The following is a 56,187-nucleotide window of genomic DNA, read 5'->3' on the forward strand; positions in this document are numbered from 1 at the left end:
CTCGCCCGCAACGCGGCCACGCTCGGGGTGTCGATCTGGGATGCGTTAGCGCTCGCGGCGACAAAACCCTTCGGCTATATGGCATTTGAGCCGGGTATCGGCGCGGGCGGGCACTGCCTACCCGCGGATGCGGCGTATCTGTCCTGGCGGTTGCGCAAAGCCGGGCGCGAATCCTCGCTGATCGAGACCGCGACCCGCATCAACCAGGAGCAGCCCGCCGCCGTCGCCGCACGCATCCTGGCCCGGCTTCGACGCCCTGGCGTGCCGGAGCGATCCGCGCGGGTGTTGGTGATCGGCGTGACCTACAAGCCCGATATCGCCGACGTTCGTGAGTCCAGCGCCCTGAAAGTGGTGGAACTGCTGCGTGAGCACGGTGCCCAGGTGCAGGTTATGGACCCATACGCCACCCATATCACCGGAGTGCTCCCCAATCTGACCCCCGAGCTCCTCGCCGATGCGGCGATCGTCGCGCTGCTGGTGGCGCACCGGTGCCTGGACTACGAGCTGATCCGTACCGCCCGCCACGTCTTTGACGCCTGCGCGGTGTTGCCACCCGGCCCGACCATCGAACGTCTTTGAGCCCCAACTTATTTCGCCGAAGAAGGAGAGACCATGAACCCGAAACATGTGGTGATCACCGGAGGAGCCGGATTCATCGGCTCACACGCGTGCCGCGCCCTACTCGATCGCGGGGACTCCGTGACCGCGATAGACAACCTCAGCACCGGCCACCTGGCCAACCTTGATGATCTGGCCAGCCATCCGAAATTCGCACTGCGCCAAGCCGATATCACCGCCGCCTCGACGTTCACCGACCTCGATACCGTCACCCACATCCTGCACCTGGCCTGCCCCGCGAGCCCCAAAGCCAACACGCGCATGCCGATCGACACCATTCTCGCCGGCACCGTGGGCACGGTGAACGCCCTGGACATGGCCGCCCGCGCCAGCGCGCGCATCGTATGCGTGTCCTCCTCGGAGGTGTACGGCGACCCTCTCGAGCACCCCCAGCCCGAAACCTATCGTGGCAACTGCGATCCGATCGGCCCCTACAGCGCCTACACCGAAAGCAAACGTGTCCTCGAAGCCGCGTGCGCGGCCCACCAACGCCAAGGCACCCGCGTGGGGATCGTGCGACCGTTCAACGTCTTCGGCCCAGCGATGTGGCCCGAGGACGGGCGGGTGGTGTCCTCGTTCTGCGCGGCCGCGCTTCGAGGAGAAACCCTCTCGGTCGCCGGTGGCCGCCAAACCCGCTCGTTCACCTACATCGCGGACTTCATCACCGGACTGATCTCGATGCTCGACAATGAAAGTTTCGGGCCGATCAACCTCGGCGACCCCACCGAGATCACTATCGGCGAACTCGCCGCGTTGGTCATCGATGTCGCCGGAACCGGCGACATCGCCCGCACGCACAGCCGCGACGCCGAAGTGAGCGTGCGTCGCCCGAACACCACCCGCGCGGAAAACCTCCTCGGCTGGCACGCCAGCACCCCCTTGCGAGAAGGCCTGCGGCACACCCTGGACTGGATGGTGCCACTGGTGAACGTGTCGACGGTGCCGCGATGAGCACGGTCAACTTCGTTGTTCCGCCTAGCTGGAAGACAGTCGCGAACCTCACCCAACTAAGCTGTCAGGCCGCCACAGTCGGGGAGGCGATCACCTGGTTCGCCGAGCAGTATCCGACCTTGCGCGAACGGATCCTCACCCCCACCGGCCGCCTGGCACCCTGGACGCTGGTGTGCTTGAACAACATCGATATCCACACGCTGCGGCAACTCGATACCCCGCTCACACTTGCGGTGGTCGAAATCCATCTCATCGGCGCGCTGATGGGAGGCTGAGATGCACGACATGATCGAAATCCCATCTGCCACGGTCCAGATCGGGGCACCCGAGCATCACCTGGACGAGATCACCCAGCAGCAAATCTACGGGCGCAGCTGGTTCGAAGACGAAGCACCACAACATATCCGGCACATCCCGACGTTCTGGATCGATCGTCTACCGGTGACCAATGCCGAATTCGCCGAGTTCACCGAACAATCGGGACATCGCACCGGCGCCGAACAGCGCGGATTCGGCCTCATCTACGGCCGCGACTACTGGCGGGACGCCCCCGGAATCTATTGGCGGCAACCCGTCCCCGGCCTCGACGCGCTCGTTGCGTTACCCGATCACCCGGTTGTGCACGTCGATCACTCCGACGCCCTCGCCTACGCCGCCTGGGCCGGCAAACGCCTACCGACCGAGTTCGAATGGGAATACGCCGCCCACGGCCCAACCTGGACCGCCTACCCGTGGGGCAATACCTGGAATCCGGCCGTCGCCAACAGCGCCGAGCATTGGGCAGGCCCGATCGCGGACCTGGCTGCATGGAAGATCTGGTGGGCGGAGCGCCACGCTCTCTATGGAACCCTTCCTGCCACAACGAAAGTCGGCGAGTTTTCCCCCGCCGGGGACTCCGAATTCGGCGTCGCCGACCTGGCGGGCAACGTCAGCGAATGGACCTCGAGTTCCTATGGCGGGTACGACCCATTCAGGCACTACGACCCCGCGTTGACCGCTGCTATGCTCCACCGCTATCGCGTCGTGCGCGGCGGGGGCTGGAAACACATGAGATGGCAGGTCCGCACGACCGAACGCATGGCTTGTATCCCACGGCACAGCTGCTTCGATCTGGGGTTCCGCTGCGCCACCGACGCCCGACCCGACAACCAGCAAAGGGGATAACCCAGTGCGCGCACTCATCACCGGCGGAGCCGGATTCATCGGCTCCCACCTGCTTGACCACCTGGTGGCCGACGGCCACCAGGTCAGTGTCATCGACAACCTCGCCAGCGGCGACAAATCCCGCATCCCGGACACCGTCACCCTGCACGTAGTCGATATCCGCGACGCCGCCGCGGTCACCGACATCATCACCGCCGAAAAGCCGTCGGTCATCTACCATCTCGCCGCCCAGATCAGCGTGCGGCACTCGGTCACCGAACCCCGCTTCGACGCCGAAACCAACGTGCTCGGCACCTTGAACCTCATCGAAGCCGCCCGCGCCGTGTCCGCGCGCATCATCATGGCCTCCACCGGTGGCGCAATGTATGGCGACGGCGTCCCGATGCCCACACCCGAAACCCAACTTCCCAAAACCCAAGCGCCCTATGGCATCTCGAAATACTGCGCCGAACAGTACCTGTCTCTCAACAACCGTCTGCACGGCGCGAAACATCTGTCGCTGCGGTTGGGCAACGCCTACGGTCCCCGCCAGGATCCTCACGGTGAAGCCGGAGTTGTCGCGATCTTCTGCGGCCTGATCGCCCACGGCCAGACCCCCACGATCTTCGGCGACGGCACCCAAACCCGCGACTATTTGTACGTCGCCGACGTCGTGCAGGCATTCCTTGCCGCCGCGACCTACACCGGCACCGAATCGGTGCTCAACATCGGCACTGGCAAAGGCACCAGCGTGCTCGAACTCCTGGACGCCGTGAATCACGCCGCAGGCACCACCATCACCGCCAACCACGCACCCGCCCGCACAGGAGAATGGAAACACGGCGCGCTCGATTCCTCGCTTGCCACACAAGAACTCGGCTGGAGCGCGAGCACCACCATCACCGACGGAATCCGCCACACCTACGAACAGCTCACCGCCTGAACCCGCCTTCCGGCAGGCTGGTCCTGACCACCCAGGACCAGCCTGCCCGAGACCAGTGCATGATCTGCCCGGAAAGAGGTGCCGATGCTCGTGGACTGGAGCCGCCAGCGCGTGCTTATCATCGCCCCGCACCCTGATGACGAGGCAATCGGATGCGGCGGCCTGATCAGCCGAGTCACACACCACGGCGGGCAAGTATTCGTGCTCTGGGGCACGATCGCCGATATCGCCGACTTCACCGCCACTGGCCACTCAACAGCCGACCAACGACGCCAGGAAATGGCCGCCGCGCAAGCATTCTGGCCACTGGACGGCCACCATCTCGCCCTGCCAGGCGACCACTACAACCTGCACCTGGACACCATCGCGCGCGCGGACCTGATCGACCTCATCGAACGCGGCGACCACCCACTCGCACTAGCGAACCTGCGCCCCACCGTGGTCGCGATCCCCGACCCTTCCAGCTACAACCAGGACCACGCTGCGCTCGGCACCGCAGCGATCAGCGCCCTCCGACCTGGACCCGATACCTACCGGCCACAACCCGACCTCATCCTGATCTACGAGGAAGTTGGCGACCCCTGGACCGCCGGGGCACCGGTCATTACACCAGAGTTCTTCCTCGCGCTCACCGACACCGATCTCGACCGCAAAATCGCCGGACTTCGCCTGCACCAGAGCCAATGGCGCTCACAACCCCACACGCGATCCGAACACGCACTACGCGGCCTCGCCGCCGTCCGAGGTGCCCAATCTGGCCACCAGTGGGCCGAGGCTTATCACTGCATACGAGCCACGACCTAGCCCCACCGGCCAACTGGAGCTCAACATGATTCACAACCAGCCCTTTGAGGACGCATTCGGGCAGGCACTACTCGACGAGCTGGACACCGGTGATGTCTTCGAGATCACCGAACGCGACGACGGATACATCAGCGCACGTCCGATCCACCGCTACTTCGCCCAGTACCCCGACTGGTCAGATCTGGAAAGCAGCGCCATCAATCAATGCCGAGGCCGAGTCCTCGACCTGGGAGCCGGCGCCGGACGAGCCGCCATCGAACTCCAACGCCGTGGCCTGCCGGTACTAGCAGTGGACCCCTCACCCGGAGCAGTCCAGGTATGCCACCGCCGGGGCGTCCACAACATCGTCGCCGGAACCATAGACCAGCTTGCGCCGACCGCGAACCCATTCGACTCTGTGGTGATGCTGGGCGGCAACCTCGGTCTCCTCGCAAACCCCACCAGGGCAGTCGAATTCCTGAACGACCTCGCGCGCGTCACGGCACCCGATGCTCAAGTGTTCGGCATCGGGACCGATCCCTATCCCACCCATGATCGCGATCACCTGGCCTATTACCAACGAAACCGCACACTCGGCCGCCTCGGCGGGCAACTTCGCCTGCGCGTCCGCCACCACGCAATGTCGACACCATGGTTCGAGTTGTGGATGGCCTCTGAGGAGGAACTGAAATCCGTTCTGACACAAACGGTGTGGGAGCTGACCGATATTAGATCAGATGGTGCCGTTTATCTGGCGACCCTCACGAAGCGCCATTCCAATTAGCCCACCCAGTGTGATGCAGCCATGGACCTTCGTTCAATGCGCGACCTTGCTCAGAGTTCCCACGCCCATCTGCGAATCCCCCTTGGTGATCGTTGACAGCGCGAGCGACGCCAACCGGCAGGCACACTTTCGGCCCACCTGTCCCTCACCGATCTTGATCGACGAAGATCGCAGTCATACAGCTTGTATGACTGCGGTGGCGAATTCTCAACGAACACGAACGATCTAGACGCGGTTGGGAACGAAAGCAATTGATATACAGTCACTTTGGAGAATCTCGCAAACGTTCAGCCGATCTTGAACTCCCAGTTGCAACGTAACCGCCTCAATCGACCCACCCTCGCACGCCGGTTGAGCCGGCACGGCAAGCTCTTCAATACCGACGAATCCCGATAACGCGGAGCCCACTACGGGGCGTGATCGGCGACAACGAATGTCCAGATGCTGGCCACGCGGGGAGCACTCAGCGTGCATTGACTTCGACGGAGCGTGACTGGCTCATCCCTGCGTGTGTGGGGAGCACACTTCCTGACCAGCGCGTCTTCACATTGCCGACGACTGCGCCCAATGTATGCCCAGTTCCCGCACCGGCAACGCCATAGTCGGCAAGCTCCTCGACGACATACAGGCCGGTGTCGGCCTGGACGAACAGCCCTTCGATTAGCGGCTGATCATCCGTTCGCGCAGCGCGGTCCGCGCCACTGCGGCCGCACCACGCACAACCAGTCCGGTCGCGACCAGCGGCGCGAACGCCATCCAGGGCGTACCCCGGTGGTAGTCACAGTAAAAGCGAAGGGCGCTGCGGTGGTGGGTGCGAACCTTGCGATAGGGCGCGGACCGCATACTGCCGCCTTCGCGGTGGCGGATCTCTACATTCGGATCCAGCACCACCCGATACCCGGCGCGGTGCATGTCCAGGGCCATCTTGGTTTCCTCGAAGTAGAGGAAGTAGCGGTCATCGAACCCGCCTACCGCGTCGAATGCGTCGCGGCGAAACAACATGCAGCAGCCGGAAATCCAGTCCACATCCGCCACTTCGGTGACCGGGGTACCGAAGTATCGGCGCGTGGCCGGATTGCCCGGCCACAGCCCACCCAACACCGCGTGCGCGATGCCGACCGCCAACGACGGGAACCGCCGCCCACTCGGATACGGGGCACCGTCCAGGCGAGCAATCCGCGGCCCGATCATGCCGATTCGCTCATCAGTCTTGGCGGTCTCGACCAACGTCGCGATCGATCCCGCCATGAGTTGTGTGTCGGGGTTGGCGACAAGAATCCATTCCGCGCTGGTCGCGGCGGCGGCCTGGTTGATCGCCGCCGCAAGCCCGACGTTGCGGCGGTTGCGGATGACACGGCCGCCGAAGGCTTCGACAATCTCAGCGCTGGCGTCGGTGGATACGTTGTCGACCCCGATCACATCCACCGCGTATGGCTCCACCGCCGCCGTGAGGGTCTCGAGGAAACCGGGCAGATCCTCGGCACTCTGGTAGGTCACCAGGGCCAAGCCAACGGTCTTTTCATCCGTGCTGGGCATGACGGCGAACCTACCACCGCTCGGCCTCCAACGCGCCGCCGATCACAGCACCGACCAGGCGGTCTGTCGCAACAAGTGCCTTCACCGGCAACACATAAGGGATAGTTTCGTTCCTGCTGACCCACAATTCCGACAAGGGGACATCACATGCGCGACTTGTCCAAACTGGTCAAGGCGTACGACATTCGCGGACTCGTCGGGGATGAGATGGACACCGAATTCGTGCGTGAAGTCGGCGCGGCCTTCGCGCTCCTGGTCGGAACTTCGGTCGCGCTCCTGCATGACATGCGGCCCTCATCCGAACCGTTCGCGATCGCGTTCGCCGATGGCGTCACCAGCCAAGGCCACAACGTAATCTTCTGCGGGCTCGGCTCGACCGACCTCGTGTACTACGCGGCCGGGCATCTCAATGTCGCGGGCGCGGTGATCACCGCCAGCCACAACCCGGCCCGCTACAACGGAATCAAGCTGTGCAAGCCGGGCGCGGCACCGGTCGGGCAAGACACCGGCCTGGCCGATATCCGGCGGACCCTCGAGAACGGTATCCCCGAATACCGGGGTACCCCCGGCAGAATCACCCGCCACGACCTGAGCCACGACTACGCGGCCTATCTGCGTGAGCTGGTGAACCTGTCCCATATCCGACCTCTACGCGTGGTGGTGGACGCCGCTAACGGGATGGGCGGACACATGGTGCCCATCGTGTTCGATGGGCTGCCGCTGGAGGTGACGCCGATGTATTTCGAGCTCGACGGCACCTTCCCCAACCATGAAGCGAACCCGCTCGATCCGGCGAATCTCGTTGACCTGCAACACAAGGTCCGTGAAGTCGGGGCGGATATCGGATTGGCGTTCGATGGCGACGCCGACCGCTGTTTCGTAGTGGACGAAAACGGCGTCCCGGTGCCACCCTCGGTGATCGTGGCCTTGATCGCTACGCGCGAGCTCGTCAAGACGCCCGGGGCATCGATCGTCTACAACGTGATCACCTCCCGCGCGGTACCCGAGATCGTCACCGAGCACGGCGGCACCCCGGCCCGTACGCGGGTAGGCCACACGTACATGAAATCGCTGATGGCACAGGAAGATGCGGTATTCGGCGGTGAACACTCCGGGCATTACTACTTCCGCGATTTCTGGCGGGCTGACACCGGGATGCTGGCGGCCATGCACGTCCTGGCGGCGCTCGGCACCTCCGATCAGCCGATGTCTGCACTGGTAGCCCAATACAGCCGCTACGTCGCCAGCGGCGAAATCAACTCCGAAGTCGCCGATACCACCGCCACGCTGGCCACCATCGAAAAGCACTTCGAGGGTGCGGAAACCGATCACCTCGACGGGCTGACCGTGCAGCTCGACGGTGGGGCCTGGTTCAACCTACGGCCTTCCAACACCGAGCCGCTGCTGCGACTCAACGTGGAAGCGGCCGATGCCGAGACCATGACCCGCATCCGTGACGACGTGCTCGCCCTGGTCCGTGGCTTACCTGCCGAACCTTCCTCCGAATGAGATGATGCCGCCGGACAACGCCGGGCGGCGCCACCTCGTTTCTGTTGTTCTGCAACGGTTCTCAGTCGTTGCCGCGTGGCCCAGCGACTCCGAATATTTCGTACAGAATCACGCGGCCAGTTGGTCACGGGCCGGACGCATCCGCAGGCCGCTCACGACATCCTGGGCGCCGATACCGGTTTGGCCGAAGCACGCGCGTATCTGGGTGACACGTTGGGCGCCAACAGCACCGCCAGGCTCGACCACGTCGATTTCCGCCGCCGAGCCCACGCCGCGGTCAGTCCAACCGATTCGCCGCTAACCGAATCGGTGACGTGACGCGGACGAATAGCCTGTAAGAGCAGAGCACGTCACTCGCCCGCGATCGCGTGAGTGCGGGCCGATATCGTGGACCGATGAGTGCCGCCGACTGCCCGGACTCGCGGTCACTGCGCATGGCACGCGCGTACCTGGGGAAGACCGTCGAGCTCATCATCGACCGGCCGTGCGGGAGCCTGCACCCCACCTACGGCTTTCGGTACGAAGCGAACTACGGCTACGTACCCGGAACTCTCGCACCGGACGGTGAGGAACTCGACGCCTACTATCTGGGTGAGTCAGTACCCCTGCGCAGTGCCCGCGGGATCTGCATCGCCATCGTGCACCGCACCGGGGACGATGATGACAAACTCGTCGTTGTCCCTGAGGGGTGCCCACTCGACGACACCGACATCGTGGCTGCGGTGGCCTTTCAGGAAATCGCCGGCCGGTATCGAATCGTGCGGCAATGATCGGGTGCTCAGGCTGAAGGCGTGCCCGGTCGGGTGATGAAGCGTGCGATGTGTTCGAGGCCGGGTCGATAGCCATCGGTGGTGTCGACCGTCAGTTGTGCGACTTCCAACCTCACCGGCACAAAGGGATCGATCGACTGCGCGTCGGCGGCCATCGCTGCGATAAGAGCGTTGTCGTTGTGGGCGCGCCGATGGGGGTTGATCGCTGCCCTTCCGGCTATGCGTTCGTACAGCACCGATTGCGGTGCGGTGCAATGGATGATGCGGATGTCGGCGAACTCGGCCAGGGGCGCGAGGTTGGGGCGCCACAGCGTGTCCTGGAACGCGGCTTCGGCGATGAGGCTGACACCGGCGCGCGCCAACACGGTCACGGTGTCGAAGAACGCGTGCAGCGCAGGAACATTGAGATCCTCGAACCCGGTCTCCGGAGATGATGTGCTGTTCAGGACCATTCCCTGCTTGATCTCGTCGCGAATGATCGCCGGAACGCCGAGGTCATCGGCGAGGGTGTGCGCGAGCGTTGATTTACCCGAGCCGGGTGGGCCGCTGACGATCGCGATCACCGGTGCCCCTGGGGAATTGGCCATGGCGAAGTCTGACAGTTCATGCTCGGTGTTGTGTTCCAGGCGTCCGGCGATGGGTCGGCGAGGCGGTACGCGATGACGCCTGAGTCGGCGGGTCAGGATCGACCCGCCGACTTTCCGACCGGAACACTTGCGTGCGCGATATGGATCGGCAAGCGTGGGCAGCAAGAGGTCGATATCTGCCGGTGAGGATCAGGGATCGGCATGACCCGAGGTCTGTGCCTACTGCGGGGAGGTCGAGTACATGCAGGAACGAATTCCGGTCACCCCGCGCAGAGCAGACCGCCACCGCACGTGGCAATTGTGGGCCGGACCTGCCCCGGCTCCGTTGGCCGAGGCCCACCCGCACCACGACATCCTCATGACCGGGATCGACGTGACGGGGTCCGACGGACGCGCAGAAGGCTGGGCGTGGGGCGGGCCGCCGCCCACCGAGAACGATCCGGTGCAAGGGGGCGGCTCCCACACCGAGGACGGTCGCACCGAATTCGTGACCCTGCGGTTCCTGGCTCGACTCCCCGCAGTCCATATCGAGACCACCCGGCGCACGTTCACCGTCGACGCACGCGCATTCCCGTCTCACTACGGGCTGAAGTTCTGGGCCCAACCCATGGAGTCGGGTGAAGAATTCGTCGCGGCCTACGCCGACCCCGGCCAACGGCCCCGACTCGACGACACTGCCCTGCGGTAGAGCCGACTCGTGCGACGCTGACCGGGTTGTTGGTTATCGATGGTGGCTGTGGGAGATGGTGGTGGTTGTGGCCTCTGGTGGTGTGCATCCTGACGTGGCGCAGGCGTGCGGACTTTTCGACTCTGTGGGGGTGGGGTTCTCGGGTGCGGTTCCTGAGGCTGCGAACTCCGAGTACGGGGCGTGTGTGGTCGAAATTGGTTGTGGGACTGCGAGATTCCGAGTGGGCAAGCTGACCCCGACCAAGGTGGGGTTGTTCGTGGCAGTGTGGCGACGCGCCGCCGATGGGTCGACCGAGCCGTTCGCTGCCGAGGATGGCACCGATGTATTGGTGGTGACGGTCCGTGAGGGGAAGCGGTTCGGGGAGTTCGTGTTTCCCACGTCCGCGTTGGCCGAGCACGGGATCGTGTCCACTGCGGGCAGAGGTGGTAAGCGGGGGTTTCGGGTGTATCCGCCGTGGTCGGTGACCGCGAGGGGGCAAGCGAGTCGATCGCAGGCGTGGCAGTGTGAGTACTTTCTCGACCTTCATGATGCGCGGCGGATTGACCTGGTGCGGTCGCGCAGGCTGTACGACCTCGTATGGCCTTGTGCGGCAACGTAATTCGTCATCACCATGGTGTCGGGTCGGGAGTCTTTTCGCCCATGCGGTTGATCGTCTGGCCACCGCGGGGCGGATCGCGCGCGATTGCGGGCTGGTAGCGCTCTCGGAGGAGGTGTGCGGGCTGATCGATCTGGTGGTGGATTGTGCGTGGATTACCGCGCAATCGCTTGCGCCGCTGGAGGTTTCGGCGCCGGTGCGGCCGGATTGGGTCGAGTTGGCCGAGGTGGCGGGGCGTGCGGATCGGGCCGATGAGGTGCTGCTGGCTCGGCATCCCGTCGACAGCATCTTCTCGAGCGGTCATGGCGCGATCCGTGCGATCGGTGCGGAGGTGCGGGCCGCGGTGCACAACATCGCTGCTGCCGCTCACGCAGTCGAATTGCTGCTTGTGCGTCGCGATGGGGCGCTGGTGTCGCCGTAGGCGGACCAGGACGCGTCCGGGCTGCGACACGCGCTCCCGCCTTCGGGTCCCGCGCTTGCCCTACCAGCGTTGATATCACTTGGGTATGACTCCGGTCCTACTGCGTCTGGTGGCGGCAGTTATCGGTGGAATCTCGTTGGTCATCGGCGCACCCGTGCTGGCGATGGCGCGACTGGCGGTAGCGATACCGGGAGTCCCGATCGCGGTGCGCAATAGAGCCCGGCTGGTGATGCTCGCGGCGGCGTTCGTGCTCGTGTACGAACTCGGGGGCAGCGTGGCGGTCCCCGGGCAGCGTGCGGGACGCCAGGGCGGATGCGATCGCCTGGCGGCGTTGAACCGGCGGTTCTACGGCTGGGGATTCGCCGCCGCCGGAGTCCGCCTCGAGTGTGCGCCGCCGCCGCGGGTGGCACCGGATCGGCCGGTGATCGTGCTGGCCCGTCACGCCGGGGCGTTCAACAGTGCTCTGATGGCTCATCTGATCGCCCGCGATCTGGGCCGCGACACCTACACGATCGCCAAACGGTGCGCCGCGTTCACCCCGGGGCTGCGCCGGGCCTATGAGGCCTCGGGAGTGGTGTTCTGCCGGTTCGATGAACAGGGCAAAACCCGAGCGGTGCAACAACTTCGAGAGCAAGCCGTCGGCGCGCTGCCGAGCGATGCGTTGCTGCTGTTTCCCGAGGGAACCAACTATTCGGCCAAACGCTGGCGCGAGGCCATCGCCGCGTTGCGCGCCGCGGGCCGCGACGCCCACGCGCGCCGCGCCGAGCAGTGCCCGCATGTGATGCCGATTCATCCCGCCGGTGCGTGGGCGCTGGTCACCAGCGCTCCCACCGCGGACGTGGTGGTGCTGGCTCAGACCGGGCTCGAGGACTTGGCTTCGGGGACAACAGGTTTGGGCTATCCGCCCAGCGGGCGCGGGGTCGTCGAGGTCGGCTGGTGGCATTTTCGCGCCGATCAGATACCGCGTGAGCGTGATGTGTTCGCGCTGTGGCTGAGCCAGCGCTGGTGCGAGGTCGACGCGTGGATCGCCGCGGCCCGGCGCGGCGAGCACCCCACCGCACCCGCGCTCACCGAGCCTGCCGCGCCCTCGATCCGAACCTGACACCGCTCCCGGCGAAGGGAAACCACCCATGGCAGAGGCGATCCCGAGCACGCGGCGAGATGGCGTGCCGCACACCGCGTTCGTGCTCGGCGGCGGCGGCATGCTGGGCGGCTATCAGGTGGGGATGCTGCGCGCGCTGCTCGAACACCACATCACCCCGGATCTGATCATCGGCACCTCGGTCGGGTCGATCCAGGGCGCGATCCTGGCCGCGGACCCGACCCCCGCGGTGGTGCAGGCGCTGACCTCGTTCTGGCAGGACGCGCTCACCCACAAGGTCATGGGGGTGCCGGTGCGGGCGCTGCTGGCGAATCTGGTGCGGTTGCGGCCGGCGCTGGCGACCCAGGATGCGTTGCGCGAGGTACTGATTCGCCATATCGGCGCGCACACCCGCATCGAAGACCTCGCGGTGCCGTTCCAATGCGTGGCGGCCTCGATCGAACGCTCCACCGCCCGCTACTTCGATTACGGGCCCGTGGTTCCGGCGTTGCTTGCCTCGAGTTGTATTCCGGGGCTGTGGCGGCCGCTGCGAATCGGCGCCGAGCATTACATCGACGGTGGCGTGGTGGAGACGGTGCCGCTCACGCGCGCGGTGTCCTTCGGCGCGAGCGAGATCTATGTGCTGCGCCTGCGCCAGCGCGAGCTGGCCCTGACACCCCCGCGCCTGCCGTGGCAGCTCGGGCAGACCGTGTTCGAGGTCTCGCGCCGTCATCGTCTCGGGCAGGTGATCAATATGCGCCCGGCCGGGGTCACGGTGCATCTGCTGCCCACCGGCGAGGATCTGCTCGAGCCGCCCGATACGGGCCTGCACACCACCCTCGCGCAGCAGTTGGAGGTGTTCGCCCGGCGCGTGCGGGCCGGATATGAGAGCACCGTGGCCTATCTCGAGGCCACCGAGGAACGCAAGACCGCGACGATTCGCTCCCGCACCCTCACCCGCCGCTCCCGCCGGGTGCGCGATGCCTCGGCCTCGGCGTCCCCGCTGGTGCGCGCCAAACTCACCCGATTCTTCGACCTGTTCGATCTCGACGGTGATCAACGGGTCACCGATCGCGAATACGCCCGGGCCGCGGACCGCATCTGTGCCGCGTTCGGTGTCGCGCCCGAGAGCGGCACCGGCGCGCGCGTGCATGGCGCGTTCACCGACTTCTGGGCCGGACTGTGCCGCGAGGCCGGGGTCGCGGACGGTGGGGAACTCGATCGCGACCGCTATGTCGCGGCGCTGGCCCGGCTCACCACCGATACCGCCGGATACGAGCGCAATGTGCTGCCCGCGATCGCGGCGATCCTGGCCGCCGCCGATCAGGATCGCGACGCGGTGCTCAATGTGGACGAGTTGCGGGCGCTGCTGACCGCGCTGCGCGTGGATACCGCCGATATTCACGCGGTCTCGCTGCGTCTGGACACCAACAATGACGGTGTGCTGAGTCTGGACGAACTCGACGAGGCGTTCTGCGACTACTTCACCAGCGACGAACCCGGCGCTCCGGGAAACCTGCTGTTCGGTGCCGCGCACTGACGCGGACGCCCCCGGCTCTACACTGCTTCTGCACGATCGCGTTACCGCAGTTCCAGGCATCGACTCTATCGGTCATGAAACGGAGCGGACGATGATCTCAGCGGGAACTCTGGTGCCGGACACCGTCTTTCGTGCCGGAACGCTGGTGCGCAGCGAGGATCTGCCGGTCTCGTTCCGGCCGCAGCACACCGGCGCGGCCTATCGCATCTGGTATCAGGGCGTGGGCTATGACGGGTCGGGCCGCATCGTCTCGGGCTCGGTGTTCGTGCCCGAAGGCGATCCCCCACCCGAGGGCTGGCCGGTGGTCAGTTACGCGCACGGCACGACGGGCCTGTCGGACCGCACCGCGCCCTCGATCGCGGGACTCTCGCGGCCCGAAGCCCGGCACGTGGGCATGTGGTTGCAGTCCGGATACCTGGTCACCGTCACCGACTACGAAGGCCTGGCCTCCCCCGGCCCGCACCCTTACTTCAACGGTGAGGCCGCCGCCGACGACGTGGTCGATATCGTGCGCGCCGCCCGCGGGCTCGGCCACCACGTGAGCCCGCGCTGGGTCGCGGTCGGGTTCTCCCAAGGCGGGCACGCGGCCCTGTTCACCGGGCTGATGGCCGGCAAATACGCTCCCGAACTCGACTTTCGCGGCACCGTCGCGCTCGCCCCGCCGGTGGAGCTGCCGATGATCATCGACATCCAAACCGCCGAGGACACCGCCGCGGTCACCCTGTTCCTGCCGTATCTGCTCGCCGGGCTGCGCACCACGCGCGGGCTGGCCACCGGCGAGTTCATGACCGGGCTGGGCCAGCGCCTGCTCGCATTGGCCGAACACGCCCCGGTGCGCGATATCCATTACGCGGTCGCGGTATTGACCAACCAGGACATCGGCACCACCGGGTTGAGCGCGCGCCCCGGAATCGAGGCCATGCTCAGCGACTGCCGCGTCCCGTGCGCGCGTTTCGATCAACCGGTGCTGCTGGCCGCGGGCACCGCCGACGAGGTCCTGCCCCTGGCCGCGGTCGAACACTTCGCCGCCGAAATACGCAGGGCCGGAACAGATATCGAACTCATCCGCTGCGCTGGAGCCGACCACACCGGCATGCTGTGCGCGGCACCGCGCATGCTCGCCTGGGTCGCCGAACGCATGAACGCCCCTCGCACCGCCGAAACACCCCTTACCCGACGGGGATTCGGGCTGCTGGACACCACCGGCGACGGCTACCTCACCATCGACGACTACGAAGCGTTCGGCCTGCGCCTGGTGCAAGCCTTCGGTGAAGCCCCCGGCTCGCCCCGTGCCCTGGCCGTGCGCGAGGGCTACCGCGCCCTGTGGCATTCGATGGCCGCGCGCGCGGACACCAACCGCGACCAGCGCATCACCGCCACCGAATTCCTCATCTGGCTGCACACCCACTGGGACGACGACGGTTTCGACCGCGACATCACTCCCCTGGCCCAAGCGGTCATCGACCTGGCCGACACCGACCGCAACGGCGTGCTGGACCGCGAGGAATTCATCGCCCTGCTCACCGGGTGCGAGCACACCCGCACCGAAGCCTGCGCCCTGTTCGACCGCCTCGACACCGACCACTCCGACACCATCACCACCGACGAACTCATCACCGCCATCCGCGACTTCTGCCTCGACCCCACCCCCGACAAACCCGGCGCCTGGCTCTTCGGCCGCGTGGGCTGAGATCCACCAAATCTGTTGGTATCACAGGAAATTCGAGATCACGCGCAGTCATCGCCGGGTCGGTCGATAGGTGCCATATGGCTCGCGCGATCGAGCATCCCGGCTCGCGCGGTCCGCACTCGCCCCCTACCTCAACCGCTGACCGCACGCAGGCGACCCACTGCGGTCGAGCCGGCCCGCTGTGCGGTGGCGTCCGCGGCCACGACGGCGGTCCGGTTACCGCGGCCCGCCGACCTGAACTCGGCTAGGACCCGGTGCCCAGGGGCTCGACGGTGGCCAGTTCGGTGAGTCCGCTGATTCGTAGCGCGGACACCAGCAGGGGGTTGCAGATCAGGTGCAGGCGCTCGGCGTGGGCGAACAAGGCGTTGATGGCACCGCTGTCGAGATAGTCGACGCCGCTGAGGTCGACCACGATCGAGGTGGCCTCGGACAGGGTGGCCGCCAGCGCGTCGTCGAACGCCGCGAGGTTGCTCATGTCGATCTCGCCCTGCACGATCAGCATCGGGCGGCCGTCGCTGTGCAGGCCGGTGCGCAGGGTCAGCGGAGTGCTCATGGGGCGATCCTCGCGTACATCTCGACGGTGGTCCCGGTCCGTCCGGGAACGATGGTGACCCGGTCCATCAGGCCGCGCATGAGGGCGATGCCGCGCCCGCGCCGCCCGACCGCGGTGGCGACGGGATCGGGGTTCTTCCAGGTGCCGCTGTCGGTGACCCGCAACCACAACTGGTCGGCCAAGGCGGTGGCGCGCAGGCGGATCACTCCGGCGGGGCGGTCGCGGTGGCCGTGCTCGACCGCGTTGACGCAGGCCTCACCGATGGCGATCACCACATCGCTGATCTGCTGGGCGTCCAGACCGCAGGAGGTGAGCCAGTCGCGCAGGGCGTGCCGGACCGGGGCCAGCTCGCCCGGATCGGCGCGGAAATCGATTTCCAGCGGTCCGGGCTGGCGATACAGCAGCAGTGCGACGTCGTCCTCGTAGCCGTCGGTCGGGGTCAAGGTGCTCATCAGGTGCCCGGCGAGGTCCTCGACCGGCTGGTTCCGGCCACCGTGGACCGCGGTGCCCGCCCGGGCGATCCCCTCGTCCAGCGATCGGCGGCGGCGTTCGACGAGCCCGTCGGTGTAGAGCAGCAGCGTCGCGCGCGCGGGCAGCACCAGCTGGTCCTGGGTTCGGGGCCGGTCGACGCGCACTCCCACCGGCAGACCGTGGACCGGACCCTCGAGGGTGGTGATGGTGCCGTCCGCGTGCACCAGGATCGGCGGAGGATGCCCGGCGCTGCTGTACAGGAGTTCCCCGCTGACCGGATCCAGGACCGCACAGAACACGGTCGTGCACCGCGCCCCGGGCAGCAACGCGGCGAACCGGTCGAGTCCGGCCAGCGCGGGGGCGGGCCGGGCGTGTTCGAGCAGCAGGGCCCGGCAGGCGCTGCGCAGCTGACCCATCACGGTCGCCGCGTCCAGCCCGTGCCCGACGCAGTCCCCGACCACGATGCCGATCCGCTGGTCCGCCAACGGCACGATGTCGTACCAGTCGCCACCCACCTGCAGCGGGCGGGTGGCCGGTTGGTAGCGCACCGCGAATCCGGCGGGCAGCCGGGCGGGACCGAGGATGGCGTGCTGGAGGGCCACCGCGGCCTCACGCTGCTGATCGATCTCCTGCACCCGGTGCAGGCCCTGGCCCAGTCGCGCGGCCAGCACCGACAGCAAGGTCAGATCCTGCGGCTCGATCGGCGGTCGCACGCCCAGATCGAGCCACACGACCAGCCGCCGTCGGGGATAGCCCGCGCTGACCCCGACACATCCGGGCTGATCGAGCCGCGGGGTCGACACCGGCGCCTGGGCCAGGGCCACCAGAGACTCGCGCAGGCTCACCTCGAGCCGGTCCCAGGCGTCGGTGCCGTGGATCAGTTCCGGTTCCGGGTCGAGCCCGGGCGGGTCCGCGAAGGTGGCCAGGATGACCCGGCGGGCTGAACAGATGCGGCGCAGCTCGCGTGCCGCGGCCCGCAGCGCGTCCGGCACGGTGTCCGCTGCCGCCAGCGCCTCGGCCAAGGCGGCCAGGGCGGTATCGCGTTGGGCGGTGTAATGCTCGGCGGTGATATCGCGGACCGTGCCCACGATCGCGTGGCGGCCCGCGGTCGGATTCTGCACCCGGTTGTAGGTGATGCGCACCCAGACCCGGTGCCCGTCGCGGTGCACCAGCGGCATCGTCGCCTCACCGCCGTCGGTCTCCACCAGCCGGGTGAACTCGTGCAGGGCCTGCTGATGGGCCTGCGGATCGGTCTCGGGGGCGGGCCACCACGGCAGGGGCGGGCGATAGGGCAGCGTATCGGTGCCGTAGCCGAGAATTTCGGTGAAGGTGGAGTTGATCTCGACCACGCCGCCGTCGGCGTCGGCGACGAAGAACCCCTCCTGCAATGAATCGATCAGCGCGGTATTCCATCGGGCGTGCTGATCGCGCAGGCGCGCCAGCTGCACCCCGGCGCGGACCTTGGCCAGCAGTTCGGCGGCGGAGAACGGTTTGACCAGGTAGTCGTCCGCGCCCGCGTCGAGTCCCTGGATCGAGGCCTCCTGGCCCGCGCGCGCGGACAGCAGCAGCACCGGCACACCGGCGGTGCGCCGGTCCGCGCGCAACGCCGCCACCAGCCCCAACCCGTCCAGCCGGGGCATCATGACATCGCTGACCACCAGATCCGGTAGTCGTACACGGATCGCCTCCCACGCGGCCTGCCCGTCGGCGACGCTCTCGACCTGATGACCGGCCCCGCGCAGCAGACGCGTGAGGTACTCACGCATATCGGCGTTGTCGTCGGCGATCAGCACGCGCGCGGGCGACCCCAGCGCGGCGGCGTCGACGACGACGGGCAGCTCCGAGTCGGTGATCGCGTCGGCGTTGGGGTCCGGGTCGGTGGCGGGCAGCCACCGCAGCGCTTCCTGGACGAACGGTTCGGCCGAGCCCGCCGCGATCTCCGGGGTGAGCGGTTGGGCGTCGATCACCGCCTCGGGTGGCAGATGCGCGTGGCCGTAGCGCAGCGCGATGGTGAAGGTGGTGCCGCGGTTCACCTGCGACTGCGCGTCGATGGTGCCGCCGTGCAGACCGATCAGCTCCTTGACCAGCGCCAGGCCGATACCGCTGCCCTCGGTCGAGCGCGAGCGCGCGTGCTCGACCCGATGGAACCGGTCGAACAGGCGCGGCATCTCCGCCTGCGCGATCCCGACACCGGTATCGATCACCGTCAGCACCGCGTGCTCGCCCTGGTCGCGCAGGCGCACGGTGATGGTGCCCTCGAAGGTGAACTTCACCGCGTTCGAGAGCAGGTTCAACACCACCTTCTCCCACATGCCCCGATCGAGGTAGACCGGCGCGGGCAGGCCGGGGCAGTCCACCTCGAACCGCAGCCCCGCCCGCTCGATCGCCGAGCGGAACACACTCGCCAACTCGGCGGTCACCGTCGCCAGATCGACCGGCTCGTACCGGGCCTGCATGCGCCCGGCCTCGATGCGGGAGAAATCCAGCAGCGCGTTGACGAGTTTGCCCAGTCGCAGCCCGTTGCGGTGGATCACCTCCACCTCTTCGCGCACCTCGGGTTCGGCCTCGGCCAGGCGGGTCCGCAGCTCCTGTACCGGACCGGAGATCAAGGTCAGCGGCGTGCGGAACTCATGGCTGATATTGGAGAAGAACGTGGTTTTGGCCCGGTCCAACGCGGCCAGCTCCTCGGCCCGCCGTTGCTGGGCCTGATAGCTGCGGGCCACCAGAATCCCGGTCGCGATATGCCCGGCGACCAACTCCACGAACCCGCGGTACGCCTCGTCCAGCAGCCGATACGGATTGAGGGCGGCCACCACGAACCCGACCGGCAGGGCGCCCTGCTGTGCCAGCGGCATCACCAATGCCTGGCGGGGAGGCTGGGACCAGGATCCGGTGGGCAACCCCGCAAACTCGTCCGGGGTGAGGTCGACCAGCGCCGACTCCCCCTGTGCCGTCGCCGCGATCGGCCACACCTGCTCGAGGTCCCGGGCCCGTATGCGCGTCGGTGCGGCCGGGTGCCCGCCCTCGATTCCGGTGGTCGCCACCAGCCGCGCGGTCGTATCGGGCTCGAACAGATAGGTCGCGGTGAAGGGAAGATCGCTGCGGTTGCGGTTCAGTTGATCGCCGAGGAACTCGAGGATCTCCTGTTCGGTGCTGATCACGCTCGGGTCCGAGCCCAGATCACGCAGTGTCGCCATGCGCCGCTCGCCGATGACGCGGTCGGTGTCCTCGGTGACCACACACAGCATGCCGACCACCACACCGTGGTCATCGCGCAGCGGACTGTAGGAGAACGTGTGATAGGTCTCCTCGGGATAGCCCGAGCGCTCCAGGAACAGCAGCAGACCCTTATCCCAGGTCGCTCGCCCGGTCTCGAGCACCCCGTCGATCCGCGGGCCGATGTCGTCCCAGATCTCGGCCCACACCTCGGCGGCCGGGCGGCCCAACGCCCACGGATATTTCTGCCCGAGGGTGTCGTGCCGGTAGGCGGCGTTGCAGAAGAACGTCAGCTCCGGACCCCACGCCATCCACATCGAAAACCGTGACGACAGCAGAATGTCCACCGCGGTCCGCAAACTCTGCGGCCACTCCGCCGGCACACCCAGCGGGGTCGCGGACCAGTCCACGACCGCCAGATCCGGACCTATCTCATCGTCGACACTGAACGACTCCGCCGATACCACCGCGTTCCCGTCCTCGGTTCCATCGTTCTCGTGCAGCCTGCGCTGGCGTTCCCGCGCGGACGCTACCAGACGAAGACCGCCTCGACCTGGGGATATCGGTGAGCGTCGACCGAGCGCACGAGTTGTCGGTCCGCCGAGCCGTGGTGAGTTCGGCGGGCGCGGGCGCGCGTACCCGCGGTCCGAACATCGTGTGGGGCACCGGGATCGGTGACCGCGTCCGGTCCGCTCCGAACGGTCGGCGCGGTGGATATCGCGGCCCGCGCCCACCGGCGGTGACAGCGCGCGCCCCGATGGCGTTGCGCGAGAACCGAATCGGGACACCACACCGCGCGATCGGAGTGCGGTCTCACCGCGCGGCCGTCACCGCCGGCCCCGTGCGAGCCCCGCCCGCGGGGGCGCGTCAGCGCGCGATCGAGATCGCGAAGGGCGCGAACCCGCGCGATCGAATCACGTGCGGTACGAACAGGATCGCCGCTTCGACAGCGCGCGCGGTCTCGATACCGCCGAGATCGGTGATCCATTCGCGTTCCCAGCCCAGGTCCGCGAGCAGACCGCCGACGATCGCCTTGGCCGCGGGGTCCTGCCCGGACAGGAACGCGGTCGGTGCCTGGGACAGCGAGCCCGGCGCGGTCATCACCGAGTACAGCATCGTGTTCAGTGTCTTGACCACCCGCGTATCGGGCAGCGCCGCCTGCAGCTGCTCGGCCAGGCTCGAACCGGGATACAGCAGAGCGGCGGGCAACCCGTCCGGTCCGTCGAGGGTGGCATTGGAGACATCGATCAGGATCTTGCCGCGCAACGGCTCACCCAGCGCGGTGAGCCGTTCGAGCGAGCCGGCGCCCGGGGTGGCGTTGAGGACGATCTGCGCGGCGCCGATCGCGGTGGCGGCCGCGCCCGGCGCGCGGTCCGCCACGCTCACCGTGTGCCCGGCGCGGGCCAGGGCGGTGGCCACACCGCTGCCGACACGGCCGTTTCCGAGAATCGCGAGTGTGCTCATCGTCAAAGTCCTTCTGGTTGTGAGGGTTTCGGTCAACGGGACAGGGTGGCGACCGTGGCGGCGTGCACGCCGGGCGCCGCGGCCAGCACGCTCTCACTCGCCAGGGTCCACGGGCGGCCCTGGGCGTCGGAGACGCGGCCACCGGCCTCGGCGACCAGCAACGCCCCGGGCAGCACATCGGCACGGCCACCGGCGAACTGCCAGAAGGCATCGATGCGGCCCGCGGCCACGTTCACCAGGTGCACGGTGGCCGGCACGGCGATCCGCACCACCAGTGCGTCGATGAGCATCTCGGTGATCGAGGCACCGACCCGGCGCACGATCGTCTCGTCCTCGTCCGGGCGGGCCTGGCTCGTGGCCACGATGCTCAGCCCCAGGTCCGCGGTCCCCGACACGTGCAGCGGTTGCCCGTCCAGGTGAGCGCCGCCACCCGCGAGCGCGGTATAGGTGTGCCCGGTCAGCGGCAGGTGGACCACGGTGAGCACCGGCCGGTTATCGCGCACGAGAGTGGCGGTCACCGCCCACTCCGGCAGCGCGTGCAGATGATTGACATTGCCCTCGACCGGATCCACGATCCACCATTCGCCCGGCGGCAGCGCGCCACCGTCGAACTCCTCACCCACCCAGCGCGCCTGCGGGCGCAGAGCCGCCAGGCGCGGACGCAGGATGTCGAGCACCGCGTTGTCATTGGCGGCGAGCGCGCCCATCAACTCCGCGCGGGTCCGGTACCGCACGACCTCGCCGAAGCGCTCGCCCAGCACCGCACCCGCGGCGCGCACGGCGATCACGGTCTGCGCGAGCAGATCGGCATCGGACGTGAAAGGTGTTGCGAGACTGGTGTTTCGGGATGTTTCGGACATGACTGGTGCTCCGATCCGAGCAAAGGGAAATAAGGTCAACCGGGGCGAGAATCGTGGTGTGCCGCGCCCGCACCTCGAACAGTAGGAGCGCCGATGATTAACATCAAGTGCATGTAAAGCACGGCTAGCATTACCGTCATGCAATTGGATTTGAACCTGCTCGCCGCCCTCGACGCGCTCCTGGAGGAGGGCAGCGTGGCCGGTGCGGCCGACCGCCTGCACGTCACCGCCCCCGCGATGAGCCGCAGCCTGGGCCGTATCCGCCGCACGACCGGAGATCAGATCCTGGTGCGCACCGGGCGCACCATGACCCCGACGCCGTACGCGCTCGCGGTCCGCGAACAGGTGCACGAGTTGCTGGGGCAGGTCCGGGGCGTGCTGGCGCCGAGCCGCGACCTCGACCTCACCACCCTCGAACGCACCTTCACCCTGCGCTGGCACGACGCCCTGGTCACCGTCGGCGGCCCCGCCCTGCTCACCGCCGTGCGCGCCCAGGCGCCGGGCGTGCGACTGCGCTTCATCGCCGAATCGAGCATCGACACCCCCCAATTGCGCCGCGGCGAAGTCGACCTCGCCGCGAACGCGGACCGCCCCACCGCGCCCGAACTCCGCTGCACCCCGGTCGCGCAGACCCGGCAGGTCATCGTCGTGCGGCAGGGCCATCCCCTCACCAGCGCCGAGACCGTCAGCACCGAGCAGTTCGCCGCGGCCGAGCACATCACCGTCTCGCGGCGCGGCACGCTCACCAACCTCCTGGACGAGGCTCTCGCCCGCGAGAACCTCACCCGGCGCGTGGTGGCGAGCGCGCCCACCGAACGCGCCGCGCTCGAATTCGTGCGCGTCTCGGACCTGCTCGTCACCGCCCCCGAAGCCACGACACGCGCGATCGCCACCGACCTGGGCCTGGTCCTGCTCCCCCTGCCGATCGAGCTGCCCCCGGCATGGGCCTACCTGTCCTGGCATCAACGCTATGACACCGACCCCGCGCACATCTGGCTGCGCGATCTGGCCCGCACCGCGTTGACCGATGCGATGACCGAACCCGACCGCACCACGATGTGATCGCCTCGGCTCGGCCGATCGCGTTGTATACCACCGCATTTCACCGTCCGAACACTCAGCCGATCCCTGAGCGCGGAGATCGCCACCCTGACCACCTGCCTGCTCGATCGCTGCGGGACACACATCGGTGAGAGGTCTCCGCGCCGCACCTCGGATCGTCCCGGCGCACACTCGCGCTCGATCGCGCGCACGGCCGGGTGCGGTGATCTACAGTGCTGTAGGGCCGTACTCCGCCTTCGTTGGGGAGGGCACGGAGTGCGGGTAAACAGGGGATCGGCCATGGACTTGCGCGCGGGGACGAGCTTCTGCGGGTTCACTACTCGCAGGCTGCTCGGGCGGGGCGGAATGGGTGCGGTCTATCTCGCCGCGCATCCCCGGCTCGATCGGCTGGTCGCGCTCAAGGTGCTCAACGCGGTGCTGGCCGCGGATCCCAAGGCCCGCAACTCCTTCGAGCGTGAGGCACGGCTGGCGACCCGGCTCGAGCATCCCAATATCGTCGGAGTGTACGACCGCAGCCATCCCGGCGATCAGGACCTGTGGCTCTCGATGCGCTACATCGAGGGCGGTGATGTGACCGCGCTGTTGTCCGCCGCGCCCGATGGGCTGGACGTGGCACGGGTAGCGCGGCTGATCACCGATGCCGCGCACGCACTCGATCACGCGCACGCGCACGGGGTGCTGCACCGGGATGTGAAACCGGCCAATCTGCTCCTCGATCATGATGTGCGGGCCGGAGAACGCGCGGTGCTCACCGATTTCGGGATCGCCCGCACCCTCGACGACACCGCGACCCTCACCAGTGTCTCGGCGACGCTGGCATACGCCGCACCGGAACGGTTTTCGCGGATGCCGGCCGATCATCGCGCCGATATCTACTCCCTGGGCGCGACGCTGTTCCAATTGCTGACCGGCCAGCCCCCGTTCCCGCGCAAGGATCAGGCCGCGGTCATCGCCGCGCATCTGCTCGAACCGGCACCCTCGCCGCGGCAGCTGCGGCCCGATCTGCCACCCGAGCTCGACGCGGTGCTCGCCCGCGCGCTGGCCAAAAGCCCCGAGGATCGCTATCAGAGCTGCGGTGCGCTCGCCGACGCCGTGGAACAGTCCGCCCGAACGCAGGGCGTGAGCGCGGAAAACGGTGCGCCGGTACCGGACTCGACTCCGCCGCCCCGGTTCACCCCGCCACCGCTCACCGGACCGACGACGATCAGCTCACCCGACGCGATCGATGCGCCGGTATCGCAGCCGTCGGCGATCCGCACACCGGCGTCGTCCCCGCCCGCGCAGCCCGTCCTCGCGCCACCGAAACCCGCTGTGCCACACCGCAGATTCCGCCGCAGCACCCGGCTGGCGGTGATCGCGGCTGTCGCGGTGGTGGTGATCGCCGCGTCCACGGTGATCGCGGTCAAATCACTGAGCGGGCACACCCGCGCCACCGATCACTCCGCCGCGACCGCGGGCGCGGTGCCGGGTATGGCACTTCCGGTGCAGCCCAAGGCCATCGCGGTCGATACCGCCACCCACGCGGTGTACGTGACGACCTCGGACAAGAGCGCGCGCCTCGAGGTCGTGGATCCGGTCAGCGGCGCGGTGACCGCGTCCATCGCCTTGCCCGCCGATCGATCCGCGGTCGCGGTGGATCCGGTCTCGCATACGGTCTTCACCGCCGGAAGCGACGGCACCGACCCGGTCATCGACATCATCGATCCGGTCGCCAAGGCGGTCACCGCGACGATCACGGTCGGACCGCCCAAATCCGGCCGCATGGCCGACTACCCCAGCGGCCTGCTGGTCGACCCCGGCACGCACGCGGTCTACGCCTTCAACACCCTCGATGCCTGGCTCGCGGTCATCGACCCGGTCACCCGGACCATCACCCACACCCTGACCGGCTCCTTCGAATACGCGGTCGACGCGGTCAATCACCGTCTCGCCGGGGTCAATATCGCCAGCTACACCGCCTTCACGATCGACCCCGCCACCGGTGCGGCCGCCGACCAGACCACAGTCGAGGACTGCTGCTCCGGTGCGGCGGTGTTCGATCCCGCGAACCGAATTCTCTACGTGGACGACACCTATCGCTCGAAAGTGGTGGTCGTGGACCTGGCGAACCACAGGGTCACCACCACCATCGACACACCCGCGCAAGGGTCGGGCACCGGCTCACTCGGCATCGACCTCGATACCCACACCTTGTACGTGCCCAATGCTCGAGCCAGGTCGATCTCGGTGATCGACCTGACCCGACACCTCATCACCGCGACCATTCCGGTCGCGGACCCACCCGAGACGCTCGCCCTGGACACCTCCACGCACACCCTGTACGTGCTCAGCGAATCAGCCAGAACCCTGCGCATCCTGCACGTGTGAACCGTGCCGGACTACCGGCTCACGCCTTGTGCTGAGCCGAGGTGCGCGCCGGATTGGACTGTTGCGCGGCCTTGGGATCGAGCTCGTCCGCCTTGGCTCGCACGCCCGCTTCGATCCGGTCCCCGAGTTCCTTGTCGACATTGCGCCAGTACTCGAAGGCGCGGGTCAGCACCGGGGCGCTGACACCGTTGAGCAGATGGCCGACGATATTGTCGACCAGACGCTCGCGCGCGGCATCGTCGAGGACCTCGCGGACCATGGTGCGAGCCTGGCCCCAGTCGTCGTCCTCGGCGCGCAACGTGTAGGCGGTGCGCACCATCTCACCGTCGTTGTGCCAGCCGACCACCGGCCCGGAGACCTGCGGATCGGCGTGCGGGCCGCCCTTGGAATTGGGCACGTACACCGGGTCCGAGACATTGGTGTACCGCATCTGGCCGTCTTTGGAATACGAGTGCGCGGGTGCGGCGTGCGGCGAATTCACCGGCAGCAGTTTGTAATTGGCGCCGATGCGGTGCCGGTGCGCGTCCGGATAGGAGAACCAGCGCCCCAGCAGCATCTTGTCCGGACTGGGTCCGGTGCCGGGCACGGAGTTGCTGGGTTCGAACGCGGCCTGCTCGATCTCGGTGTGATAGTCCGACGGGTTGCGGTTCAACGTCATCCGGCCCACCTCGATGAGCGGATAGTCCGCGTGCGGCCACACCTTGGTCAGATCGAACGGATTGAACCGGTAGGTCTTGGCCTCCTCGAACGGCATGATCTGCATGTGCAGCGTCCAGCTCGGGAACTGGCCGTCGGCGATGTGCTCGAACAGATCCCGGGTGTGATAGTCGGTGTCCATGGCGGCCATCTGATCGGCTTCGTCCTGGGTGAAGAACTCGATGCCCTGATCGGTCTTGAAATGGTATTTCACCCAGAAACGTTCTCCGGCAGCGTTATACCAGAGATAGGTGTGGCTGGAATAGCCGTTCATATGCCGCCAGGTGCGCGGAATACCGCGGTCGCCCATCAGCCAGGTCACCTGATGCGCCGATTCCGGTGACAGGGTCCAGAAGTCCCATTGCATATCGTGATCGCGCAGATTGTTGTCCGCGCGCCGCTTCTGCGATCGGATGAAGTCCTGGAATTTCATCGGGTCGCGCACGAAGAACACCGGGGTGTTGTTGCCGACCATGTCGAAATTGCCCTGCTCGGTATAGAACTTGAGCGCGAAGCCGCGCGGATCACGCCAGGTGTCCGGGCTGCCGCGCTCCCCGGCCACCGTCGAGAACCGGGCCAGGACCTCGGTTTTCTTCCCCGGCTGGAACACATCGGCGCGCGTGTACGCGCTCACGTCCGCGGTCACCTCGAATACGCCGAACGCGCCGCCGCCCTTGGCGTGGGGCTGGCGTTCGGGCACGCGTTCGCGATTGAACTGCGCCATCTTCTCGATCAGATAGGCATCGTGCAACAGGATCGGCCCATCGGGCCCGACGGTCAGGGAATGCTCGTCGCTGGGGACCGGGATCCCGGCGTCATCGGTCGTGTATTCGCGTCGCTCGGACATGTTCCTCCTCCGCACCGCTGTATTTCCGGACTGACTGGCATATGCCCGCTCCGGCGGAGTCGAATCGGATTCGGGAACTATTTCTCGCGCCCCGGGGCGCGGGGTCGTCCCGGCGGCAGGTTCGGGGTAGTCACAGGTCACAGTCGATGCCCTATGTGAGCTGCTCACGAGCGGTTGTGCCGTCGGTCCCATCTCGTTGCCGACCGGCCGCGCGCGCACCTACGCTCAGTACAGGTCCAGTGGTTCCGAACGACGAAGGGCGGTACATCATGACCATGCTCATTCTCGCGGGCATTGCGACAGCGGGCGTATTCGGGTTCTTCCACAACCGCGACAATATGGACTTCCGCGCCCGCGAAATCGCCGAATACCGCCGCCGCAAGTAGCCGACGCGGTGCGCGCTCGCGACGCCGCACCCTGATCGATCGTCCCCGCGCACCCGGCGCACCGGTGCGCCCCCGCACGCGGACCCGCACCGACCCGTAGCGCCGACTGCGGTGCCCGTGTCCCCGGGAGCGCGGGCGCAGGGACCCGCAGCCACAGTGGCCCCGCGATCACCAGCAGCGCGACCAGTCCCGCGATCGCACCGGGAATCGTGCCGAGCCGATTCCACGAGGTCGCCACGATCCGCAGATTCGACGGCACCGCATCGAACCACAGGTAGAGCGGTTCGCTCTCGTCGACGACCGCGCCGGTGTCCGCATCGCGCACGATGACCACCAGCGACAGCTCATACGAGGTGGCCACGCTCGGTCGAAGCTCCCACGTCCAGCTCGTCGAGCGCTGCCCGAGCACTGATGTGCCCGAGGATCCGCGCGCACGGATCGACAGTTCTGTGCGCGCGGTCAATGCGAGTTCCACCCTCCGCCCGGCGGGCACATCCTGAACCCGCACGGGCTGCCTGCTCAGCGCGGACTGCAGCGCACACGTGCGGCTGTCCACGGTCGCGGTGAACACGAAAGTGCTGTCCAGATCGAGCATTCCGGGCGAAGCAGCGATCAACACGCAACCCTGGGCCTCGTGCGTGGCGCCGCGACCGGCGGGCCCGATCACCAGACCCACCGCGATGACCACGAGCGACCACCCCAGGCACATCGCCACAGCGATCCTCAGATTCGCGGCGATCTCACTCAGCACACCGCGCCACCCCGGCGCGCGCTGGCGCCGCGGTGAATAACCATCTCGCCCGAGGCGAGCACTCCGAGTCCTGCCAGACCCCACAGAGTCGAGGTTATGCAGCTCAGGTGACGTCTTCGCGCACAGAACGGTCTCGAACGGTTTGGTATGGCACCGGTTTCGGGAGATCATGGGCGCGTGTCGAGCGGTGCGGGCGAGGTCCCGAGGCGGCGCGCCGGTGTGGCGCCGCGCAGGGTGTTCGCGGAGCGATTGACCGCGTTGTTCGAGGCGGCGGGCAATCCGACGCTGCGGGCTGTCGCCTCGGGGGCGGCGGCCTGGATGGCGGGCACAGGCACGGGTAGCCCGGCCACGATGCAGCGAATCAGCGACTGGCGTTCGGGCAAAGCCGTTCCGGCCGACTTCGATTCGCTACTGCCGGTCCTGCTCACCCTCATCGAGAAGGCGACCGCCGCGGGCGACCCCGCGCCCGAGTTGACCAAAGTGACTGCGTGGCGCGCTATGTGGCGCGCGGCGCAGGCCCGCGGCACCGAAGTCGACACCGCGTGTCCCTATCTGGGATTGGCCGCCTACGGCCCCGACGATCGAGAGTGGTTCTTCGGCCGCACCCGCGCGAGCGCCGAGATCGCGGACCTGGTGCGCCGGACGGTCAATGGTCCCGACACCGGACCGGTGGTGCTCCTCGGGGCATCGGGTGCCGGAAAGTCCTCGGTGCTGCACGCGGGGGTGATCCCGGCACTGCGCACCGACCGGCAATGGCGGGTGGGCACCATGACTCCCGGTGTGCGCCCGAGCAAGACCCTCGCCGAGCTGGTGGATTCGCCGCAGGCCGCGCGCCTGGACCTGGTGGTGATCGATCAATTCGAGGAGACGTTCACCCTCTGCCGCGATGAACCCGAACGCGAGGACTTCCTGGCGCAGATCGCCGCCCTGCACGAGCGCACCGGCACCGCGGTGATCGTGGCGGTACGCGCGGACTTCTATCCCCAATGCCTGGCCTATCCCGTCCTCGAGGATGCGATCAACGCGCGCTGCTACGCCCTGGGCCCGATGCGCACCGATGAGCTGAGCGAAGCGATCGCCGGACCCGCCCGCGTCACAGGATTGAACTTCGAGCCGGGACTGCCCGAGCTGGTGCTGACCGAACTGTGCGGAATGGGCGCCGGACATGATCGCCACAGCTACGACCCCGGCGGCCTGCCCCTGTTTTCCCATGTCATGGCCGCGACCTGGCAGCATCGCACCGGGGCGCGCTTGACGGTCGCGGGATATCGCAAAGCCGGCGGGGTCGCTGGATCGGTGGCCGCCACCGCCGAGCAGGCATGGCAGAGCTTGACTCCCGGCGAGCAGAGCGCGGCCAAGGAACTGCTGCTGCATCTGGTGACCGTCGGAGCGGACAGCCGCGATACCCGCCGCCGCGTACCGCGCACCGAATTGCTCGCCCGCACCGGCGATTCCGAGGACGCGCACACCGCGCTGACCCGGCTGATCGATGCCCGGCTCATCACCGCCGACGCCACAACCGACCGCACCACACCGGGCACCTCCACCGCGGTGGGCGAAAGCGAGACCGACGGTGCGCCCGCACGCGAAATCGTCTGGTTCACCCACGAAATCGTGCTCGAGGCGTGGCCGCGCCTGCGCGCCTGGATCGATGAGGGCCGCGTCGATCATCTGATCCGCCAGCGCCTGGAACTCGATGCCGCCGAATGGGCGGGCGCGCACCGTGATCCGGCGCTGCTGTATCAAGGTGCGCGGTTGAGCACCGCCGAGCAGGTGGGCGGCCCGCCCACCGGGGTGATCGGTGAATTCCTCACCGCCGCACAGGCCACCCGCGCCCGTACCCGCCGACTCGCCGTGGCCACCCGCACCGTGCTCGCGCTGCTGGGTGTCGGTGTGCTGGTCCTGGGTGTGGCGGCGTACGCCCAGACCCGGCTCTCGGCTCAGGAACGCGACAATGCCGATCTGGTGGCGACCTTGGCCGAGGCCGACAGTGTGCGCGCCACCGATCCTTCCCTCTCGGCCCAGCTCGAGCTGGTCGCCGATCGCCTGCATCCGGGCGATCCCGATATCCGCTCGCGGCTGCTGCGCACCCAGAATCTGCCCCTGGCCGCACCCCTGCCCGGACACCAGGATGCGGTGACACAGGTGACCTACCGACCCGACGGGCGTGTGCTGGCCACGGCCGGCCGGGACGGCACCGTGCGGCTGTGGGATGTGGCCGATCCGTCCCGCGCCGCACCGTGGGGAGCGCCGCTGGCGTGCGTGAACGGTTCCACCGCAACGGTATTCAGCCCCGACGGCACCCTGCTGGCCGCCGCGTGCGGCACCGAGATCCGGCTCTGGAACCTCACCGACCCGGCGCATCCGCGACAGCTGTCCTCCCCGGCGGCGGGCACGATCAACGCGCTCTCCATGAGCCCGGACGGTAAGACGTTGGCCGTGAGCGACGGTGCGGCCGTGGCCCTGTGGCGTATCGAGAACCCCGCCGCCCCCACCGTGTCCGCGCACCTGCCCGGAACCGACCCGGTGACCGCACTCGCCTTCGCACCGACCGGACAGCTGGTGGTGGCGGGCGCGCACACCGTGCGACTGTTCTCCCCCGGCCCGGCTCCCACCGCGGTGGCCGCACCGATCACGGTGCCGGGCCCGCAGATTCAAGCGATGGCGTTGAGCCGCGACGGGCGCACCCTGGCGGTAGGCGGCGGCGATGACGCGTTCGTGGCCACCGGCAACGCCGACGCCACCCTCACCCTGTGGGATCTGAGCACCGCCCAGCCCGCCCAGCTCGGCAGCCCGCTGGTGGTCGCCACCAAATCCGAACTGCGCTCGCTCGGTTTCGATTCCGAGGGCACCATCCTGGCCACCGGCGACCGTGACGCGGTCACCCTGTGGACCGTCGTGGACCGCGCCCACCCCACCCGCCTGGGTGAACCGCTGGCCGCCCCGTCGCCACCGTGCCGCAACGCCAACAGTTTTCAACCCTGCCGCGACAGCCCCAGCGCCGTGGCGTTCGCCGCGGACGGGCACACCGTCGCGGTCGGCGGCGCGCAGGGCGGACTGCGCCTGTGGTCGCTGCCGCCCGCGGTGATCGGCGGCCGCATCGGCTGGTCCGCCAATTCCGGAGCCATGAGCGCGGTCGGCACCATGGTCACCAGCGTGGTGGACGGGCGAATCGAGTTGTGGGACATCGGCGATCGCCGATCGGTGCGCCTGCTCGCCGATCTCGGCCCCGGCCCCGGCCGGGATCTGGCCGCCACCCCCTCACTCAGCGATGACGGCCGCCTGACGATCACCACCGCCGGACCACACCAGGGCGTGCAACTGCTCGACGCCGGCGATCCCGCGCATATCCGCCCGCTGTACCGCTTCGCAGACGCGATCGGGGGCTGGTTCGGCCAAGGCGGGCGCCTGATGATCACGCTGGAGTCGCTGTGGGACGCGCGCCTGTGGGACCTGTCCGATCCCGCGCATCCGGTCGCCCTGGGTCCCGCGATCGAAGTGGGTTCGGCCCCCACCGGTTTGGCGGCGGTCGCCGTCCCGCACAGCGGCAAGCTCCTGGTATCCCTGGCCCCGGACACCACCGCCGCCGGTGCTCCGGAATATCTGATCAAACTCTGGGATATCTCCCACCGCGGCAGCGCCGGCGAGATCCACCGCATCACCGGCGATCCCGGGCACCCCCCGGCCGGATTCGGTCTCACCCTCGACGAGCGCACCATGGTCACCTTGTCCGCGAACACCTTTCGCGTCTGGGATATCAGCGATCCCGCACGCACCCACCCGCTCACCGATCCGATCATCGGGCACGCGTTCAACATCCAGTCCGTCGACTTCAGCCCCGACGGCACCCTCATGGCCACCGCGGGCGCCGATTCCACGGTGCGACTGTGGGACTTTCGCGACCGCGCGCACCCGCGCCCCATCGGACAAACCCTCACCATGCCCAGTCGCACCACCTGGAATGTGAGTTTCGACCCCGCCGGCGGGCGACTGATCGGCGTCGGCAACAGCGTCATGAGCATCTGGGACCTGGACGAAAACCATGCGCGCCAACGCATCTGCGCCCTCACCCACGGCGTGCTGACCCGCGAGATCTGGGCCGCGCACCTACCCCGACTCCCCTACCAGCCACCGTGCCCAGGAGCATCGTGACCCGACATAGTATGTGGGCCTTGTCTGTCGTGGCCCTGCTCACCCTCACCGGCACCGCCGCCGCGACCGCGGACACCCCGCGCCCGCGCGCCCACGTCGGCGGCGGCACCGGCCTGGCCCTGCTGCGCGGCGCGGCATTGACCGACCATTCGATCATCGTCGCGTGCACACTGACCGCCATCGGCTACGACGCCGCGGACAACCTGATCGGATTGACCAACGCGCACTGCGAATTCGACGGCGACCGCCAATGGCCGGGCGATCTGGTCCTACTCGAATCCGAAGCCCTCACCCCCGGCGCGAAGGCACGCGACCTGCATCAACTGGGCCGAGTCGAGTACATCAGCGGCGGCAACCCCGTCGGCCCCGGCCCCAACGGCCAGGGCCTGGACTACGCGGTCATCGTCTTCGACAAAACCCAGGTCGAACCCGTCGCCACCGTCGGCGACACCACCATCCGCACCCTGGGCGCCCCACCCCCCACCGGCACCCCGGTCTGCAAACAGGGCGCCACCAGCGCCCGCACCTGCGGACACACCGTCACCACCGCGGGCCCCTACCTCCTCACCACGGTCCCGGCATTCCCGGGCGACTCCGGCGCCCCCGTGGTCATGGGCGACACCCTCATCGGCAACCAATGGTCCTGGGGCGCAGGCACATCCCTGTCCGCCATCCTCGCCGACCTCGACCGCCGCGGCGGCATCGGCGCGGGCTTTCACCTGTGACCGGCCAGAGGTTCCGCGGCCCGATCCGGTCCGGACGTAGCCGAGATCAGTAGTGCGGCAAAGGCAATGGGTGCGATGACCTGGTATCCGACCCAGATCTCACCGCTGGCGCTGCTGCCCTGCCATGCCAGCACCAGCCCCGCGATCGCCGTGAGTGCCCAGCCGCTGTCGTAGGCGACCATGAGCGGTGTGAACGTGCGCGCCGGGCGCTTGGTCACATATCTGATCTCGACTGCGCCACCGCCCATCAGCGCGATACCCGCGACGATCAGCAGCCATACCGGCACGCCGAGCAGATCACCCAGCGGTGCGGCACCCAGCAGCGCTCCCGCTCCCAACAGCACCTTGAACGCACCGTCGGCGACGATTCCCGCCGTCCTCAGCCGAGTCGATTCCCTGGTCAGTGTCATGACCGTTCCTCCTGAAGCCCGTCACCTTGTTCCGTAATCAGATTACGGTAATAATCAAATTATGCGAATGACGAGAGCGGAGACCAAGGAACGCAATCGGCGCGCGCTGCTCGATGCCGCGTTCGGGGTCGTGTCCCGCGACGGCTACCGCGCCAAGCTCGAGGAGATCGCCGCGCGCGCCGAGGTGACCACCGGCGCGATCTACTCCCTGTTCGGCAGTAAGAACGGCCTGGTGGTCGCGATGATCACCGACTACCTGAGCCCGCACTACACCGAGATCGAACAGGCGATCACCGCCGAGATGGACCTGCTCGGCGCGGTCGAGGCCTTCGCGCGCTATTACCGCCGCAGTTGCGACGCCCCCGACGCGCTCTCGGGCCTGACGCTGCAGATCACGTTGCTGGACATGGCCGTTCACGACCCCGACCTCGGCACCCAGCTCGCCGAATCCATCCGCGCGCAGGAACATCACCTGACCGCACTGTTCACCGGCCGATCCCACAACGCGCACACCGTGACCCCGGCACAGGCCCAGCGACTGGCCACCGCGCTGCGGGCACTGTTCGTCGGCCTGAGCCAGGGCGTCATCCTCGGCCTGGCCCCCGACGCGGACGAGCAGTACTTCGCCGACGCCGCACGCGCCCTGGCCGCCGGACTGGACCACGCCGACCACTCGAATTCCTCGACCCCCCAGGAGCTTTCGTGACCGCTCACCCCACGCCGAACGCCACCCCCGCCTCCTCCATCACCTTCATCAACGTCTTCGAGATCGACACCGACCACGCCGAGGCGTTCATCACCCGCTGGTCCGAACGCGCCGCCCTGATGAGCACCAAACCCGGCTTCCGCGACTCACGCCTGCATCGAGCCCGCCTCTCGGACACCCGATTCCAGCTCATCAACGTCTCGCACTGGGACACCCGAGAAGGCTGGGACGCCGCCTCCGCCCGCGACGACCGGACCACCCCGGTCACCTCCAGCACCGGCCTGTACGACGTGGTCGTCGAGTTCTCGCCGCAGCGGTGAACTCGGGATAGCTCCCGCCCCGGGCCGTGGCCGAGTCGTTGGTAGGGTGCGGGAAAGAAGGGGTTAGGGGTGGGATCAGCTACACGAGAGCATGTTTCGACCGGTGCGGTGATGCGTCGCCGGGCCAGGCGCTGGCATACACCTGCGTCGGGCTGGCGGCAGTGTTCGCGCTTCTGCTCGGGGTGGTGTCGCAGCTCGGCATTGACTGCGCCGCCTCACAGCGATTGCTCCTGAGCGAGCTGGATGCGGCCCGCACGGTGCTGATCACCCGTACCGACACCGCGGTCACCGTGCATGTGCGCGCCATGGTCTGAGGTGCGCACCGCGGCGCCGGTGCGGGCACGGACCTGCAATCAGCTGGGAACCTCACCGGCTCTCGTCATCGTTCTCGATGCGCCGCGTGATCGCCTGCACGGTGCGATCCTTCGGAATACGTGTCGGCCAGCAGATCACCGCGACGACAACCGCTACGGGAAGTCCGACCACAATCACCCACCCGAGCACGACCCATCCGCCGCTCATCGAATCTCGCTGTCCCGCATAGCAATCGGTTCGACGTCGATCGGCGGCAATCCGGTGGGCGCGATCGAGGGCTGTGTGTCCGAGAACCATTCGCGCAGGGTCTCGGGATCCATTTCCCATCCGTCGTCACCGACCAGGCCCCACGTCCCGTCGTAATGGACGAGCAGGCGCACGCCCGGCATGGGGGCCAGCACCGGTTTCCGGGCGTCTTCGTCGTCGTAGTGTTCGGGAAGGTCCATCACCTATCCCCTTCGCTGTCGCCGTGGTGAGACACCCACCGCTGGAATTCCGCACGGTGTCGACCGGGCGGTGGGTGCTGAAAAATACGCTAAGCGTGGGTGGATGCGGCCGACCGCGATACGGTGTTGACAACGTGTTTGCTGCTCGGCCGAGGCTGGAGAAGGCGGATGGAATCGGGCTCGCTGCTACGGGCCGCACGAGAGGCGGCCGGAGTTGGGCTGCGCGAAATCGCGGCGCTGACCCATTACAGCCCGTCGTATCTGTCGCTGATCGAGTCCGGGAAACGGGCCGTGCCCACGGAGGTTGTCGCCGCCTACCGCAGTGTGCTGAGTGACCCCGCCGACGGGGAACAAGCCGGGGCGGAATGGATTGCGCGCGTGGCCGCGTCGGATATCGGCGGTGATGCGCTCGACCGCTTGGAAGCGGCCGTGGACGACCTCGCGTCGGCGTATCCCACCACTGCGCCCGCGGTGCTGTTGGCCGATATCGGTCGACATCTGGGGTACGCGGCCAAGCTGATGGATAGTCGTAAGACCCTGACCCAACACCGCCGAGTGCTCGTCACGGTCGGGTGGTTGTCGCTGCTGGCATGCACCTGCCATATCGATCTGGGCGAGACCGCCGCCGCGGCCGCGCGCGGGCATGCGGCCCGCGATATCGCCGAGGAATCCGGCCATCGCGAGATATCGGCGTGGTGCCTCGAGACGCGCGCCTGGCAGCTGTTGACCGCGGGGAACTTCGCCGCCGCCGCGGAGACCTCGCGGGCCGCGCAAGCCCTTGCCCCGCAGGACAGTTCGGTCTTCATCCAAGCCACCGCGCAGGAGGGCCGGGCACTGGCCCGACTCGGAGATGCCCCCGGCACGTACGCTGCGCTACGCCGTGTCGCCCGGCTGGTGGCCGGGCTCGGTGTTCCCGACCGGCCCGAGCATCATTTCCGATACGACCCCGCGAAATCCGACGCGTATGTGGCCACCACCCTGGCGTGGCTCGGCGATCCGGCGGCCGAGTCCTACGCCCGCCATGTCCTGGCCGATCTGGCCGGTGCGGCCACCATCCGTCCGCGCCGAATCGCCTCGGCGAACGTGGATTTGGGTCTGGCGCTCGTGGCGGCCGACAAGCCCGACGAAGCCGCGGACGTCGCCCTGGCGGCGGTCACCTCGGGCAGGCTGGTGCCGTCGAATTATTGGCGTGTGGCCGAGGTGATGTCGGGGATCGAGGAGCACGGAGCCGGTGAGGCAGTCACTGTCCGCGAAGCGTTCCGCGACACCTATCGTGCGGCACCCCAGCTCAATTCGTGACCACTCACGACCCCCAGTAGATCTCCCCGACTCCATCGCTGCCGAACCCGATGCCTTCGAAGAAGATGTGGTGCACGTCGATTCCGTCGAACCAGGACGTGTGGTGCCGGGTGGCGCGTTCGGTGTGCACGATCGCGTCGAGCAGGTCCGAGACGGTGAACCATTGCCCGTTGGGGGCTTGGTGGGTGACCGGGTCTCCCAGACCGCGCAGGGTGAGTTCGGGGATGGTCAGTACCACCTGCTGTAGTTCATCGGTGGTCAGGTCGCGGAAGTCCGCGTCGTCCTCGTGCCAGACCTGTACTGCGAGAGTGAGTTCGGCTATCTCGGCCGTTGCGGTGGCGCGCTGGTTCGACAGGGACGGCGAGATGGGCTCGGGCGGTTCGGTGAGGGTGATGTGCAACGTGCCGGACAGGGCGTTGACGAACTCGAGGGACACGGGGGAATCGTGGCATAGGCTGCCGGGGTCCGGCTCAGGAGATCAGTGCGGCCGGTGCTGTTGCAGGAATTCGAGTCGTGTCGCGAGTCGGTTGACTTCCGCTGTGGTCGGGGCGTCGCCTCGGTGGATTTTGCCGAGGATCGCCGACAGTTCCGCGTCCCGTGATCGTCGGGGACCGGTGGCGGCGTGCTCTGCGATGAGCGCCGGTAGCCAGTCGGCCAGATCGGTGAATTCGAAACCCAACGCCCGCACCACTTGTGTGCTGATGGTGAAGTCTTCGGAGAAGCCGAACGGGGAATAGTTCTGTTCGGTGGGAGCGTCGGCGTAGCTGACCGGTGACCCGACTGTGGTGGCAATGACCTCCAGGAGATCGCCGACCGATATCGGAGTACTCGACGCCGCGTTGATCGGTCCGGTGAAGTGATGAGTGCCCAGCCACCCCAGGAAGCGGCCCGCGTCCTGCGCCCAGACCAGCGACTGCCGCACCGCGGGATCAGGCACGAACACCGCACGACCGCTCTGGACGGCGTGCACATGCCAGTCGAGCCGACGAGAGGGATCGGTGCTGCCGAGAATGTTCGGAAAGCGCACCGCGACTATGGGAAACGCCGCTGTCTGGAAGAAAGTGGCCTCGGCGGCCCGCTTGCCTTCGGCATAACGCAGATGCGGTCGCGACGACTGCGCCAGCAGCGAATCCGCACGGTACGCGCGGGGATCGAAGTCGCGTTCGACCCGGTCGGCGGCCGGTGCATAGACCATGATCGACGAGGTGAGAATGTACCGGCCGACCCGGCCCGCGAATAGCTCACAGGCGATGTCGGCGGCGGCTCCGGTGTAGCAGATCTGGTCGTAGATGACATCCCACGGACCCATGGCGGCCAACTCCCGCAACGAATCTCGCGCGGTGCGCTCGACCCGCACGCGAGTCACGCTGTCTCCGAACGAATCCGGGGTGATTCCCCGCGTCGCGATCGTCACCTTCGCGTGATCGTCGAGCAGCTCGGCCACCAGCGGTGGACCGATGAGCGTGGTGCCACCCAGCACCAGCACCTTCATGGCCATCAGTCGATCACCGCTCGCCGGTCCGCATCGCTCCAGAAGGGATCGAGCCAATGGGCATAGTCGAAAGCGTCCAACAGGCGCAGGTCGTTGATCCCGCCGGTCCCGCGCAGATGGAACTCGCGCACGACAGTTCCGCTGTGCCGATCGATCATCTGTATCCAGGAATCGCCGTGCCGCCGTTCGTTGCGATGCAGGAACTCCGATGTCGCGACGATGAAATGGTCGAGGGTCATGACCAGACCACGCGCGTACCCCGGCCGCGGCAGCCTCAGGCGATAGCCGCGATCGGAGCGAAGTTCGTTCTCCAGCGTGCCGATCCAGAACAATTCACCGTCGAGGCACGCCAGCCCGTGAATGCTGGAACCGGCATCGGACAGCACGTAATCCAGTGTGCGCGTAGACCTGCGGTAGGCGTTGACGAAACTCGGGCGGTTGAAATTGTGCGCGGCGACGAACAGATGCTCATCTGCCCAGAGCAGAGAGTTGAAGTGATGGCGGTCCTGCGCCTCGGAGGCGTGGCGTGGCGCATACCGATACACCTGCTGATCGAGCAGGTCGAATTCCACGACCGGGGTATCCGCGCTCAGATGCACACCGATGAGTGAGTTCGTCCGCGGACTGACCGCCCACACCCAGCCCTCGTGATAGGCCAGCTGGTGGATATTGACCTGTAACGAAACCGGCAGCGTGCGAACATAATTCAACTGTTTGTCGAACACCAGCAGCTGCCGATGATTGGCGATGTACAGCTCCTCCCCCGCCCACGTGATACCGAAAGGCCGGCACGAAAACGCTCCGTCGGGGTTGGGATCGATGAACTCGGGCCGGACCGGAATCGATTCCAGGGCACCGGATTCCAGATCCAGGACAACAGCCACCCGCGCCATATCGGAAATCGTCGCCATCACTCGCACGCACGGCCCCCGTCGGATCGCGGCCTCAGATATCCGGCGAGATTCTCCGCCACATGCGCTGGACTGCGCATTCCGACCAATGCCGCGGTGATCCCCGGAGCCGACCTGGCAAACTCGATGGCACGCTGAGCGTCGGTGGTCGGCCCCGTCGGCCCATCGCCCGGCAGCGATCGCGCGAGGCGGCCCTGCAGCAGACTCGCGCTCGCGATGACCGTGATCCCGAGTTCACCGGCGAGGGCAACTACACTCGGAGCGCCCTGCGCCGGTGGCGCCAACGCTTCCCGCATCCCGTAGTTGACCGGAAGCTGGATGAACCGGAAATGATGATCCTGCCCGACGATCTCACCGGCGATCCGCGCCAGCGAGCGCACCGAGAGCACCCCGTTGCGGAACCCGTCCCAGGTCGCGGCCCCGTAGCAGCGGATCGATCCGGCGGCCACAGCACCCTCGAGCGCCTCGAACGCGGCACGGATCCGACGCTCGAATTCCACCGAATCCACATACGCCAGCTGCGTTTCCGGGTTGTGGAGGTAGTAGACGTCGATGGTCTCCAGACCGAGATTGTCCCGGCTGCGATCGATCTGATCGAGCAGGAAAGCCGGTGCGATGCAATGCCTAGCCCCGACGGTCTCAACACTGTCCAGTGTGCGAGCAGGCACCGCCCCGGGCACCAGATAGCCACCTTTGCTGCAGACGACGATCTCGTCGCGACTGCCACCGCTCTCGTCCAGGAACGATCGAATCGCCACTGCGACACTGAGTTCGGACCGCTGATCCCGGTAGGTCAGCGCGGTATCGATCAGGTTCACACCCGCCCGCAGCGCAGCATGCACCGATTCGGCATAGGCGATATCGGTGTCATCATCCATCGCACCGCGATAGGTGCCGATACCGATACTGGAGATCAGCAGCCGCTGAGCGGTCCGGTAGAAGTCCGTGTACTCCATGCCATGTCGGGCCGCGAACCGCGCGCAGCCCGCCGCGCTCGCGTATCCGGCCACCGTATTTCCCGGCACACGCGCCGCGACAGGTTCGAACCCTCCAGCGCGCTCTGCTGCGCTCGTTCGCAATTCATCGACATGTCGTTCCAGCTCCCGAAGCTCCTCGCCGCTCAGCGACTCCCCCCGATGGAGCTTGGTCAGCAGCGCATTCAATCCGGGGTGCCGAGAATTCACGTCAGCAGGATCGGCATCAAGACTTCGCTGGAAGCCTCGACCATATGTGTCACGGCATCATCGGCCAGGTTGGATTCGGACAGCTTGTACTTGCGCGGTGAGAGGCTCAGGATCGTCTCGGCGATCAACAGCCGAGTCGACACGAATTGCGTCACCGGATCATCGGAGGAATAGGCGGCCACCGAGCGATCGAATTGCCGGTAATCCTGGTTCATCGACGCGAGAACCCCGCGTGCGCTGCTCACCTCCTCGCGGATGAGACCCGCCAATAGATCTCGCACCTCGGCGCGCTCGGTCGTCCCGGTGAGATTGCCGACTTCCCGCGCTTCGCGCCAATAGCGATCGAACAACAGATGCACCCGGGATCCGGGGACCGGCGGAGCCGGATCCAGAATCTCCAGAATCGAACCGAACCACTCCACGAATTGCTGACCGGCCGCGCCCAATTCGCCCCAGCACTGCGTGCGAAGTTGCTCACCCAGGTACTGCGCCCGAGCCAGCGCGGTGCGACTGCCGATCATTCGAAGCGGACCGTAGCTCTCCTCGAGTTCGGGCGCTCGCTGTTCGGCCACCTGTGCCAGCAGCGCGAGATGCACATACACGTGGAACGCGGCGAGTGCGCGATGCACATCCCAGTAGTTCCCATTCGCCGGATCCGGCCTGTTCCAAGGGGAATGAATCAACGGCGCATCGGATCGATCGAAACCCGGATTCAGCAGCGTGTGCCCGCGGCGGAAATCGTAGAGCAGCTGATGCAGCGATTCATGGAGCAGATGCTCGGCGGCCGTCCACGGATTGGCCAGCAACCGGCGACTCAGGAATATCGTTCCGCTGACCCGGAATTCCGAACTCGACATTCTCGTGGCCCAGAGGCCGACGCGGGGAAAGATCGCGATCAGATGGGTGTGGCTCAGCGGGCTCGCCGAGGACAGCGGCAGCAGTTCGTTGAGCAGCCGGGCCCCCTGGGCGAGCACCGCGAGCTCGTCCGGCTCAGGCGTATACAACTCTTCCTCGTAGTTGTTCTCTCGCACGATATGCCCGAAGGCGCGGGTGAACACGGTCTCGGCTTGCTCGGCCCGCCAGACCCAGCCGAGATGCGGCTCCGGTCCCAGGCGGTCCACCAACCCCGACCCGATCGGACCAAATGTCTTGTCCCCCATCAACCGAGTGGTCTCGCGGAACACTTCCTCGCAGCGCGCGAGCGGCAACCCGTACTCGACTCCCATTTCGAGTCGTGCGTGCGCGTGCTGGATGGCGCAGCGCACCACGGTATCGCCGAACGTGCGGTACACCCCGTAGGAATCGCAGCGGTCCAGGGCATCGAGCAATTCGGCGGCGGCGGGCAGGTGCGCGGCGACCTTTCCCAGGCGTCGCCGGTAGCAGATGTGCAGCTGTTCGGTGATGTACTCGGTATTCCCGAACGGATGTTGCGCCAGCAGCGCGTCGATTGTTTCGAAAGGCAGTTCACTGCGCACAACGGATCCCCCGCTCATTGCCCGGGAATTTCCTTACGCTTCTCGATCTGCTCGAGGATGCCACCGGCGATTTCGATGGTCGGATGATGATGGGTGAAATGCCCACCCGGTGAGGTGTGCGTGTCGTGATTGGGTGTGGCCGTGGCGACTTCGAGTTGATCGACGTGGGACTGCAGACTGGCCACTTCATCGGGCGAGAGCACGGCCCGCTGCTTCAATTTTTCCAAGATCGATTCGAGCGCAAATTCATCTGGCATGACGACCTCTGTCGGTACTAACCGTAGATCTTGACAATCAGAGTGATTCAGATCACAGTCAGTCTATCCAATGCGTCTCGCCCTGGCAATCATCGCGCGGCAGCGCCTATTTCCGGTAGCGGGCCGCGCCGGCTCGACTGGTCGGCAGTGAATGCCCGGTCTCCAGTAGGGATTTCACATCGCTGAGCATGAAGGGGTAACCGCCGCCGAAACCCTCGGTTTCCAGATCGCCGGAAATAATGATCGAGATCAGCGGTGCGCCGGATACGTCATGGATGATCGTGAGGGCGCACGTATCGTCGCCGCGGTCACGAATTTCGTAGCGCAGGTACGTTTCCGGCTCCGCGACGAGATTCTCATCGCCCAGGAAGCGGATGCGCGCGGCCAGCAGAATCGGCGGATCGTAGTCGGTCACCGTGCCGCGGATGATGATCACCGGTTCGGTGTCGATCGGGCGGGGCCCGGAGGGCGCGAAAACCGTGAAGGCCCCGCCGATTCGGGGTTCGATGACGCTGCGCCCGCCGAAGCCGTAGCGCACGGTCCAGTCCGGATCGGTGATCGCGGCCCAAATGCGTTGCGCCGGTGCGGCAATGACGACGCGATGGATCTGGGTCGTCTCCGGGCGGGCGCGCGAGCGGATATCGTCCGGGCTCACGATTCCAGATCCTTCTTCAGATCGGCCAGCGCGGTGATCTGCTGCTCGGTGAATTTGTCGATCCAGCGATCGTGGATCAGCCGGATCGGCACGGGGTTCAGATAGTGCAGCTTCTTGCGCCCGCTGCGCACCACGGTCACCAGGCCCGCGTCCTCGAGCAGGCGCAAATGCTTGCTGATGCCGAACCGGGTCATCTCCACCCCGGTCTCCAGCTCGGTCAGCGTCTGCCCGTCCCGGGCGAACAGCGCGTCCAGCAGATGCCGCCGGGTGGGATCGGCCAGCGCCTTGAACACCGCGTCCTCGTCCACACCCCCACCCTATACGAGACCAAAAGGTCACATGACCGTTGACATGTGACGTTTTGGTCACCTATGGTTCCGGATCATGAAGCGATACATCGTCCTGTACCTCGCGCCCCTGTCGGTCGCGCAACGATTCGCCCAGGCCACACCCGCCGAAGCCGCGCAAGGCATGCAGCTGTGGGTCGACTGGAGCCGGCGCATCGGCACCGGCCTCGTCGACGGCGGCAAACCGCTCGGCAACGCCCGCCGCATCACCCCGGCGGGCACCTCCGAGACCGACAGCGGCGTGATCGGCATGTCGATCCTGCAAGCCGAGTCCATGGACGAGGCGCTCGAGCTGGTCGGCGATCATCACCACCTGCACTGGGCCGAACAGTGCGAGATCGTCGTCCTGGAAGAGCAGCCCATTCCCGAACTGCAGCACTGACATCCGAGCGTCGACGACATCGGTTCGCCGACCACAGGGCGTTCGTCAGCGCCCGCGGAGTTCAGCCCTGCAGGGCCGGGACGAGAACCAATTCGCACCATTGACGAAAGCTCGTCGGGCTCGCGGTCGCCTCGGTGCGCGGTACGCCGTTGTCCAAACCGTCGTTCTTGGCGCGCATCATGTCGACAAACGCGGTCGCGATCGCCTCGCTGGCCCCTCGCGCGGCGAGAGTGGCGCGGAAGTCGTCGAGAGACTCTCGCTCATAACGGATTTCGCGACCGAGTACCTCGGAGAGCGTGTGCGCCATATCGGTCGGCGACAGATCCTGCGGCCCCAGGAGCGCGACCTCGCCGGTGCCGGACCAGGAACGGTCCACGAGCAGGCGCATGGCTGCGGCGGCGATATCGCGGGTGGCGACTATCGGGGCCGCGAAGTCGGTGGGCGTGGTGCCGGTGAAGACGCCCGCATCCCGGATCGAGATCGCCTGCCAGAGCAGGTTATCCATGAATGACGGGTTCGCCAGCGCCCGATAGGCCACGCCCGTGCTCGCGATGAGATCGTCCATCGCCAGCGACCCCGTCACATGCCCGGCGGTACCGGCCACGGGGGTCCCGCGACCCAACGCCGAGATGCCGACGACGTGCCCGACCCGGTGAGCGGTGAACGCCTTCGCCGCCGCGCGGGTGAATCCGGAGAACGCGGCCTCCAGGCTCGGGGCCCGCATATCCGGCGGGATGAGCCACAGTACCGCCTCCGCACCGGCGAAGGCGCGGTCCACGGTGTCGGGATCGCGATGTGATCCGGTGACGATCTCCGCGCGGGCGCGAACCTGCGCGGGGAGCCTGTCGGGATCGCGCGCGATGACGCGCAATTCCTCAGTGTGAGTGGGGTTTTCGAGCAGGCTGCGCAGCACTTGACTGCCGATGCTCCCGGTGGGAGAGGTAATGACGATCATGATTCGAGTCTGGTGAGAGAACCCCGCGCCGTCCAAGACCCTTTCCAGCAATTGATACCCTGAGGGTATGGATCTGGATCTGCGCAAGCTCCGCTACTTCGCCGCGGTGGCCGAGCATAGGCATTTCGGCCGGGCCGCGGACAAGCTCTTCATCGCCCAGCCCGTCCTGAGCCGTCAGATCAAGGCGTTCGAGCACGAGCTCGACTGCGAGCTGCTGGTGCGCACCACCCGCAGCGTGGAGCTGACCGCCGCCGGAGAACAGCTCTACCGCGAGGCGCAGCGAATCTTCGACACCGTCGACACCGCGGTGCGACGCGTGCAGGATGCCGACCTCGGCGTGCGCCGGCTCGTGGTCGCCTTCTCCACCGGGCTTCATGTCTCCGAAGCGATCCGGGAATTCTCCCGGCGCCACCCCGCAGTGGAGACCGACGTGGTCCCGGCGCGCTGGCGCGAGGGCGACGCGCCGCTGCGCGATGGCCGTGCCCGAATCGGTTACCTGCGACGGCCTTTCGACGAATCCGGCATGCGCGTCATCCCGGTCGATATCGAACCCCGGGTCGTGTGCATGCCCGCCGCGCACCCGCTGGCCGCGCGCACCGAACTCACCATGGCCGACCTCGACACCGAGCCGATGCTCGATATCGCCAAACGCAAGACCACCTCGCTGGAGGAGAAGTTCGAACTCGTCGCCTCCGGACACGGACTGGTGCTGGTCCCGGTCAGCGTCGCCCGCGCCTACGTGCGCCCCGACCTGGCGCACCGCGCGGTCACCGACGCCCCCGGCACCGAGACATGCCTGGTCGTGGCCGCGGACAACCGCGACAAGCTGGTGAGCGAATTCCTCGATATCGCCCTGGCCATGCTGCGCCGTTAGGCGTGGATTACGCGGTCTCGGAACCGAATTCCGGGAACAGCGTCACCTGTGGCCGCTCGGCCGCCCACTCGCGCAGCCATGCTCCGGTCGGGCCGTAGATCTCGGCCGACACCAGCTCGGCACAGTCGAACACGCTCTCGAGCCATTTCGCGCCCCGCTCGTTATGTGCCTGCGCGGCATCGGAATCGACATACTCCTCGAGGGCCACATAGCTGCCCGGCACCGTGGAAAACCATCGGTACGTGAGGGTTTCGGGTTCCTCGGCCGCCTGCGCACGCAAGGCGAGCGCGGCCTCCTCGAACTCCGCCTGCCGACCTTCCCGGACATCGAACCGCGCTCGCACGAAAAAGCTCATGCCCCATTCCACCAACGGCACGGCCGAAGATCAACGGGCTGTGCGACTTCGGGTTGCGGTGCGGTCGCCGAGCCAATAGCGTAGTCATACATAATGAATGACGTACATACTTCCGAGTCGGGCATGGCCAGCGGTGACGACGGCCTCATCTACGACCCCGGCGTCCGGCAGTCGATGCACGTACTCGCCGACGGGCAAGACAGCGCGATGGAAGCCGCCGCCGCGCTGCGACTGGCCTGGCAGGCCGTGGACAAACTCCGGACCAGCGGCGCGGGCGGTCGCGGACTCAGCACCGGAGCCCTGGATGTCCTTGGACGACTGGCGGTTTCCGATCACGACCTGAGCATCGGTGAACTGGCGCGTATGTGCGGAGTCAGCTCCCGCAATATCACCGGCCTGGTCGACACCCTCGCCGCCAAAGACCTGGCCGAACGCACCCCCGACCCACACGATCGACGCGGCGTCCGTGTCGCCATCACCCCGGCCGGCCACGAATGGCTCGAATCCTTCCGCGAACCGACCCGCCGCGCCATGGCCGCGATCTTCGCCGGATTCACCCCCGACGACCTCGCCCAGCTACGCCACCTGTCCCTGCGAGTGGTGCAGAACCAACGCCGAATCCAGCACTACCTCGACAACTCCGAACCCCCAACGTCATAGCGCCATAAAGGAAACCATGCCCACCACCCCACCCACTCGCGACATCGTCCAGGCATACCATCGCGCACGTTTGCGCGCCGACATCCCCGCCGCGGCCGAGCAGCTCGCGCCGGATTTCTCCTTCCGCAGCCCATTCATCGAATCCCACAGTCCCGCAGGCCATCTCACCGGAATCGAGCAGCTCGTCCACATCATCGACCATGTCGAGATGATCACCGAGCTCTACAGCGACACCGACGCCGTACTGATCTACCACCTGCACACCAACTCCCCCGCCGGAATCCAGCGCACCGCAGAGCATTTCCGCCTCCGCGAAGGCCGCATCACCGAAATCGAGCTGATCTTCGACCCGACCCCCTGGCACGCCATCATGTCCGCCGCGAACCTCAAAAAGCGCTGACCGGGCAGCAATGACGCGGCGATCAACCCAGCGGTCGTATCGAGGGTGCCTACGCGGTGAGGGGCAGGGGTAGCGACCCGCGATGTCCACCGACCCGGCCGCCTCGCGGTCAACGTGACCTATTGCCCCGCAGCGAGATCACGTCGCCCCGCCGTAGTAGGCCGGGCGGATAGCCCGTAATTGTCGCGCGCCCGCGGTTGCGGGCCCTGTCACGAGCAAGGCCCGCAGCCGCTGTCTGAGAGCGCTAGTTCTTGTGTGCCACGAAGTCTGCGGTCTGTGGCGCTAGGCGTTCGGCAACCGTGCTGCCCGAGTGCCGCAGTTGTTCACCGTCCGGCGCGGTCCCAGTCACCGCGAGCAGGTCCTCGCCCTCCCGCAACGGAGTCGCGAAGAACCGATAACCGAAGTAACTTTCGGCCACTTGGCTCTCGATTCGTCTGCGGCTGGTTTCGATCGCGACGTCGGACACCCCTTCAGCGATCTGGATACCGATGAACGTGGGGAACCCGGGCTCGGTCGCGGTGAACCACGCCAACTGCTCGTGGGCGTGTCGGGGCCGAGAGCCCAATCCGCCGCTCATCGTCGCACCCGTCGCCCCATTGGTGGCTTCGATGAATGTGGCCAGGAAGTCGTCACCCTGCCAGCCCATCACGTCAGCGTGTGCGGGGCGGCGCGTATCGCACCACAGTCGCCATGTGTACTCACCCTCGGATCCGGCCGGGGTCACCGACTCCCAGCCGTCCTCGCGCAGTGTCATGCGCTGATCGTCGCACACGGCAACCCCGGAATGGTGACGGTTCCACTCGGATCCCACCAACCTGCGCACAGACTGGTTCCTTCCAGAAAACCACCTGTAGGACCGTAGCTGTCGCGCGCCACTCCCGCGGGCATCGGTCCGGTGAAGATATGAGGACTGTAGTGCTTTTCGGCTTTGCGTGGATCGCCGCCTGGCGGCACGATCAGGTAATACGCTTGCAGATTGCCCGAATGGCCGTTGTCGACAGCCAGAGTGGTCATCGTCTCGACCACGGTCAAGCCGGTGCCGATGACTTTCAATGTCGCAGGCCCGTCGGTGATCGTGGCATTCGCGGCGGCATCGGGAGCCGCGATTATCGCAACGATCAGTGCCAGGCCGGTGGCGTTGAGCGCCTTGCGCGTTCGGCCTCGTGGGCGCGGCGTGGGCTGCTCGGTATCTGCTGTGTCCGCAACCATCGCGGTCAGCCCAATGATGCTGTGCAACATCGCTTTCCCCTACCTGTTGGTGTTATGTCACGCAGTTGGCGATTTCTCCGGACTCGTTCCCTTCGGGCGCGTTCGTCCGCCAGCGGGGAAAAGGTGCGAATCATGTTCTTCGGCAACGGAATCGGCCCGATATCAGCTACACCGATGTTTCGGCTGAACAGGTGCTGCGATCCTGCCTCAAAGGTATGCTGACCAGGCTGGATGCTGAACTGACCGGGAGTACGAGTAGCGCCGGGTGCAGCAGCGAAAACGCAGAGGACGCGCATGGGCACGCTCGGCGAAACTCAGACCCCCAGTCACCCCTTGCGGTTCGGTGCCATCTCCGGATACCTGCTCAAACTGCTGCGCGAATCGACCCGTCTCACTCAAACAGAGCTGGCCGAACTACTGGGCGTGGATCCCAGCACCGTCTATGCCTGGGAAAGCGGCCGCCGTCCCCTCGCCGGGTTGCGCGCTGGCGATCTGACCCGCGTACGGATGCTGCTCAGCCGTCACGGAGCGCCACCGGTCGGCACCGCGCTGCTCACCGATTCCCTCGAGGCTGACCTCATCATTGGCGACACCCTCGCCCTCGATCTGGACACGGTCGCGCTCCCGGCCCATCCCCTCGCGGTCGGCGTGCACCAACGTACCCTCGCTAATTTGATTACCTGGCCCATCACGGGACGTCCACCGGCGCAACTGGCCGAACTCGGCGGGCCTCGCGGGCGCGGACCCCGCCCCGACCGCCCCGTCCTGTCAATTCCCGAACGTCACCAGTTCTTCGACAACCTCCTGCAACTGGCCGATCGATGCCGATCGCCCGACGATGCCCTCTTACGTCGCCAAGCGACCTATCTACTCGGATTCGACGACCGACCCGATTCGACACATTGGCTCTCGGGCGAACTGAATCACGCCTTGAATTGCCTCGAATCCGACAATGCACCGGGCTGGCTACGGGCGCGATCCTCCGCAATCGCGCTCGCGGCCACCGGCGACCGGGAACCGTTGCACGCCTACCTGACACGTCTGTACGACGACCACGCTCAGGAATTGACGAACCTCACCTATTACGCCTACTGGGTCGGAGAGCTCGGGTCTGCCACACTCACCGACGACACAGCGCTGTTCGAAGCAGACCCGCGCCATTGGTCAGGCACACAGCTGCTGCGCCACCTGCTCGACAGGCTGCGCCCGGGTGCCGAACAAGCAGACCTGTACACCCACACCCTCGCCGAGCTGATTGCCAGCCACCCCTATCTGCTCGCCGCTGACCCCGCGACACGCCAGTTCCTCGGCGTAGTTGTGGACCAGATGAGCGGCGACGCCGATTTGAGCTCCCAGGCCCGACGAGATCTGGCTAACCTGGCCTACGCAGCACGTCTTGCACGCCCCTGACGCGGAGGACCACACGATGGACACACCCCAGCTCGGCCCCACCGCCGCAACCGAAATCGCTGCCTTCGCATTCGAACTGGGCACCCTCAAACGCGAATCACGAAAAGGCTGGCTCGACGCACACGTCCCCAACCCCGAATCGGTCGCCGACCACACCTGCCGCACCGCCCAACTCGCGGCCCTGATCGCGGCCCTCGAAGGCGGCGACCCAGCGCGAGCCTCGCACATGGCCGTCTGGCACGACTCGCAAGAGACGCGCACCCGCGACCTCAACAAAACCGCCAAACCATTCCTGCCCGCGGTCGACCACGAAGCCGTCACCGCCGCCCAAGTCGCCCGCATGCCCGACCTGCTGCAAACCCTGCTGCGCGAGACAGTCGCCGAGTTCGAAGCCCAAGCCACCCTCGAGGCGGTCGCCGCCCGCGACGCCGACCGCCTCGAGTGCCTCTTTCAAGCCATCGAATACCGTGCTGCGGGAAACACACTCATGCAGGAGTGGATCGAGGACTCCTACAGCAAACTCAAAACCACCAGCGCACTACAGATTGCCGACGCCGCCCTGACCACCTCGCCCCTGCATTGGCGGCAGTGAACGACCCGCGTCGGATCGAGTGAACGCATAATTCCGGTGCATCGCGAGCACGCGGCCCTCATCCCAGCCAATCGAGAAGATCCGCAGGTCTTTCGGCATCTCGCGCGCATTGACCACCGGCACCGCGAGCGCCACACCACGATGACGCAAGAGCGTCTGGCCGTCGACGATCACCACTGCCAGTTAGCTGTCACCAGCGGCGATGGTAGAGATATCGCCCTTGCGCAGTTCCCTCACAAGGGCATGCCCATGCCGATACGCGCCAAGTCGGTATCGCTGTACTTCGGCGGGTTCTGCTGTTCGTGCGCGGCGATGCGCCGCAACTCCTTGTCCGCGAGTCGCTGGAGAACGGCCCGGTTGATCTCGGCACTGACGTTGCCGTCCGAACTCGCGCGCAGAGCCTCGGCGGTCGCATCCGGAAGGGTGATGTTCAGTTTCGCCATGCCACCACGGTAAAGCGTCACGCGTACCGTGGTGGCCCCACCTGGATGGAATTCGGCGATGAAGTCAGCGACAATGAGGAGGACCTCTCGGCCGCGTGTCGATAGAGAAAGAAGCGGTGGATCATGCCGACGGATTGGGGCAGTGTTTCCGGCGGAAATCTGCGTCGCGCAATGAACAATCATGAGGTCAGCCGTCGCATCCAGGGTGGCGGCGGTGGTGGTTGTTTGATCTCGCTGGTGACAATCGTAGGAGCCGCAGCGGTCATCGCGGTCGCAGCACGGCACCGACGCGCCCCCGGAGTCAGGTAAACCCCAGGGGCGCAAGGACTCTCAGAGTGCGGAGAGTTCGGTGACGAGATCGTTGAGTCAGCCCTGGGGTAGGGCGGCCATATGCCACGCCTTCAAATGGCCAAGGCGTCGGTCGTGCCACAGTCCATATCGGGCCGGGCTCCGGCTCCGGCTGCTCAGGAGATCACCTGCGGCGCAATGGAATCCGTGTGATCAGTTGGTGCATTTGGTGACCAGGATGTGCCCGTCGTCGTGAGTGCCCGCGACACTTCCCGAGGACGGCTGGTTGGTCAGCTCACGCAGCTTGTTCAGCGCGTTCTGCTCAGCCTCTTCCCGTGTGGCTCCTACCCCGCCGCGATGCCACACCTTGCCCTGGCTTTCAGCGACCGAGCCGCAGCCATTTGACCAGCTCACGGTCAATTCACAACGCCGGTCATTGCACTCGCTCATCGCATCACGCTCCGCGGCGTCCGCGCTCGGATAGTTCCACGCCGCACCCCAACCGCTGCCACCCTGCATATCGGTCGTCGCGGCGATGGCACCGTAATACCCACCTGGACCACGCTCGGCACTGGCGACCGGACCACCCATCACCGTGACTGCGGCCGCGGCAATGACCACCACGGCGTACTTTCGTGCTGTCGACTTCAAGAAAAGTCCCCTCCCACAACGCTTTACAGTACGGCCCGATCTTGGTCGACCGGTACGACGATGTCCAATCCGTTTGCGTTCACCAATAGACGGCGAGTTGCTGCCGTCGCCAATGTCGCGCAGGTATGAGGTCAGAAATCGGGGCTGGTCCGTAGTCCGGCCGGGGCGGCGAGCGCGTGCCCGGGACTCGACGAACGCCACATCAGCCGGGGTCAGCCGAAACAGCCCCGCTAACGGCTGGAGGTCGCCGCGGAGTCCGCTGTGACCCCAGCGAGCGTGAGCGCGCGCATTCCCGCCTTGAGATCCGTCATAGGGTCCAGGACCGCGACCAGATGCTCGCGGGTCACCGTACGGGAAACGGCCGCGTCGACGAACGCCTCGATCGCCGTGGCGTTCTGCCCGCGCACGCATTCGATCGCCGCCAGCATCTTCACCGCGCCCGGGGTATCCCAGAATGCCGGGACAACCCGCCACGCGTAGTCGGTAACGGCCGCGGATTCGCCCTTGCACCACCGCGCCAACGCCGGATCCCACCAGTACACGAATGTCAATTCACGGCGGGCAGCGCGCGGATCGAGCACTTCATCGCAGATCTCCGCGGGCGCACCGGCATACAGGGCAGGTAGTGGACGGCTCTCATCCTGTATGGCCGCCATCTCCGGCGAGGAAGCCATCCCGCCGGACAACACCAGCCCCCCGCCGGGCAGCAAATGCAACGTCGATCCTCCGCTGCCGCTGGACAATTCGACACCGAGAGCCGCAGCAGAGAGCACGCGAATGCCCTCGTATCCACCTGCCGCGAGCACGGCCGCTATCGCGGCCCACCGTCCCCACATCTGGTCCGGCGGTGGCAACTCGCCCTCGTCCATCACCGTTGCCCGCACCCCGGCGATCCGATCGGCGTCTGCGTCCTGTTGGGCCTGAGCCCTCGAACGTTGTTGCCCGGCAAAGAATGCCGGCCGCCGTCGGCGCTCCGCCGCGCTCGCGGTCCGGGTCGAGCCCACTCCCGCCTGGCCCACGCCCGCGTTGTGCTGAGCAGCCGAGTAGGTGCCGATGACACCCCCGACCGAGGTCGCGATGCCGAGCACGAGAAAGATGTAGCCCAGGGTCCTGCCCGAGCTCTTCTTCTCCTCCAGAGTCCGGGAGCTGTTCCCGGACACGCACGTGTCACCCTCGTGCATCGTCAGACTCCCGCAGACCGGGGCGTCGCTTTGCAGACTTCCGACCGCGATCGCGATCATCGCGATACCCCCGAGGATGCAGCCGATCGGCCACCGATAGCTGCGTTTGATCCCGGACATCAATCCCTCCCCAATTCTCAATCCCCGAGCAGGGCACCCGCCTTGCCCGCGCCGCGCATCTTGCCACAGGCGACCCACGGCGGCCCGCTGCTGCCAACGCATCGACCGCCGGGCGGATCGGTCGGCACGCATTGAACACGAGTCGATTCCACGACTCAGCGGCTCGGAAGGACGGCGGCCAGGAACGATTCGGTGTCGGCGGCGGACTGGGTCAGGACCGTGAAGTGGGTGGCTGAGGGATAGATCTGGAGTCGGCCCGATTGGACCCTGCCCACCCCCGCCTCCGGATGAACGATCGCCCACCAGATCGCCCATCTCGCCGCCGCCGAGGCGAACGTCCTGAACGCCCTGCATGACCCCCAAGCCTTCGAGGGCGAATTGAAACGCGCCGACGCCGACGGCCCCGCCCATGCCGACCTGGTCGCCGACGAGGGAGCGGCCCTGCCACGATCAGAACTGTTGCACCGGTGGCGAACCGGCCGAACCGAGCTGGCCGCGGCCCTCGGCGAGATTCCCCTGACCCACGAATTCCCCTGGTACGGATCGCAATTGACCCCGCAACTGATGATCCCGCTGCGCCTGATGGAGACCTGGGCCCACGGCCAGGACATCTACGACACCCTCGGTGCCACCCACGCCCCGACCAGCCGCCTCCGCCATGTGGCCGCCCTGGGTGTTGCAGGGGTTCCCCTGTCGTTCTATGCAGCCCAACTACCAACTCCCCCAACCCCATTCCGAGTGGAGCTGATCGCTCCCACCGGCGACACCTGGACCTGGGGCCCTGAAGACGCCGAACAACGCGTCCACGGCACCGCCCTGGACTTCTGCCTCCGTGTTACCCACCGCAGGCCCCTCAGCCCCACGAATCTCACCGCCGTCGGCCCCTATGCCCAGAGGTGGCTCGAAATCGCCCGCGTCTTCCTCTGAGTTATCAGCGGCTGGCACACAGAACCCTTCGAATGGTCAACCAATGGTTGACGATACGCCTCAAGTCAACTATTAGTTGACGCACGGCGAGAGTTCGTGAGTGGTCCTCGCCGACAGCACATCGAGCCGAGGAGTCGGAATGGAAGCCTTCGAAAGCGCTGCGCGCCAGCATGAGTCATCGGGCAAGCGGGCGATCATCGTCGGCGCGGGGATCGCGGGCTTGGCCGCCGCGCTGCGATTGCATCAGCAGGGCTGGGACATCGTCGTGATCGAACACGCGCCGAGCCGCCGCAGTAGCGGCTATCTGCTGAACCTGCACGGACCCGGATATGACGCCGCCGAACGGCTCGGGCTGATACCGGCATTGACCCCGCGCGATATCGGATTCTTCACCTCGGTCCTCGTCCACGCCGACGGCCGCGAGAAACTCAGAATCCCCGCCGCCGTCACCGAGGCCGCCGTCGGGAACCGCGCATTGAGCCTGTTCCGCGGCGATCTGGAGTCGGCACTCTACGACGCCGTCGCGGGGTCCGCCGACATCCGCTTCGGCACCACGGTACGGGCCATTGCCCAGACCCCCGGGCAGGCCGAAGTCACCCTCAGCGACGACACATGCCTGTGCGCCGACCTGCTCATCGGCGCCGACGGTGTGCACTCCCGCGTTCGAGAGCTCGTATTCGGCCCCGAGTCAGAGTATTTCGTGGACCTGGGCCACATGGTCGGCGCATTTCCCCTGGAAACACCTCCCGCCCACCTGCCCGACGGATTCGGCACCACATACATCGGCCCCGGACGCACAGCAGCGGTAATGAACCTGGGACCGAAAAGGTCCTCGACATTCTTCGCCTACCGTTGCCCCGACTCCGACACCGAACTCACTCTCGGCCCTGCACCCGCCCTCACCCGAGCATTCGGAGATCTCGGTGGCGGCGTCGCCGAAGCGCTCCCTCAACTCGACGCCAACCCCGGCACCGCCTACTTCGACTCGGTCGGCCAGATCGTAATGGACCGCTGGAGCCAGGGCCGAGTCGTCCTACTCGGCGACGCCGCCTGGTGCGTAACGGTATTCGCCGGCTACGGCGCCGCCCTCGCCCTCGACGGCGCCGACCAACTCGGCACCGCCCTGGCCGCCCACAACGACATCCCCGCTGCCCTCACCACCTGGGAGACGACCCTGCGCCCCGAGGTGAAAAAGCGACAGTCACTGGCACGCAAGGGAATCGCCCGTTTCGCCCCACCAACACGCACCCACGTCTGGGCAGGCGAACTAGCCCTCCGCGCAATCCAACTCCCCGGCATCCGCACCCTGGTCCAACGCTCCATCCAACGCGCCAACAACTGACCGCCAAACCAGGCCACCGATATCCCCGCGATGCCCCCGCGTCGAGACTCACTCTGTCTCAAATCTTTTCGGGTACGGACTCGGCGAAATCGGACCTGAACCACCTCGCATGACCGGCTACCGTGGACACTCGACGAGGTAGGCACACGACACAGGAGCGTTGACGTGACGGTGTTCTCCGGACGCGCGATATGGAGGCCGCGCTCACATGGATCCTGAATTGCCTCCGACTCTCGCACCTGGCGTTTGCCCACCTCAGCGAATCATGTTGAAGGATATGCTGATACGACGCTGGCAACCGGAGGATCTGATCCGACGGTTCGAGGCGATTACGACGTCGTACGAGCACCTCCATCCGTGGATGGAATGGCTCGCCGAGCCGACCACACTCGATAGCCAACGCGCATTCGGTGAACGCGTCGCCTATGGGTGGCCAACGCCCGATCGAGCCTTCAACTACGGCATCTTCGACACCGAGGGCGCGGTGCTCGGTGCGATCGGCCTGCACGACTGCCTCGGCCCACCGGCCGTGGAGATCGGCTATTGGTGCCACGTCGAGCACACCGGTCGCGGTGTCGTGACCCGCAGTGCGGCCGCGCTGACTCAGCTCGCGTTCGCACTGCCAGGTGTCGACAGGGTCGAAATCCACTGCGACGAGGCCAACGTCCGAAGTGCGGCCGTCGCACGCCGCCTCGGCTACCGCCTAGACCGGATCGAGCCCCGCGCAAAGCGTGCCCCCGCCGAATCCGGTCGCGGCATGTACTGGGTCATGGATCGATAACCACATGCCGCCCAGTTTCACTTCCGATGGACGCCAGGCCACCACACACGCCGAATAACCGAAGGCTATTGTCCCGCCCTTGCTCGAGCGCGGTCCTGCGGGGTGAGTGACTGCCCGTGAACAACCGCGCCGACGTAATCGCTCCACTTGTTCGCCAATTCGGCCAGCCGCCACCATGCTTGGTGAACGAGTTCATCGGAGGCGCTTTCACAAGTGTGGAGCAGTTCAATTGCCTCGACTTGCGCGGCAGCGAGTCGGTCAATTGCAGCACCCGGAGACTCGTTGCAGCAGTCCGGAAATGGCGCGCAGCACTGCACCCAGGTGTCGATGCACGTGATCACCAGCCGCCGAGTCATGTCCAGGCTCCCCCGCCCCGGGTATCGTCGCCGAGCGAGGTGTAGTTCGGCGAGAGCACGCGCGAGCTTCGTGACCGGGTGCGCATCTGGTTCGTCGCCGATGTGGCCACAGCAAGCCGCAAGCACCTCGTGCCAATCGGGAAGATTCGCCCGGGGTGGCGTCACTGGAATCGCCATGCCTACAAGGAGCACATGGGGCTTCATTACCGATCAATCCTCGGCGAGCCCGGCGCTGTAGGCAGCAGCCGCCATATA

59 protein-coding genes (1 of these 59 running past the window's edge) are annotated in these 56,187 nt (G+C 66.8%); 32 read left to right on the forward strand and 27 right to left on the reverse strand.

Annotated elements, in window-relative coordinates; all coding sequences use genetic code 11:
* The 7 genes from AB0L82_RS32430 to AB0L82_RS32460 form a co-directional block, all read left to right on the forward strand.
* Positions 1-579 carry the 3' portion of a nucleotide sugar dehydrogenase gene (locus AB0L82_RS32430; protein ID WP_364644939.1) on the forward strand. It extends 912 nt beyond the left edge of the window, so the window shows 579 of its 1,491 coding nt (coding positions 913-1,491); its start codon lies beyond the left edge, outside the window; its stop codon occupies positions 577-579.
* A gap of 33 nt (positions 580-612) precedes the next feature.
* The gene (locus AB0L82_RS32435) at positions 613-1,569 is read left to right on the forward strand and encodes an NAD-dependent epimerase/dehydratase family protein (protein ID WP_364644942.1); all 957 of its coding nucleotides are present in this window, start codon (positions 613-615) and stop codon (positions 1,567-1,569) included.
* Positions 1,566-1,844, forward strand: coding sequence for a hypothetical protein (locus AB0L82_RS32440; protein WP_364644945.1), 279 nt, complete (start codon positions 1,566-1,568; stop codon positions 1,842-1,844). The genes AB0L82_RS32435 and AB0L82_RS32440 overlap by 4 nt, the downstream gene beginning before the upstream one ends.
* A gap of 1 nt (position 1,845) precedes the next feature.
* A complete protein-coding gene (locus AB0L82_RS32445; RefSeq protein ID WP_364644949.1) occupies positions 1,846-2,733 on the forward strand; it encodes an SUMF1/EgtB/PvdO family nonheme iron enzyme in 888 nt (295 codons plus the stop codon).
* 4 nt (positions 2,734-2,737) lie between these two features.
* On the forward strand, positions 2,738-3,655 hold the full coding sequence (locus AB0L82_RS32450) for an NAD-dependent epimerase/dehydratase family protein (RefSeq protein ID WP_364644952.1): 918 nt from the start codon (positions 2,738-2,740) through the stop codon (positions 3,653-3,655).
* Between the two features lie 84 nt (positions 3,656-3,739).
* On the forward strand, positions 3,740-4,459 hold the full coding sequence (locus tag AB0L82_RS32455) for a PIG-L deacetylase family protein (RefSeq protein WP_364644955.1): 720 nt from the start codon (positions 3,740-3,742) through the stop codon (positions 4,457-4,459).
* Between the two features lie 25 nt (positions 4,460-4,484).
* A complete protein-coding gene (locus AB0L82_RS32460) occupies positions 4,485-5,222 on the forward strand; it encodes a class I SAM-dependent methyltransferase (protein ID WP_364644958.1) in 738 nt (245 codons plus the stop codon).
* A 660-nt stretch (positions 5,223-5,882) separates the two neighbouring features.
* On the opposite strand, the gene AB0L82_RS32465 is transcribed toward AB0L82_RS32460, so the two are convergent.
* The gene (locus tag AB0L82_RS32465; RefSeq protein WP_364644961.1) at positions 5,883-6,758 is read right to left on the reverse strand and encodes a glycosyltransferase family 2 protein; all 876 of its coding nucleotides are present in this window, start codon (positions 6,756-6,758) and stop codon (positions 5,883-5,885) included.
* Positions 6,759-6,905: 147 nt separating this feature from the next.
* Between AB0L82_RS32465 and AB0L82_RS32470 the strand changes: the two genes are divergently transcribed.
* Entirely contained in the window at positions 6,906-8,267 is a 1,362-nt protein-coding gene (locus AB0L82_RS32470; protein WP_364644964.1) for a phosphomannomutase/phosphoglucomutase, read from the forward strand.
* Between the two features lie 395 nt (positions 8,268-8,662).
* Complete coding sequence (locus AB0L82_RS32475; protein WP_364644967.1) at positions 8,663-9,037, forward strand: inorganic diphosphatase; 375 nt, start codon at positions 8,663-8,665, stop codon at positions 9,035-9,037.
* 8 nt (positions 9,038-9,045) lie between these two features.
* On the opposite strand, the gene AB0L82_RS32480 is transcribed toward AB0L82_RS32475, so the two are convergent.
* On the reverse strand, positions 9,046-9,624 hold the full coding sequence (locus AB0L82_RS32480) for an ATP-binding protein (protein WP_364644970.1): 579 nt from the start codon (positions 9,622-9,624) through the stop codon (positions 9,046-9,048).
* Positions 9,625-9,865: 241 nt separating this feature from the next.
* Here AB0L82_RS32480 and AB0L82_RS32485 point away from each other — a divergent pair, with 241 nt between their 5' ends.
* The 6 genes from AB0L82_RS32485 (at position 9,866) to AB0L82_RS32510 (ending at position 15,639) form a co-directional block, all read left to right on the forward strand.
* A complete protein-coding gene (locus AB0L82_RS32485) occupies positions 9,866-10,312 on the forward strand; it encodes a hypothetical protein (protein WP_364644973.1) in 447 nt (148 codons plus the stop codon).
* Positions 10,313-10,367: 55 nt separating this feature from the next.
* The gene (locus AB0L82_RS32490) at positions 10,368-10,910 is read left to right on the forward strand and encodes a MepB family protein (RefSeq protein WP_364644976.1); all 543 of its coding nucleotides are present in this window, start codon (positions 10,368-10,370) and stop codon (positions 10,908-10,910) included.
* Positions 10,837-11,328, forward strand: coding sequence for a hypothetical protein (locus tag AB0L82_RS32495; RefSeq protein WP_364645193.1), 492 nt, complete (start codon positions 10,837-10,839; stop codon positions 11,326-11,328). Before AB0L82_RS32490 ends, AB0L82_RS32495 begins: the two co-directional genes overlap by 74 nt.
* An 85-nt stretch (positions 11,329-11,413) precedes the next feature.
* The gene (locus AB0L82_RS32500) at positions 11,414-12,430 is read left to right on the forward strand and encodes a 1-acyl-sn-glycerol-3-phosphate acyltransferase (protein ID WP_364644979.1); all 1,017 of its coding nucleotides are present in this window, start codon (positions 11,414-11,416) and stop codon (positions 12,428-12,430) included.
* Positions 12,431-12,458: 28 nt separating this feature from the next.
* Positions 12,459-13,949: a patatin-like phospholipase family protein gene (locus AB0L82_RS32505; RefSeq protein WP_364644982.1), complete on the forward strand. Its 1,491-nt coding sequence runs from the start codon at positions 12,459-12,461 to the stop codon at positions 13,947-13,949.
* 91 nt (positions 13,950-14,040) lie between these two features.
* Positions 14,041-15,639 carry a lipase family protein gene (locus AB0L82_RS32510; RefSeq protein WP_364644985.1) on the forward strand — a complete coding sequence of 533 codons (1,599 nt, stop codon included), beginning with the start codon at positions 14,041-14,043 and terminating at the stop codon, positions 15,637-15,639.
* Between the two features lie 244 nt (positions 15,640-15,883).
* On the opposite strand, the gene AB0L82_RS32515 is transcribed toward AB0L82_RS32510, so the two are convergent.
* From AB0L82_RS32515 to AB0L82_RS32530, 4 genes are all read right to left on the reverse strand, one after another.
* Positions 15,884-16,192: an STAS domain-containing protein gene (locus tag AB0L82_RS32515; RefSeq protein WP_364644988.1), complete on the reverse strand. Its 309-nt coding sequence runs from the start codon at positions 16,190-16,192 to the stop codon at positions 15,884-15,886.
* Complete coding sequence (locus AB0L82_RS32520; RefSeq protein WP_364644990.1) at positions 16,189-20,346, reverse strand: SpoIIE family protein phosphatase; 4,158 nt, start codon at positions 20,344-20,346, stop codon at positions 16,189-16,191. The genes AB0L82_RS32515 and AB0L82_RS32520 overlap by 4 nt, the downstream gene beginning before the upstream one ends.
* A gap of 400 nt (positions 20,347-20,746) precedes the next feature.
* Positions 20,747-21,343 carry a 3-hydroxyacyl-CoA dehydrogenase NAD-binding domain-containing protein gene (locus tag AB0L82_RS32525; RefSeq protein ID WP_364644993.1) on the reverse strand — a complete coding sequence of 199 codons (597 nt, stop codon included), beginning with the start codon at positions 21,341-21,343 and terminating at the stop codon, positions 20,747-20,749.
* Between the two features lie 32 nt (positions 21,344-21,375).
* Positions 21,376-22,203 (reverse strand): inositol monophosphatase family protein, encoded by an 828-nt coding sequence (locus AB0L82_RS32530; protein WP_364644996.1) that lies wholly within the window; start codon positions 22,201-22,203, stop codon positions 21,376-21,378.
* 138 nt (positions 22,204-22,341) lie between these two features.
* Between AB0L82_RS32530 and AB0L82_RS32535 the strand changes: the two genes are divergently transcribed.
* Positions 22,342-23,265: a LysR family transcriptional regulator gene (locus AB0L82_RS32535; protein WP_364644999.1), complete on the forward strand. Its 924-nt coding sequence runs from the start codon at positions 22,342-22,344 to the stop codon at positions 23,263-23,265.
* A 279-nt stretch (positions 23,266-23,544) separates the two neighbouring features.
* On the forward strand, positions 23,545-25,632 hold the full coding sequence (locus tag AB0L82_RS32540) for a serine/threonine-protein kinase (protein ID WP_364645002.1): 2,088 nt from the start codon (positions 23,545-23,547) through the stop codon (positions 25,630-25,632).
* Positions 25,633-25,651: 19 nt separating this feature from the next.
* On the opposite strand, the gene AB0L82_RS32545 is transcribed toward AB0L82_RS32540, so the two are convergent.
* Positions 25,652-27,175, reverse strand: a complete 1,524-nt coding sequence (locus AB0L82_RS32545) for a catalase (protein ID WP_364645005.1) — start codon at positions 27,173-27,175, stop codon at positions 25,652-25,654.
* A 279-nt stretch (positions 27,176-27,454) separates the two neighbouring features.
* Positions 27,455-28,312, reverse strand: a complete 858-nt coding sequence (locus AB0L82_RS32550; RefSeq protein ID WP_364645008.1) for a hypothetical protein — start codon at positions 28,310-28,312, stop codon at positions 27,455-27,457.
* 177 nt (positions 28,313-28,489) lie between these two features.
* Between AB0L82_RS32550 and AB0L82_RS32555 the strand changes: the two genes are divergently transcribed.
* Both AB0L82_RS32555 and AB0L82_RS32560 read left to right on the forward strand, forming a co-directional pair.
* Entirely contained in the window at positions 28,490-32,464 is a 3,975-nt protein-coding gene (locus AB0L82_RS32555) for a hypothetical protein (RefSeq protein WP_364645011.1), read from the forward strand.
* Between the two features lie 20 nt (positions 32,465-32,484).
* Positions 32,485-33,189, forward strand: a complete 705-nt coding sequence (locus AB0L82_RS32560; protein WP_364645014.1) for a hypothetical protein — start codon at positions 32,485-32,487, stop codon at positions 33,187-33,189.
* Here AB0L82_RS32560 and AB0L82_RS32565 read toward each other — a convergent pair.
* Complete coding sequence (locus tag AB0L82_RS32565; RefSeq protein WP_364645017.1) at positions 33,180-33,599, reverse strand: hypothetical protein; 420 nt, start codon at positions 33,597-33,599, stop codon at positions 33,180-33,182. The two genes, AB0L82_RS32560 and AB0L82_RS32565, sit on opposite strands and share 10 nt — an antisense overlap.
* A 67-nt stretch (positions 33,600-33,666) precedes the next feature.
* Between AB0L82_RS32565 and AB0L82_RS32570 the strand changes: the two genes are divergently transcribed.
* From AB0L82_RS32570 to AB0L82_RS32580, 3 genes are all read left to right on the forward strand, one after another.
* Positions 33,667-34,305, forward strand: a complete 639-nt coding sequence (locus AB0L82_RS32570) for a TetR/AcrR family transcriptional regulator (RefSeq protein WP_364645020.1) — start codon at positions 33,667-33,669, stop codon at positions 34,303-34,305.
* On the forward strand, positions 34,302-34,625 hold the full coding sequence (locus tag AB0L82_RS32575; RefSeq protein ID WP_364645022.1) for an antibiotic biosynthesis monooxygenase family protein: 324 nt from the start codon (positions 34,302-34,304) through the stop codon (positions 34,623-34,625). Before AB0L82_RS32570 ends, AB0L82_RS32575 begins: the two co-directional genes overlap by 4 nt.
* Positions 34,626-34,786: 161 nt before the next feature.
* Positions 34,787-34,939 carry a hypothetical protein gene (locus AB0L82_RS32580; protein WP_364645025.1) on the forward strand — a complete coding sequence of 51 codons (153 nt, stop codon included), beginning with the start codon at positions 34,787-34,789 and terminating at the stop codon, positions 34,937-34,939.
* Positions 34,940-34,991: 52 nt separating this feature from the next.
* On the opposite strand, the gene AB0L82_RS32585 is transcribed toward AB0L82_RS32580, so the two are convergent.
* Both AB0L82_RS32585 and AB0L82_RS32590 read right to left on the reverse strand, forming a co-directional pair.
* Positions 34,992-35,147 (reverse strand): hypothetical protein, encoded by a 156-nt coding sequence (locus AB0L82_RS32585; RefSeq protein ID WP_364645028.1) that lies wholly within the window; start codon positions 35,145-35,147, stop codon positions 34,992-34,994.
* Entirely contained in the window at positions 35,144-35,386 is a 243-nt protein-coding gene (locus tag AB0L82_RS32590) for a hypothetical protein (RefSeq protein WP_364645031.1), read from the reverse strand. Before AB0L82_RS32590 ends, AB0L82_RS32585 begins: the two co-directional genes overlap by 4 nt.
* A 168-nt stretch (positions 35,387-35,554) precedes the next feature.
* Here AB0L82_RS32590 and AB0L82_RS32595 point away from each other — a divergent pair, with 168 nt between their 5' ends.
* On the forward strand, positions 35,555-36,685 hold the full coding sequence (locus tag AB0L82_RS32595) for a helix-turn-helix transcriptional regulator (protein WP_364645034.1): 1,131 nt from the start codon (positions 35,555-35,557) through the stop codon (positions 36,683-36,685).
* 4 nt (positions 36,686-36,689) lie between these two features.
* Here AB0L82_RS32595 and AB0L82_RS32600 read toward each other — a convergent pair whose 3' ends face one another.
* From AB0L82_RS32600 to AB0L82_RS32635, 8 genes are all read right to left on the reverse strand, one after another.
* Entirely contained in the window at positions 36,690-37,121 is a 432-nt protein-coding gene (locus AB0L82_RS32600) for a hypothetical protein (protein WP_364645037.1), read from the reverse strand.
* Between the two features lie 42 nt (positions 37,122-37,163).
* Positions 37,164-38,183: an NAD-dependent epimerase/dehydratase family protein gene (locus AB0L82_RS32605; protein ID WP_364645040.1), complete on the reverse strand. Its 1,020-nt coding sequence runs from the start codon at positions 38,181-38,183 to the stop codon at positions 37,164-37,166.
* On the reverse strand, positions 38,183-39,088 hold the full coding sequence (locus AB0L82_RS32610) for a hypothetical protein (protein WP_364645043.1): 906 nt from the start codon (positions 39,086-39,088) through the stop codon (positions 38,183-38,185). The genes AB0L82_RS32605 and AB0L82_RS32610 overlap by 1 nt, the downstream gene beginning before the upstream one ends.
* The gene (locus AB0L82_RS32615; RefSeq protein ID WP_364645046.1) at positions 39,088-40,098 is read right to left on the reverse strand and encodes an aldo/keto reductase; all 1,011 of its coding nucleotides are present in this window, start codon (positions 40,096-40,098) and stop codon (positions 39,088-39,090) included. Before AB0L82_RS32615 ends, AB0L82_RS32610 begins: the two co-directional genes overlap by 1 nt.
* A gap of 170 nt (positions 40,099-40,268) precedes the next feature.
* Positions 40,269-41,765: an HEXXH motif-containing putative peptide modification protein gene (locus tag AB0L82_RS32620; protein ID WP_364645049.1), complete on the reverse strand. Its 1,497-nt coding sequence runs from the start codon at positions 41,763-41,765 to the stop codon at positions 40,269-40,271.
* Positions 41,762-42,004: a hypothetical protein gene (locus AB0L82_RS32625; RefSeq protein ID WP_364645052.1), complete on the reverse strand. Its 243-nt coding sequence runs from the start codon at positions 42,002-42,004 to the stop codon at positions 41,762-41,764. The genes AB0L82_RS32620 and AB0L82_RS32625 overlap by 4 nt, the downstream gene beginning before the upstream one ends.
* A gap of 106 nt (positions 42,005-42,110) precedes the next feature.
* Complete coding sequence (locus AB0L82_RS32630; RefSeq protein ID WP_364645055.1) at positions 42,111-42,659, reverse strand: SRPBCC domain-containing protein; 549 nt, start codon at positions 42,657-42,659, stop codon at positions 42,111-42,113.
* Positions 42,656-42,967: a metalloregulator ArsR/SmtB family transcription factor gene (locus AB0L82_RS32635; protein WP_364645059.1), complete on the reverse strand. Its 312-nt coding sequence runs from the start codon at positions 42,965-42,967 to the stop codon at positions 42,656-42,658. Before AB0L82_RS32635 ends, AB0L82_RS32630 begins: the two co-directional genes overlap by 4 nt.
* 76 nt (positions 42,968-43,043) lie before the next feature.
* Between AB0L82_RS32635 and AB0L82_RS32640 the strand changes: the two genes are divergently transcribed.
* Entirely contained in the window at positions 43,044-43,388 is a 345-nt protein-coding gene (locus AB0L82_RS32640; RefSeq protein WP_364645062.1) for a hypothetical protein, read from the forward strand.
* A gap of 61 nt (positions 43,389-43,449) precedes the next feature.
* Here AB0L82_RS32640 and AB0L82_RS32645 read toward each other — a convergent pair whose 3' ends face one another.
* The gene (locus AB0L82_RS32645; RefSeq protein WP_364645065.1) at positions 43,450-44,343 is read right to left on the reverse strand and encodes an NAD(P)H-binding protein; all 894 of its coding nucleotides are present in this window, start codon (positions 44,341-44,343) and stop codon (positions 43,450-43,452) included.
* Between the two features lie 67 nt (positions 44,344-44,410).
* Here AB0L82_RS32645 and AB0L82_RS32650 point away from each other — a divergent pair, with 67 nt between their 5' ends.
* On the forward strand, positions 44,411-45,217 hold the full coding sequence (locus AB0L82_RS32650; protein WP_364645068.1) for a LysR family transcriptional regulator: 807 nt from the start codon (positions 44,411-44,413) through the stop codon (positions 45,215-45,217).
* Positions 45,218-45,224: 7 nt separating this feature from the next.
* Here the strand turns inward: AB0L82_RS32650 and AB0L82_RS32655 are convergent, their stop codons facing one another.
* Positions 45,225-45,572 (reverse strand): antibiotic biosynthesis monooxygenase, encoded by a 348-nt coding sequence (locus AB0L82_RS32655; RefSeq protein ID WP_364645071.1) that lies wholly within the window; start codon positions 45,570-45,572, stop codon positions 45,225-45,227.
* Between the two features lie 93 nt (positions 45,573-45,665).
* On the opposite strand from AB0L82_RS32655, the gene AB0L82_RS32660 reads away from it, so the two are divergent.
* Together AB0L82_RS32660 and AB0L82_RS32665 are read left to right on the forward strand one after the other, a co-directional pair.
* A complete protein-coding gene (locus tag AB0L82_RS32660) occupies positions 45,666-46,232 on the forward strand; it encodes a MarR family transcriptional regulator (RefSeq protein WP_364645074.1) in 567 nt (188 codons plus the stop codon).
* A gap of 16 nt (positions 46,233-46,248) precedes the next feature.
* Entirely contained in the window at positions 46,249-46,632 is a 384-nt protein-coding gene (locus AB0L82_RS32665) for a nuclear transport factor 2 family protein (protein ID WP_364645077.1), read from the forward strand.
* 244 nt (positions 46,633-46,876) lie between these two features.
* Here the strand turns inward: AB0L82_RS32665 and AB0L82_RS32670 are convergent, their stop codons facing one another.
* Positions 46,877-47,386: a hypothetical protein gene (locus tag AB0L82_RS32670; RefSeq protein ID WP_364645080.1), complete on the reverse strand. Its 510-nt coding sequence runs from the start codon at positions 47,384-47,386 to the stop codon at positions 46,877-46,879.
* On the reverse strand, positions 47,383-47,871 hold the full coding sequence (locus AB0L82_RS32675; protein WP_364645083.1) for a hypothetical protein: 489 nt from the start codon (positions 47,869-47,871) through the stop codon (positions 47,383-47,385). The genes AB0L82_RS32670 and AB0L82_RS32675 overlap by 4 nt, the downstream gene beginning before the upstream one ends.
* Positions 47,872-48,135: 264 nt before the next feature.
* Here AB0L82_RS32675 and AB0L82_RS32680 point away from each other — a divergent pair, with 264 nt between their 5' ends.
* A complete protein-coding gene (locus AB0L82_RS32680) occupies positions 48,136-49,251 on the forward strand; it encodes a helix-turn-helix domain-containing protein (protein WP_364645086.1) in 1,116 nt (371 codons plus the stop codon).
* Positions 49,252-49,267: 16 nt separating this feature from the next.
* Positions 49,268-49,843, forward strand: a complete 576-nt coding sequence (locus AB0L82_RS32685; protein ID WP_364645089.1) for an HD domain-containing protein — start codon at positions 49,268-49,270, stop codon at positions 49,841-49,843.
* Here AB0L82_RS32685 and AB0L82_RS32690 read toward each other — a convergent pair.
* The 4 genes from AB0L82_RS32690 to AB0L82_RS32705 form a co-directional block, all read right to left on the reverse strand.
* The gene (locus AB0L82_RS32690) at positions 49,790-50,020 is read right to left on the reverse strand and encodes a hypothetical protein (RefSeq protein ID WP_364645092.1); all 231 of its coding nucleotides are present in this window, start codon (positions 50,018-50,020) and stop codon (positions 49,790-49,792) included. The two genes, AB0L82_RS32685 and AB0L82_RS32690, sit on opposite strands and share 54 nt — an antisense overlap.
* A 56-nt stretch (positions 50,021-50,076) precedes the next feature.
* On the reverse strand, positions 50,077-50,286 hold the full coding sequence (locus tag AB0L82_RS32695) for a hypothetical protein (RefSeq protein ID WP_364645095.1): 210 nt from the start codon (positions 50,284-50,286) through the stop codon (positions 50,077-50,079).
* 501 nt (positions 50,287-50,787) lie between these two features.
* Positions 50,788-51,225, reverse strand: coding sequence for a DUF4189 domain-containing protein (locus AB0L82_RS32700; RefSeq protein ID WP_364645099.1), 438 nt, complete (start codon positions 51,223-51,225; stop codon positions 50,788-50,790).
* 230 nt (positions 51,226-51,455) lie between these two features.
* Positions 51,456-52,466 (reverse strand): hypothetical protein, encoded by a 1,011-nt coding sequence (locus AB0L82_RS32705; RefSeq protein ID WP_364645102.1) that lies wholly within the window; start codon positions 52,464-52,466, stop codon positions 51,456-51,458.
* A gap of 354 nt (positions 52,467-52,820) precedes the next feature.
* Here AB0L82_RS32705 and AB0L82_RS32710 point away from each other — a divergent pair, with 354 nt between their 5' ends.
* The 3 genes from AB0L82_RS32710 (at position 52,821) to AB0L82_RS32720 (ending at position 55,576) form a co-directional block, all read left to right on the forward strand.
* Positions 52,821-53,453: a maleylpyruvate isomerase family mycothiol-dependent enzyme gene (locus tag AB0L82_RS32710; protein WP_364645181.1), complete on the forward strand. Its 633-nt coding sequence runs from the start codon at positions 52,821-52,823 to the stop codon at positions 53,451-53,453.
* Between the two features lie 139 nt (positions 53,454-53,592).
* A complete protein-coding gene (locus tag AB0L82_RS32715; protein ID WP_364645105.1) occupies positions 53,593-54,795 on the forward strand; it encodes an FAD-dependent oxidoreductase in 1,203 nt (400 codons plus the stop codon).
* A gap of 277 nt (positions 54,796-55,072) precedes the next feature.
* Complete coding sequence (locus tag AB0L82_RS32720) at positions 55,073-55,576, forward strand: GNAT family N-acetyltransferase (protein ID WP_364645108.1); 504 nt, start codon at positions 55,073-55,075, stop codon at positions 55,574-55,576.
* Positions 55,577-56,187: the final 611 nt, after the last annotated feature.

Origin of the sequence: Nocardia sp. NPDC052001 (genome assembly GCF_040680615.1) — a bacterium.
GTDB lineage: Bacteria > Actinomycetota > Actinomycetes > Mycobacteriales > Mycobacteriaceae > Nocardia.

Excerpts from the sequence above, each read along its gene's own strand:
- AB0L82_RS32625 (WP_364645052.1), bottom strand. The coding sequence starts at position 42,004 with ATGCCAGATGAATTTGCGCTCGAATCGATCTTGGAAAAATTGAAGCAG.
- AB0L82_RS32530 (WP_364644996.1), bottom strand. The coding sequence starts at position 22,203 with ATGTCCGAAACATCCCGAAACACCAGTCTCGCAACACCTTTCACGTCC.
- AB0L82_RS32460 (WP_364644958.1), top strand. The coding sequence starts at position 4,485 with ATGATTCACAACCAGCCCTTTGAGGACGCATTCGGGCAGGCACTACTC.
- AB0L82_RS32545 (WP_364645005.1), bottom strand. The coding sequence starts at position 27,175 with ATGTCCGAGCGACGCGAATACACGACCGATGACGCCGGGATCCCGGTC.
- AB0L82_RS32570 (WP_364645020.1), top strand. The coding sequence starts at position 33,667 with ATGACGAGAGCGGAGACCAAGGAACGCAATCGGCGCGCGCTGCTCGAT.
- AB0L82_RS32505 (WP_364644982.1), top strand. The coding sequence starts at position 12,459 with ATGGCAGAGGCGATCCCGAGCACGCGGCGAGATGGCGTGCCGCACACC.
- AB0L82_RS32540 (WP_364645002.1), top strand. The coding sequence starts at position 23,545 with ATGGACTTGCGCGCGGGGACGAGCTTCTGCGGGTTCACTACTCGCAGG.
- AB0L82_RS32455 (WP_364644955.1), top strand. The coding sequence starts at position 3,740 with ATGCTCGTGGACTGGAGCCGCCAGCGCGTGCTTATCATCGCCCCGCAC.
- AB0L82_RS32590 (WP_364645031.1), bottom strand. The coding sequence starts at position 35,386 with ATGGACCTTCCCGAACACTACGACGACGAAGACGCCCGGAAACCGGTG.
- AB0L82_RS32685 (WP_364645089.1), top strand. The coding sequence starts at position 49,268 with ATGGACACACCCCAGCTCGGCCCCACCGCCGCAACCGAAATCGCTGCC.
- AB0L82_RS32645 (WP_364645065.1), bottom strand. The coding sequence starts at position 44,343 with ATGATCGTCATTACCTCTCCCACCGGGAGCATCGGCAGTCAAGTGCTG.
- AB0L82_RS32500 (WP_364644979.1), top strand. The coding sequence starts at position 11,414 with ATGACTCCGGTCCTACTGCGTCTGGTGGCGGCAGTTATCGGTGGAATC.
- AB0L82_RS32585 (WP_364645028.1), bottom strand. The coding sequence starts at position 35,147 with ATGAGCGGCGGATGGGTCGTGCTCGGGTGGGTGATTGTGGTCGGACTT.
- AB0L82_RS32675 (WP_364645083.1), bottom strand. The coding sequence starts at position 47,871 with ATGTTGCACAGCATCATTGGGCTGACCGCGATGGTTGCGGACACAGCA.
- AB0L82_RS32465 (WP_364644961.1), bottom strand. The coding sequence starts at position 6,758 with ATGCCCAGCACGGATGAAAAGACCGTTGGCTTGGCCCTGGTGACCTAC.
- AB0L82_RS32715 (WP_364645105.1), top strand. The coding sequence starts at position 53,593 with ATGGAAGCCTTCGAAAGCGCTGCGCGCCAGCATGAGTCATCGGGCAAG.
- AB0L82_RS32565 (WP_364645017.1), bottom strand. The coding sequence starts at position 33,599 with ATGACACTGACCAGGGAATCGACTCGGCTGAGGACGGCGGGAATCGTC.
- AB0L82_RS32670 (WP_364645080.1), bottom strand. The coding sequence starts at position 47,386 with ATGACACTGCGCGAGGACGGCTGGGAGTCGGTGACCCCGGCCGGATCC.
- AB0L82_RS32495 (WP_364645193.1), top strand. The coding sequence starts at position 10,837 with ATGATGCGCGGCGGATTGACCTGGTGCGGTCGCGCAGGCTGTACGACC.
- AB0L82_RS32640 (WP_364645062.1), top strand. The coding sequence starts at position 43,044 with ATGAAGCGATACATCGTCCTGTACCTCGCGCCCCTGTCGGTCGCGCAA.
- AB0L82_RS32475 (WP_364644967.1), top strand. The coding sequence starts at position 8,663 with ATGAGTGCCGCCGACTGCCCGGACTCGCGGTCACTGCGCATGGCACGC.
- AB0L82_RS32510 (WP_364644985.1), top strand. The coding sequence starts at position 14,041 with ATGATCTCAGCGGGAACTCTGGTGCCGGACACCGTCTTTCGTGCCGGA.
- AB0L82_RS32485 (WP_364644973.1), top strand. The coding sequence starts at position 9,866 with ATGCAGGAACGAATTCCGGTCACCCCGCGCAGAGCAGACCGCCACCGC.
- AB0L82_RS32695 (WP_364645095.1), bottom strand. The coding sequence starts at position 50,286 with ATGGCGAAACTGAACATCACCCTTCCGGATGCGACCGCCGAGGCTCTG.
- AB0L82_RS32660 (WP_364645074.1), top strand. The coding sequence starts at position 45,666 with ATGAATGACGTACATACTTCCGAGTCGGGCATGGCCAGCGGTGACGAC.
- AB0L82_RS32720 (WP_364645108.1), top strand. The coding sequence starts at position 55,073 with ATGCTGATACGACGCTGGCAACCGGAGGATCTGATCCGACGGTTCGAG.
- AB0L82_RS32655 (WP_364645071.1), bottom strand. The coding sequence starts at position 45,572 with ATGAGCTTTTTCGTGCGAGCGCGGTTCGATGTCCGGGAAGGTCGGCAG.
- AB0L82_RS32620 (WP_364645049.1), bottom strand. The coding sequence starts at position 41,765 with ATGAGCGGGGGATCCGTTGTGCGCAGTGAACTGCCTTTCGAAACAATC.
- AB0L82_RS32445 (WP_364644949.1), top strand. The coding sequence starts at position 1,846 with ATGCACGACATGATCGAAATCCCATCTGCCACGGTCCAGATCGGGGCA.
- AB0L82_RS32665 (WP_364645077.1), top strand. The coding sequence starts at position 46,249 with ATGCCCACCACCCCACCCACTCGCGACATCGTCCAGGCATACCATCGC.
- AB0L82_RS32435 (WP_364644942.1), top strand. The coding sequence starts at position 613 with ATGAACCCGAAACATGTGGTGATCACCGGAGGAGCCGGATTCATCGGC.
- AB0L82_RS32595 (WP_364645034.1), top strand. The coding sequence starts at position 35,555 with ATGGAATCGGGCTCGCTGCTACGGGCCGCACGAGAGGCGGCCGGAGTT.
- AB0L82_RS32490 (WP_364644976.1), top strand. The coding sequence starts at position 10,368 with ATGGTGGTGGTTGTGGCCTCTGGTGGTGTGCATCCTGACGTGGCGCAG.
- AB0L82_RS32610 (WP_364645043.1), bottom strand. The coding sequence starts at position 39,088 with ATGGCGACGATTTCCGATATGGCGCGGGTGGCTGTTGTCCTGGATCTG.
- AB0L82_RS32480 (WP_364644970.1), bottom strand. The coding sequence starts at position 9,624 with ATGGCCAATTCCCCAGGGGCACCGGTGATCGCGATCGTCAGCGGCCCA.
- AB0L82_RS32605 (WP_364645040.1), bottom strand. The coding sequence starts at position 38,183 with ATGGCCATGAAGGTGCTGGTGCTGGGTGGCACCACGCTCATCGGTCCA.
- AB0L82_RS32470 (WP_364644964.1), top strand. The coding sequence starts at position 6,906 with ATGCGCGACTTGTCCAAACTGGTCAAGGCGTACGACATTCGCGGACTC.
- AB0L82_RS32705 (WP_364645102.1), bottom strand. The coding sequence starts at position 52,466 with ATGATCGCGATCGCGGTCGGAAGTCTGCAAAGCGACGCCCCGGTCTGC.
- AB0L82_RS32535 (WP_364644999.1), top strand. The coding sequence starts at position 22,342 with ATGCAATTGGATTTGAACCTGCTCGCCGCCCTCGACGCGCTCCTGGAG.
- AB0L82_RS32440 (WP_364644945.1), top strand. The coding sequence starts at position 1,566 with ATGAGCACGGTCAACTTCGTTGTTCCGCCTAGCTGGAAGACAGTCGCG.
- AB0L82_RS32515 (WP_364644988.1), bottom strand. The coding sequence starts at position 16,192 with ATGAGCACTCCGCTGACCCTGCGCACCGGCCTGCACAGCGACGGCCGC.
- AB0L82_RS32680 (WP_364645086.1), top strand. The coding sequence starts at position 48,136 with ATGGGCACGCTCGGCGAAACTCAGACCCCCAGTCACCCCTTGCGGTTC.
- AB0L82_RS32650 (WP_364645068.1), top strand. The coding sequence starts at position 44,411 with ATGGATCTGGATCTGCGCAAGCTCCGCTACTTCGCCGCGGTGGCCGAG.
- AB0L82_RS32525 (WP_364644993.1), bottom strand. The coding sequence starts at position 21,343 with ATGAGCACACTCGCGATTCTCGGAAACGGCCGTGTCGGCAGCGGTGTG.